Origin of the sequence: Streptomyces sp. NPDC006655 (assembly GCF_040703965.1) — a bacterium.
Classification (GTDB): domain Bacteria; phylum Actinomycetota; class Actinomycetes; order Streptomycetales; family Streptomycetaceae; genus Streptomyces.
The window spans coordinates 1-54,517 of the sequence record NZ_JBEYJU010000029.1; the positions used below are offsets into that span (position 1 = coordinate 1).

At 70.2% G+C, this 54,517-nt stretch carries 63 protein-coding genes and 1 tRNA gene (1 of these 64 cut by a window edge); 15 read left to right on the forward strand and 49 right to left on the reverse strand.

The features are described 5' to 3' along the window. Both AB0958_RS18525 and AB0958_RS18530 read right to left on the reverse strand, forming a co-directional pair. The coding region (locus AB0958_RS18525) for a hypothetical protein (RefSeq protein ID WP_366891498.1) at positions 1–1,069 on the reverse strand (1,069 nt) is incomplete at its 3' end. An 84-nt stretch (positions 1,070–1,153) separates the two neighbouring features. Further along, positions 1,154–1,612: a hypothetical protein gene (locus AB0958_RS18530; RefSeq protein ID WP_366891500.1), complete on the reverse strand. Its 459-nt coding sequence runs from the start codon at positions 1,610–1,612 to the stop codon at positions 1,154–1,156. Positions 1,613–2,063: 451 nt separating this feature from the next. Here AB0958_RS18530 and AB0958_RS18535 point away from each other — a divergent pair, with 451 nt between their 5' ends. From AB0958_RS18535 to AB0958_RS18545, 3 genes are read left to right on the forward strand one after another with little or no spacing between them, the layout of a single operon-like run. Then, a complete protein-coding gene (locus tag AB0958_RS18535; protein WP_366891501.1) occupies positions 2,064–2,630 on the forward strand; it encodes a hypothetical protein in 567 nt (188 codons plus the stop codon). Next, positions 2,627–3,253: a hypothetical protein gene (locus AB0958_RS18540; RefSeq protein ID WP_366891502.1), complete on the forward strand. Its 627-nt coding sequence runs from the start codon at positions 2,627–2,629 to the stop codon at positions 3,251–3,253. The genes AB0958_RS18535 and AB0958_RS18540 overlap by 4 nt, the downstream gene beginning before the upstream one ends. Then, positions 3,250–4,056 carry a hypothetical protein gene (locus AB0958_RS18545; protein WP_366891503.1) on the forward strand — a complete coding sequence of 269 codons (807 nt, stop codon included), beginning with the start codon at positions 3,250–3,252 and terminating at the stop codon, positions 4,054–4,056. Before AB0958_RS18540 ends, AB0958_RS18545 begins: the two co-directional genes overlap by 4 nt. Here AB0958_RS18545 and AB0958_RS18550 read toward each other — a convergent pair. The 4 genes from AB0958_RS18550 to AB0958_RS18565 all read right to left on the reverse strand — a co-directional run bounded on the left by AB0958_RS18550 (position 4,046) and on the right by AB0958_RS18565 (position 6,432). Beyond that, entirely contained in the window at positions 4,046–4,597 is a 552-nt protein-coding gene (locus AB0958_RS18550; RefSeq protein ID WP_366891504.1) for a hypothetical protein, read from the reverse strand. The two genes, AB0958_RS18545 and AB0958_RS18550, sit on opposite strands and share 11 nt — an antisense overlap. 129 nt (positions 4,598–4,726) lie before the next feature. Continuing rightward, on the reverse strand, positions 4,727–5,149 hold the full coding sequence (locus AB0958_RS18555) for a hypothetical protein (RefSeq protein ID WP_366891505.1): 423 nt from the start codon (positions 5,147–5,149) through the stop codon (positions 4,727–4,729). Beyond that, the gene (locus AB0958_RS18560; RefSeq protein WP_366891506.1) at positions 5,146–5,802 is read right to left on the reverse strand and encodes a hypothetical protein; all 657 of its coding nucleotides are present in this window, start codon (positions 5,800–5,802) and stop codon (positions 5,146–5,148) included. Before AB0958_RS18560 ends, AB0958_RS18555 begins: the two co-directional genes overlap by 4 nt. A gap of 78 nt (positions 5,803–5,880) precedes the next feature. Continuing rightward, entirely contained in the window at positions 5,881–6,432 is a 552-nt protein-coding gene (locus AB0958_RS18565) for a hypothetical protein (protein ID WP_366891507.1), read from the reverse strand. Positions 6,433–6,579: 147 nt separating this feature from the next. Here AB0958_RS18565 and AB0958_RS18570 point away from each other — a divergent pair, with 147 nt between their 5' ends. After that, the gene (locus tag AB0958_RS18570) at positions 6,580–7,356 is read left to right on the forward strand and encodes an aminotransferase class IV family protein (protein ID WP_366891508.1); all 777 of its coding nucleotides are present in this window, start codon (positions 6,580–6,582) and stop codon (positions 7,354–7,356) included. A 10-nt stretch (positions 7,357–7,366) separates the two neighbouring features. After that, positions 7,367–8,326: an SUMF1/EgtB/PvdO family nonheme iron enzyme gene (locus AB0958_RS18575; protein ID WP_366891509.1), complete on the forward strand. Its 960-nt coding sequence runs from the start codon at positions 7,367–7,369 to the stop codon at positions 8,324–8,326. 4 nt (positions 8,327–8,330) lie between these two features. Here the strand turns inward: AB0958_RS18575 and AB0958_RS18580 are convergent, their stop codons facing one another. Continuing rightward, the gene (locus AB0958_RS18580) at positions 8,331–8,558 is read right to left on the reverse strand and encodes a hypothetical protein (RefSeq protein ID WP_366891510.1); all 228 of its coding nucleotides are present in this window, start codon (positions 8,556–8,558) and stop codon (positions 8,331–8,333) included. Positions 8,559–8,599: 41 nt separating this feature from the next. Then, positions 8,600–8,935, reverse strand: a complete 336-nt coding sequence (locus AB0958_RS18585) for a hypothetical protein (RefSeq protein WP_366891511.1) — start codon at positions 8,933–8,935, stop codon at positions 8,600–8,602. A 95-nt stretch (positions 8,936–9,030) separates the two neighbouring features. Here AB0958_RS18585 and AB0958_RS18590 point away from each other — a divergent pair, with 95 nt between their 5' ends. After that, a complete protein-coding gene (locus AB0958_RS18590) occupies positions 9,031–9,435 on the forward strand; it encodes a hypothetical protein (protein ID WP_366891512.1) in 405 nt (134 codons plus the stop codon). Positions 9,436–9,504: 69 nt separating this feature from the next. On the opposite strand, the gene AB0958_RS18595 is transcribed toward AB0958_RS18590, so the two are convergent. Further along, a complete protein-coding gene (locus tag AB0958_RS18595) occupies positions 9,505–9,924 on the reverse strand; it encodes a hypothetical protein (protein WP_366891513.1) in 420 nt (139 codons plus the stop codon). Between the two features lie 247 nt (positions 9,925–10,171). Between AB0958_RS18595 and AB0958_RS18600 the strand changes: the two genes are divergently transcribed. From AB0958_RS18600 to AB0958_RS18610, 3 genes are all read left to right on the forward strand, one after another. Continuing rightward, positions 10,172–10,378 (forward strand): hypothetical protein, encoded by a 207-nt coding sequence (locus AB0958_RS18600; RefSeq protein ID WP_366891514.1) that lies wholly within the window; start codon positions 10,172–10,174, stop codon positions 10,376–10,378. Then, positions 10,371–11,531 carry an integrase gene (locus tag AB0958_RS18605; protein WP_366891515.1) on the forward strand — a complete coding sequence of 387 codons (1,161 nt, stop codon included), beginning with the start codon at positions 10,371–10,373 and terminating at the stop codon, positions 11,529–11,531. Before AB0958_RS18600 ends, AB0958_RS18605 begins: the two co-directional genes overlap by 8 nt. Before the next feature lie 79 nt (positions 11,532–11,610). Beyond that, positions 11,611–11,853, forward strand: coding sequence for a hypothetical protein (locus AB0958_RS18610; protein WP_366891516.1), 243 nt, complete (start codon positions 11,611–11,613; stop codon positions 11,851–11,853). A gap of 4 nt (positions 11,854–11,857) precedes the next feature. On the opposite strand, the gene AB0958_RS18615 is transcribed toward AB0958_RS18610, so the two are convergent. From AB0958_RS18615 to AB0958_RS18630, 4 genes are read right to left on the reverse strand one after another with little or no spacing between them, the layout of a single operon-like run. Next, complete coding sequence (locus AB0958_RS18615) at positions 11,858–12,571, reverse strand: hypothetical protein (RefSeq protein ID WP_366891517.1); 714 nt, start codon at positions 12,569–12,571, stop codon at positions 11,858–11,860. Then, positions 12,559–12,930 carry a fic family toxin-antitoxin system, toxin component gene (locus AB0958_RS18620; RefSeq protein WP_366891518.1) on the reverse strand — a complete coding sequence of 124 codons (372 nt, stop codon included), beginning with the start codon at positions 12,928–12,930 and terminating at the stop codon, positions 12,559–12,561. The genes AB0958_RS18615 and AB0958_RS18620 overlap by 13 nt, the downstream gene beginning before the upstream one ends. Next, positions 12,927–13,154 carry a hypothetical protein gene (locus AB0958_RS18625; protein ID WP_366891519.1) on the reverse strand — a complete coding sequence of 76 codons (228 nt, stop codon included), beginning with the start codon at positions 13,152–13,154 and terminating at the stop codon, positions 12,927–12,929. The genes AB0958_RS18620 and AB0958_RS18625 overlap by 4 nt, the downstream gene beginning before the upstream one ends. A gap of 52 nt (positions 13,155–13,206) precedes the next feature. Next, positions 13,207–14,472, reverse strand: coding sequence for a hypothetical protein (locus AB0958_RS18630; RefSeq protein WP_366891520.1), 1,266 nt, complete (start codon positions 14,470–14,472; stop codon positions 13,207–13,209). A 59-nt stretch (positions 14,473–14,531) separates the two neighbouring features. Between AB0958_RS18630 and AB0958_RS18635 the strand changes: the two genes are divergently transcribed. The 5 genes from AB0958_RS18635 (at position 14,532) to AB0958_RS18655 (ending at position 17,971) form a co-directional block, all read left to right on the forward strand. Beyond that, positions 14,532–15,209, forward strand: a complete 678-nt coding sequence (locus tag AB0958_RS18635) for a GntR family transcriptional regulator (protein WP_366891521.1) — start codon at positions 14,532–14,534, stop codon at positions 15,207–15,209. Positions 15,210–15,217: 8 nt separating this feature from the next. Beyond that, positions 15,218–15,643, forward strand: coding sequence for a hypothetical protein (locus AB0958_RS18640; RefSeq protein ID WP_366891522.1), 426 nt, complete (start codon positions 15,218–15,220; stop codon positions 15,641–15,643). Positions 15,644–15,909: 266 nt separating this feature from the next. Continuing rightward, a complete protein-coding gene (locus AB0958_RS18645) occupies positions 15,910–16,461 on the forward strand; it encodes a hypothetical protein (protein WP_366891523.1) in 552 nt (183 codons plus the stop codon). Positions 16,462–16,511: 50 nt separating this feature from the next. Then, positions 16,512–17,495, forward strand: coding sequence for a hypothetical protein (locus tag AB0958_RS18650; RefSeq protein ID WP_366891524.1), 984 nt, complete (start codon positions 16,512–16,514; stop codon positions 17,493–17,495). Between the two features lie 41 nt (positions 17,496–17,536). After that, positions 17,537–17,971 (forward strand): winged helix-turn-helix transcriptional regulator, encoded by a 435-nt coding sequence (locus AB0958_RS18655; protein WP_366891525.1) that lies wholly within the window; start codon positions 17,537–17,539, stop codon positions 17,969–17,971. 154 nt (positions 17,972–18,125) lie between these two features. Here the strand turns inward: AB0958_RS18655 and AB0958_RS18660 are convergent, their stop codons facing one another. The 16 genes from AB0958_RS18660 to AB0958_RS18735 form a co-directional block, all read right to left on the reverse strand. Further along, positions 18,126–19,556, reverse strand: a complete 1,431-nt coding sequence (locus AB0958_RS18660; RefSeq protein WP_366891526.1) for a GH25 family lysozyme — start codon at positions 19,554–19,556, stop codon at positions 18,126–18,128. A gap of 81 nt (positions 19,557–19,637) precedes the next feature. Beyond that, on the reverse strand, positions 19,638–20,066 hold the full coding sequence (locus tag AB0958_RS18665) for a hypothetical protein (RefSeq protein WP_366891527.1): 429 nt from the start codon (positions 20,064–20,066) through the stop codon (positions 19,638–19,640). 181 nt (positions 20,067–20,247) lie between these two features. Further along, positions 20,248–21,084 (reverse strand): hypothetical protein, encoded by an 837-nt coding sequence (locus AB0958_RS18670; protein ID WP_366891528.1) that lies wholly within the window; start codon positions 21,082–21,084, stop codon positions 20,248–20,250. Between the two features lie 80 nt (positions 21,085–21,164). Continuing rightward, complete coding sequence (locus AB0958_RS18675) at positions 21,165–21,713, reverse strand: hypothetical protein (RefSeq protein WP_366891529.1); 549 nt, start codon at positions 21,711–21,713, stop codon at positions 21,165–21,167. Positions 21,714–21,722: 9 nt separating this feature from the next. Then, complete coding sequence (locus AB0958_RS18680) at positions 21,723–25,148, reverse strand: hypothetical protein (protein ID WP_366891530.1); 3,426 nt, start codon at positions 25,146–25,148, stop codon at positions 21,723–21,725. A 39-nt stretch (positions 25,149–25,187) separates the two neighbouring features. Next, on the reverse strand, positions 25,188–29,180 hold the full coding sequence (locus AB0958_RS18685; protein WP_366891531.1) for a phage tail tape measure protein: 3,993 nt from the start codon (positions 29,178–29,180) through the stop codon (positions 25,188–25,190). Between the two features lie 49 nt (positions 29,181–29,229). Continuing rightward, entirely contained in the window at positions 29,230–29,694 is a 465-nt protein-coding gene (locus AB0958_RS18690; protein ID WP_366891532.1) for a hypothetical protein, read from the reverse strand. A gap of 227 nt (positions 29,695–29,921) precedes the next feature. Further along, a complete protein-coding gene (locus AB0958_RS18695; RefSeq protein WP_366891533.1) occupies positions 29,922–30,281 on the reverse strand; it encodes a hypothetical protein in 360 nt (119 codons plus the stop codon). Between the two features lie 41 nt (positions 30,282–30,322). After that, positions 30,323–31,579 (reverse strand): phage tail tube protein, encoded by a 1,257-nt coding sequence (locus AB0958_RS18700; protein ID WP_366891534.1) that lies wholly within the window; start codon positions 31,577–31,579, stop codon positions 30,323–30,325. Between the two features lie 3 nt (positions 31,580–31,582). Further along, on the reverse strand, positions 31,583–31,945 hold the full coding sequence (locus AB0958_RS18705; protein WP_366891535.1) for a hypothetical protein: 363 nt from the start codon (positions 31,943–31,945) through the stop codon (positions 31,583–31,585). Positions 31,946–32,002: 57 nt separating this feature from the next. Further along, the gene (locus AB0958_RS18710) at positions 32,003–32,533 is read right to left on the reverse strand and encodes a hypothetical protein (protein ID WP_366891629.1); all 531 of its coding nucleotides are present in this window, start codon (positions 32,531–32,533) and stop codon (positions 32,003–32,005) included. A 2-nt stretch (positions 32,534–32,535) separates the two neighbouring features. Then, entirely contained in the window at positions 32,536–33,378 is an 843-nt protein-coding gene (locus AB0958_RS18715; RefSeq protein WP_366891536.1) for a hypothetical protein, read from the reverse strand. A 26-nt stretch (positions 33,379–33,404) separates the two neighbouring features. Beyond that, a complete protein-coding gene (locus AB0958_RS18720; RefSeq protein WP_366891537.1) occupies positions 33,405–33,830 on the reverse strand; it encodes a hypothetical protein in 426 nt (141 codons plus the stop codon). 75 nt (positions 33,831–33,905) lie between these two features. Then, on the reverse strand, positions 33,906–35,402 hold the full coding sequence (locus AB0958_RS18725) for a hypothetical protein (RefSeq protein WP_366891538.1): 1,497 nt from the start codon (positions 35,400–35,402) through the stop codon (positions 33,906–33,908). Between the two features lie 79 nt (positions 35,403–35,481). Beyond that, a complete protein-coding gene (locus tag AB0958_RS18730) occupies positions 35,482–37,050 on the reverse strand; it encodes a hypothetical protein (RefSeq protein ID WP_366891539.1) in 1,569 nt (522 codons plus the stop codon). Then, entirely contained in the window at positions 37,050–37,430 is a 381-nt protein-coding gene (locus AB0958_RS18735) for an XkdF-like putative serine protease domain-containing protein (RefSeq protein WP_366891540.1), read from the reverse strand. Before AB0958_RS18735 ends, AB0958_RS18730 begins: the two co-directional genes overlap by 1 nt. On the opposite strand from AB0958_RS18735, the gene AB0958_RS18740 reads away from it, so the two are divergent. Beyond that, on the forward strand, positions 37,429–38,058 hold the full coding sequence (locus AB0958_RS18740; RefSeq protein WP_366891541.1) for an endonuclease VII domain-containing protein: 630 nt from the start codon (positions 37,429–37,431) through the stop codon (positions 38,056–38,058). The two genes, AB0958_RS18735 and AB0958_RS18740, sit on opposite strands and share 2 nt — an antisense overlap. Here AB0958_RS18740 and AB0958_RS18745 read toward each other — a convergent pair. From AB0958_RS18745 to AB0958_RS18840, 20 genes are all read right to left on the reverse strand, one after another. Next, positions 38,042–41,242, reverse strand: coding sequence for a phage portal protein (locus AB0958_RS18745; RefSeq protein WP_366891542.1), 3,201 nt, complete (start codon positions 41,240–41,242; stop codon positions 38,042–38,044). The genes AB0958_RS18740 and AB0958_RS18745 overlap by 17 nt on opposite strands. Before the next feature lie 31 nt (positions 41,243–41,273). Continuing rightward, the gene (locus AB0958_RS18750) at positions 41,274–41,669 is read right to left on the reverse strand and encodes a hypothetical protein (protein WP_366891543.1); all 396 of its coding nucleotides are present in this window, start codon (positions 41,667–41,669) and stop codon (positions 41,274–41,276) included. A gap of 11 nt (positions 41,670–41,680) precedes the next feature. Beyond that, positions 41,681–42,001: a hypothetical protein gene (locus AB0958_RS18755; RefSeq protein ID WP_366891544.1), complete on the reverse strand. Its 321-nt coding sequence runs from the start codon at positions 41,999–42,001 to the stop codon at positions 41,681–41,683. 14 nt (positions 42,002–42,015) lie between these two features. Continuing rightward, on the reverse strand, positions 42,016–44,601 hold the full coding sequence (locus AB0958_RS18760; protein WP_366891545.1) for a hypothetical protein: 2,586 nt from the start codon (positions 44,599–44,601) through the stop codon (positions 42,016–42,018). Positions 44,602–44,622: 21 nt separating this feature from the next. Beyond that, complete coding sequence (locus tag AB0958_RS18765; protein ID WP_366891546.1) at positions 44,623–45,261, reverse strand: hypothetical protein; 639 nt, start codon at positions 45,259–45,261, stop codon at positions 44,623–44,625. A 5-nt stretch (positions 45,262–45,266) separates the two neighbouring features. Next, positions 45,267–45,482: a hypothetical protein gene (locus tag AB0958_RS18770; RefSeq protein ID WP_366891547.1), complete on the reverse strand. Its 216-nt coding sequence runs from the start codon at positions 45,480–45,482 to the stop codon at positions 45,267–45,269. After that, complete coding sequence (locus AB0958_RS18775; RefSeq protein WP_366891548.1) at positions 45,479–45,655, reverse strand: hypothetical protein; 177 nt, start codon at positions 45,653–45,655, stop codon at positions 45,479–45,481. The genes AB0958_RS18770 and AB0958_RS18775 overlap by 4 nt, the downstream gene beginning before the upstream one ends. Positions 45,656–45,657: 2 nt before the next feature. Continuing rightward, positions 45,658–46,116, reverse strand: coding sequence for a hypothetical protein (locus tag AB0958_RS18780; protein WP_366891549.1), 459 nt, complete (start codon positions 46,114–46,116; stop codon positions 45,658–45,660). Between the two features lie 28 nt (positions 46,117–46,144). Next, positions 46,145–47,794: a phage terminase large subunit gene (gene terL / locus AB0958_RS18785; RefSeq protein WP_366891550.1), complete on the reverse strand. Its 1,650-nt coding sequence runs from the start codon at positions 47,792–47,794 to the stop codon at positions 46,145–46,147. Between the two features lie 19 nt (positions 47,795–47,813). Beyond that, positions 47,814–48,404 carry a hypothetical protein gene (locus tag AB0958_RS18790; RefSeq protein WP_366891551.1) on the reverse strand — a complete coding sequence of 197 codons (591 nt, stop codon included), beginning with the start codon at positions 48,402–48,404 and terminating at the stop codon, positions 47,814–47,816. Next, positions 48,401–48,745 (reverse strand): hypothetical protein, encoded by a 345-nt coding sequence (locus AB0958_RS18795; protein ID WP_366891552.1) that lies wholly within the window; start codon positions 48,743–48,745, stop codon positions 48,401–48,403. Before AB0958_RS18795 ends, AB0958_RS18790 begins: the two co-directional genes overlap by 4 nt. Before the next feature lie 145 nt (positions 48,746–48,890). Further along, the gene (locus AB0958_RS18800; protein ID WP_366891553.1) at positions 48,891–50,441 is read right to left on the reverse strand and encodes a hypothetical protein; all 1,551 of its coding nucleotides are present in this window, start codon (positions 50,439–50,441) and stop codon (positions 48,891–48,893) included. Positions 50,442–50,475: 34 nt separating this feature from the next. Continuing rightward, positions 50,476–50,784 (reverse strand): hypothetical protein, encoded by a 309-nt coding sequence (locus tag AB0958_RS18805; RefSeq protein ID WP_366891554.1) that lies wholly within the window; start codon positions 50,782–50,784, stop codon positions 50,476–50,478. 160 nt (positions 50,785–50,944) lie between these two features. Further along, positions 50,945–51,018: transfer RNA gene (locus AB0958_RS18810), tRNA-Trp, on the reverse strand. Between the two features lie 48 nt (positions 51,019–51,066). After that, on the reverse strand, positions 51,067–51,399 hold the full coding sequence (locus AB0958_RS18815; protein WP_366891555.1) for a hypothetical protein: 333 nt from the start codon (positions 51,397–51,399) through the stop codon (positions 51,067–51,069). 42 nt (positions 51,400–51,441) lie between these two features. Then, positions 51,442–51,633: a hypothetical protein gene (locus AB0958_RS18820; RefSeq protein ID WP_366891556.1), complete on the reverse strand. Its 192-nt coding sequence runs from the start codon at positions 51,631–51,633 to the stop codon at positions 51,442–51,444. A gap of 121 nt (positions 51,634–51,754) precedes the next feature. Further along, positions 51,755–51,970 carry a hypothetical protein gene (locus tag AB0958_RS18825; protein WP_366891557.1) on the reverse strand — a complete coding sequence of 72 codons (216 nt, stop codon included), beginning with the start codon at positions 51,968–51,970 and terminating at the stop codon, positions 51,755–51,757. A 61-nt stretch (positions 51,971–52,031) separates the two neighbouring features. Further along, on the reverse strand, positions 52,032–52,862 hold the full coding sequence (locus tag AB0958_RS18830; RefSeq protein WP_366891558.1) for a hypothetical protein: 831 nt from the start codon (positions 52,860–52,862) through the stop codon (positions 52,032–52,034). A 139-nt stretch (positions 52,863–53,001) separates the two neighbouring features. Beyond that, positions 53,002–53,613: a hypothetical protein gene (locus tag AB0958_RS18835; protein ID WP_366891559.1), complete on the reverse strand. Its 612-nt coding sequence runs from the start codon at positions 53,611–53,613 to the stop codon at positions 53,002–53,004. Positions 53,614–53,657: 44 nt separating this feature from the next. Next, positions 53,658–54,517, reverse strand: partial view of a PhlD gene (locus AB0958_RS18840; RefSeq protein ID WP_366891560.1) — the 3' portion only. It continues 214 nt past the right edge of the window; the window shows 860 of its 1,074 coding nt (coding positions 215–1,074); the start codon falls outside the window, past its right edge; the stop codon is at positions 53,658–53,660.

Sequence of the window (54,517 nt, forward strand, 5' to 3'; positions counted from 1 at the left end):
CCTGCGGCGCTTTCACGTTGGCGGGGGCGTTGGTGACCCGCAGCTGCCGCGCGGTCTTGTGCAGCTCCTCCAGCGCCTCGGGGTCGTGCCAGATGGGGCCGCAGGCGACTCGGACGTCGTTGGCGGTCTGCGGGCCCTGGTCCTGGCCCTGGTCGGCGGCCTGCTGGTTGGGCGCCGGACCGGACTGCTGGTGCACACCGCGTTCGGCGGCGACCTGCGCGGCCACGGCCGCCTTCTCCGCCTCCTGGGCCGCCTTCTCCTCTTCCCGCTTGAGTCGCGCCTCGGCGTAGAGGCGGGCGGCGTCCTCCAGGACGAGGAGCTGTGCGTCGATGACGTCGCCGAGGGTCTTCCCGCCGCCGCCCGGCAGGACGAAGTCCAACTGGCCGGCCTCCTCGGCCTCCCGCCGGACGCCGCTCAGCCACTGCGACGACATCCACACGCGTTCCTGCCTGATGGCGTCCATGAACGGCTCGGCCGGGTTCGGGGGTTCGGCGTGCAGGTCGGTCTTCGCCCACAGGTCCAGGGCCATCCCGAACCGCATGCCGGCGTTGCGGATGGCGTCGCCGATGATCTCCTTCGTGGCGGTGACACCGGCGTGCTTGCCGACCGCGTCGCCGTAGCCCTTGCGGGTCATGCCGCACACGGTCAGCGTGATCCACATGCCGCCGTCGACGTCGATGAGCGGCTGGCCCTTGTCGTCCTTGGCCATCGGCTCCCAGTCCCACGTGGGGTCCACCGAGAGCAGCCGGTCGGTGGCCTCGGCGTGCCCGACGTAGTCGAGGTGCTTGTGAGCGGTGGTGACGTACTGGCCGCAGTCCTTGCAGGTGACCTTGGTGTGGGTGCTGCACACCTTGTCCCGGTGGTTCTTGCAGCCGCTGCACGAGATCGTGGGGCGCTTGGCGATCGCCTCCGGCGGGAACGGCTCGCGGAGCTTGGCCAAACCGGCCAGCTGCGCGGGCGTCAGGTCGAGGCTGTAGCCGAGATCGTGGCCGGACGCGGCGGTCTCGGTCTGTTTCGGGGTGTGCTGAGGGGAGCCACCGGCGGTGCCGGCGGCCTGACGGGCTGCCATATGGGGTTTTCTCCCTTGGGACTCTGTGTGCGCGGGGGCGCTACCCGGTGTCGGCGTCCAGGCGCCGCGCCCCCGTGGTGCGCGCTATGTGTGCCGGCGTTCGCCGTGCTTGTGCTCCAGCCACGCCGCGGCTACCTGCGACGGGGAGGGTGTCCAGCCGAGTTCCTCGGCGTGGGCGGTGACGTAGTCGGTGACCTGCTGGGTGCGTTCGGAGGTGGCTCGGGCCGTGAACGGGCCCTTCTTCGCTCCGCCGGTGGCGCGTGGTGCCTTCTTCGGCTTGAAGCGGCCGGCCAGCAGGGCCTTGAACCCCTCGTCGATGACGTCGGAGACGGACTGGCCGCGTTTCTCGCAGTAGGTCTGTGCGGCCTTCCACGTGTCCCGGTACATCCACAGCGGGAGGGTCGGGTTGTCCTCGCTCGCCTTGGAGTCGGTGATCTTGGCGAGTGCCTCCTGAACTGCCTCGGCGTGCCGGGGCTTTCCGGCGGCGGCGAGGAGTTCGACGGCTTCGGTGAGGAGGGCGACCTGCTCGGTCGACTTCGGCATGCGGGGGCGGGCCAAGGTGCTACTCCGGGTTGGCGTGGGGCCGCCCGCAGAGCGCACCGTGGGCGGACGCGAGCGGTTCGTGTCCACGCCACGATCTCCTTACCGGTAAGGGACGTGCAACCTGCCCCCGGAGTTGGCAGGTCGGTCGGATCGGTGACCCGACACGTCCACACTAAGGCAATACTATTGCGGCCGCAATAGGAATTGGTTAGGGTTGCGCACATCAACGCGCACAACTTCATCGCCTTCACCAGTGCATCTACACACTCCGTTGATGTTTAGTGACACATGCGGGTGGAATAGACGGGGCACGCGAGACCAGGGGGAGACAACGCCGGTGACCAGGCAGCAAAAAAGGGCCACACCTCCAACAGGTGATGACCCACGCGAGGGCGATTGTAGAACAAGCTCGCGGCAAACGGAACCCACAACTTCACCGGGAGTACGGCCCGTGTCCTACGAACTGCGCCACGTCTACCTCAGCGTCAAGTCCCTGCACACCGACCCCACCCGCCGAGGCCTGGTCTCCCTCGGCCTCTACGACGACACCGGCCTCTCCTACTACGCCATCAACGCCGACATGGACACCTACCGCGTGTACACCCACGTCGAGCGCGACGGCACGTTCTGGCTCCGCGACCACGTCTGGCGCCACCTCCCCACCCTCGACCGCCCCGACCGCCTCGACTTCGCCCACCCCGACGTCAAGCCGTTCGCACAGATCCGCGAAGAAGTCGCCCTCTACTTCACCACCGACCGCGAACCCCACGTCTACGCCTACGAAGGCGACGACGACATGATCCGCCTGTGGTCCCTGTGGAACAACGACCGGCTCTCCACCCCCAGCACCATCCCCACCTGGCACTGGGACCTGCGCGCCGAACAGTTCCGCGCCGGCGACCCCGAACTCCCGCCCCACCCCGGCCGCCCCCACCACGCCCTCGACGACGCCCGCCACGACCGGCTCATCCACCAGTTCCTCCTCAACGCCGGGCAGACATGCGGGGCCAGCCGATGACCGCCCCAGCCCGACAACGCCGCCTCGTCCCCGTGGCCTGCCGCACCCGCCACGGCGACCCCGACGGCGTGCACCTCGCCGTCGAGGAGTGGATACCCCGCGCCGAGCAGTGGGTGACCGGCCCCGCCCTGTGCGGGCAGACCGCCGAGCAGGGAGCCCTCCCCGCCGACACCGTGGTCACCTGCACCGACGGCGACGGGAGCTGCGAGTCGTACCGCGACTCCTACCAGCGCGCCCTCGACGGCCGCCCCACCGCCCAGCAGGAGGAGACCGACCGGCTCCGCGCCGAGCTGGAGGCCGAGCGCGCGGCCGCCGCGCTCGTCACCGAGTACCGCATCCCGTGCCCCGGCCACCGCCTCGGCGCCGGCGCCGACATCATCGTGCAGCGCATGCCCACCGCGGACCGGTGGGCCATCTTCAACCCCAACCTCGACAGCCCCCTGCGGGCCTGGACCGGCGAGCGGTACGAGCGGATCGGGACGGACATCTACCGGCGCGAGGGCTTCCGCTGGACCCGCCGGGAGGCCCTCGACCTCGCGCCCGGCCTCGCCGAGCAGGAGACCGCCCGCGACTGGGCCTGGTTCGAGGAGATGCGCGCCCAGGCCGGGAGGATCGCCCAGTGACCGCCGACGTCTCGCCGCTCGACCACCACCCCGACCAACGGCGCCAGCACTGCCTGTACTGCGGCGACCTCAGCGCCGACCCGACCCGCTGCCCCGGCTGGCTCGCCCACCGAACCCAGGTGACCTACCACGCCGAGGCCTGGGAGAACGGCGAGTGGACCGGCATCGTCAGCTCGTACGACCTCCTCACCGACACCGTCGCCCAGGTCGAGCACAAGCGGCGCCGCTTCCCCGACCTGCTGATGCGGCTCATGGCCAAGGTCACCGTGTACGTGCCCGTCGCCGAACCCGCCGATCCGGCCGAGCAGATGCGACAGCTCCTGGACGGCGCCGCCGACACCACGGCGCTCCTCTCCCGCTCCTGGGGGCAGGAACGCGACCGAGCGCTCCGCGCCGAGGCCCGCGCCCGTGAGCTGGAGGAAGAGCTGGAGGCCGCCCACCAGGCGCGGCTGCACGAGCCCGTTCTACGGCACTGCCTGTACCCCGGGTGCATGCGCGAGTTCGACATGAAGGCCAGCCTGACCGGCCGCACCCCCGCGCGACCCACCTGGTCCGGGGAGGGGTGGGTGCAGGTACGGGCCGTCGACGGCAACATGTGCCCCGACCACGTCGACATCGTCGGCAGCGTGACGGCCGGCCCCGGCCCGCACCTGCCCCGCTGGCAGTACGGCGAGGACGGCGCCCCGAACACCCTGCGGTGCGCATGCGGTTGGACCTCCACGGCCCGCTGGCGCGGCTTCGGCACAGAGGCATGGAAGGACCACCTGCTCACCACGGCGGAGAAGGCTGGCGTTACACCGTAGTAGGGACGGTAGCGCGGACGGCCAGCAGTGCCCACACCTGTCGTCCCTCCGGGGTCATCTCGGTTCCGCAGCTGTCCGCACCCAGGTTGTGCAGCCGATCTAGGACATCGTCCCCGGAGGACTCGGCGTGCTGGTGGCCGAGGCAGAGGATGAGGGCCATGCCGTCCTGTTCGGACAGGTGAACACTGATGCGGCGGCCGCCGTCCGAAACGGCCGTGGCGACCAGGAGGCGCACCACATCAGCGAGCGAATCGGGTGCGGCGAAACTCCAGTCGGCCAGCTGGTCCGCGACGTGTCCGGCTGCCTTGCCCGCCGCCCACGGTGCTGCCTCCAGCGTCCACGAGGCGCCACGCCGGTTACGCATGACCGGGCGGCCACTGCGGTCGAGAGCACGCTGAGGCACTGGCAGACCTGCGAGGAGGTCGCTGCGCGGCGGGTCGGGCGGCGGCGGGCTCGGCGGCTTCTTCGGGGGCGGCGGAGTCTTCGGCGGGTAGTCGGGCCTGGGCTTGATCGCCTCGGCCTCGATGGGCTCTTGCGTCACGACGTCCTCCCCGGTTCGTCTTCTCATCGTAGGTGCCCAGCACACGCCAGGGCGGTACTTCTCAGGACGACGGGGGTGCAGGCCCCGCCCGGTGCACTTCAGCACGGTGCACCGGGCGGGGCCTGCGCCCTACCGGCGTGCTCCCGGTTCACCCCGGCAGGGCCCCGTGGGTTCCTCACCGGTCGGCTCACCTCTGCACAGGGAACCCATGCAGTGCAGGGTGAGGAGAGCCCGATTCAGCGCGGCCAGGTCCTGCAATCGGTCCGGCTCCCGGGTCTCTCGATAGCTCCATGCCAGCGCGCTGCGGCCCCGGCCGAGGACGTAATCGGCGGTCTCCCGCGTCTCTCCGCGCATCCAGGTGACGTCGTCACCGACCGCCTCCAGCAGCTGCTGGAGTTGCCCCCGCAGGAGTCCGGCCAGGTGCGCCCGGTGCTCCTCCCCGCCCAGGTCCGGGAACCCGACGCGGGGCTGCCCCAGGACCGTGCAGTAGGTACGGCGTATCTGGCCCGCGTCGAACCTCGCCGGTGTGGCCGGCGCCCCGAGAACGGTCATCGGCGGAAACCTCCTCGGGGCGCCGGAGCCTCGATGCCCACCTCGGCCGGGTCGAGGACGGTGCAGTCGTCGAGCGAGGCGACTAACTGCCCGGCCACCACCCACTTCGCGGTCCACGCGTTCATGAGCACCACCTCCTTCTTCTGCGCGGCGACCAGCCCGAACCGGCTGCGGAAGTAGCGGAGCCCTATGACGGCGTCGTACACCGCGGTACGGACGCGGACCGGAACGGCGCCCTCGCGTTGGAGGTGCGGGCACAGCCGGGCGGCGACCGGCGCGCACGGCACGCAGATCGGGGGGTGCGTGGTCATGAACCCGTTGGGCCACTGCGGGCCCTCCGCCCGGCCGTCCTCCAGGAGCCACAGCACGCCCTGCTCGCTACGGTCCGCCGGGCCCCCGCACACCTGGCACAGGGACTGCCGCATGGCCTGCTGCTGCCGTCCCGCGTGGACGTCGCTCCACAGCGGCTCACCGGAGCCCTGTATGTCGTCCCACAGCCTCCACAGCAGCCCGGTCTCATCCTGGCCGGCCCGCGTTCCGACGTAGACGAGCCCGGATTGCGTGGCCATCACCGGCGGCTGCGGAACCTTCTCGTCTCTCCACGCGGTGATGTACGGGACGGGACGCCCCTTGTACCTGAGCGGTGCGGACATGACTCTTCTCGATCGCAGGACAGGAGGGTGGAAGGCGCTGGCCGCAGACAACGGGGGATGCCCACGGCCAGCGCCGGTCTATGAGGACGCCGCGCGCGCCGGGGCCAGCCGGTCGCGCAGCACCGTGCAGAGGTGGCCCGCATCGACGTGCGGGTGCTCGCCGATGGGGTCGGGGAGGGTCAGCCAGAACAGGCCCGGCGGCGCCGTCCTGGACAGGGAGGGCACCGCCACGTGGTGGACAAACGGCCGGGTGCCACCCAGGCAGTCGACGCCGGCCGCGGTGAGATCCTGCGGCCACCTCTGGTCGGTCCCCGGCGGCACCAGCGCGTAGAAGTAGGGCCGGTACGGGTCGCAGAACACGGGACCAGCCATCTCGAGGTCCTCCAGCCGTCGGCGCAGCACGGCCGCGGTGGTGTCACGATGTGAGCCCGGAACGAGGACCGCGTACGGCACCTTCACCGCATCCCAGGTGACTCCGGCCGTCAGCACGGTGACACCCTGGTACGTCCACTCCACCCCGGCTCGCTGCTGGTGGGCCGCCGACCTCATCAGCCAGTCATGGGCTGCCGCTCGCCGGTCCCGGTCGGTCTGATCCGGGCTCGGGGCCTCCGTATTCGTCGGCACGTCCATGGCAACCCTCCGTCACCCTGGGTATCTGGGATGTAACCAGCGAACACCGTGACACCATGGCGATGGAAGGAAGTTTTGATGAAGTTACGGCCCTCAACTGTCGCAGGGGGCTCGGAATTTGTCGGTGCCGCTGACATCCTGATGAACATGGCATCCCTGAACGGACGACCCGTCACCACCGACGCCGCGCTCACGCTCGGTCTCACCAACTACGGCCACTTCACCTCGATGCGCGTCGACAACGGGCGCGTCCGGGGCCTCGGCCTGCACATGGATCGCCTTGTCAGGGACTGTCACACCGTCCTCGGCGCCGACCTGGACACCGACCAGGTCCGCGGCTACGCCCGCCAGGCCGTCGCCGACGTCACCGGTTCCTGCATCGTCCGCGTCACCATCTTCGACCCCACAGTGGAACTCGCCCACCCCGACCGGGCGACCACCCCCAGCATCCTCGTCACCGTCCGCCCGGCCGGCGAACTGCCCATGCCGCCTATCCGCGTCAAGTCCGTCCGGTACGAACGCGACCTGCCCGGCGTCAAGCACAGCGGCCTCTTCGGTGCCCTTCACGCCCGCCGCGCCGCCCTCCTCGACGGCTACGACGACGCCCTGTTCGTCGGCTCCGACGGTCGGGTCTCCGAGGGTGGCACCTGGAACGTCGCCTTCATCGGCCCGGACGGCATCATCTGGCCGAAAGCGGATATTCTCCCCGGTGTGACCATGGCGCTCCTCCAGCAGCTCGGGCAGCACCACACCGCTCCGCTCACCCTCGCCGAAGCGCAGGGCATGCACGCCGCGTTCGCCACGAACACGTCGATCGGCGTACGGCCACTGTCGGCCATCGACGAGGTACCGATGGCCACCGAACACCCGCTCCTCACCCAACTCCGCGACGCCTACCTCGCCGTCCCCGGCGAACGACTGTAGGGCGGCGGCCGTGTCGGGGGTCGGACGATGGACCGGTGCGGAGGTCAAAGCCCTCCGCACGGCCCTCCGGGAGAACAGCCGGGACTTCGCCAGCAGGGTCGGAGTCAGCCAGCGCAACCTGGTCCTGTGGGAGACCGGCCGCACAAAGAGGATCCGGCCCTCCAACCAGGAGGCCCTCGACACCGTTCTGTCCACTGCTGGCGCCCCCGCGCAGGAGCGATTCGCCGCACTGATCACCGCGCAGGCCGCCGCCGCCGAGGACGCCCGCACCGAGCAGCTGTTACGCCGCGAGGCCCAGTACACAAAGAGCCCCCGCGACGGGAAGCTGATGGTCCCCGTCGAGGCGGGCATCTACCTCGCCGGCCCGACCTCCACACCGATCTGGGTGGACGAGTACCTCATCGACGTCTACCCGACCACCAACGCCGACTACCAGCGGTTCGTCCGCGCCACCGGCCACCCACCCCCGCAGCACTGGCCGGACGGCGAGTGCCCCGGCAGCATCTACGACCACCCCGTAGTCTGGGTGACCTGGCACGACGCCGCCGCATACGCCGCGTGGGCCGGGAAGACACTCCCGACCAGCGAACAGTGGGAGAAGGCGGCCCGCGGCGACAAGGGCCGCGCATACCCCTGGGGAGACGCCCCCACCGCCGCGAAGTGCAACGTCCTCGACTCCGGGATAGGGCGCACCACCCCGGTCGGCCGCTACCAATCCGGCGTCAGCCCCTACGGCGTCTACGACCTGTGCGGGAACACCTGGGAGTGGTGCGCCACCCAGACGAAGCCCGCCGTCATGTCCGTCCCGGACGACAGTGCCGAGCCCATCGAAGTCGAGCCAGCCCGCTACGAGCTGAAGGGCAGCGCGTTCACGTCGCCCTTCGTGCGCGCGGCCCCGGCCCTGCTGAACGACGCCAGCGCGACCATGCTCGACAACGACACCGGATTCCGCTGCGTCAGCAGCAGTTGACCGCCTACGCCTCCGGCGCCTCGTCAGGGGCGCCGGAGAACTCGGTCATTGCTGCGTTGAACCGCTCGTGACCACGCAACACGTCGGCCCGGTGCCGCGCGTTGACCGGCAGCAACACGTTGCCGTGCTTCCCGAACGACATCCCCGCCCAGGCAGACGACGGCGACCACAGCCAGCCGCGCTGGTGAGCGAACCGCCGGACAGCCATCTCGACGCGCTTCCTGATGCCCATGAGGCCAGTATGGCGAGGGCACCGACAGGCGCGCCCCGCCGTTATGACGACGGCATCTTGCTCTTCTGATTTGGGCAGTTGACCAGCACGGCTGCCGCCACCAGGGCCTCGGCCTCCTTCTGCGAGTACCCTGTCTTGGCGTACGCGATCGCGTCGTCGTACGAGGCCTTGAGCTGGTCGCACAGGTCGGAGCCCTCCGAGCCGAGGGTGCTGGCGAGCTTGCCGGTGTCGATGCCCCCGAAGTCGTCCGGGTCGGCGGCCGCCACCGCGTCGGCGTACTTCTTCTCGGTGGCGGACGGCCCGCTGGAGCACCCGGCGAGCAGCGCGCCGGCGAGCACGGCACCGACGGCGGTGGTGGTGAACATCGTTCGTCTCATGCGGGCCATCGTGACGGCCGTGGGGACGGCATGGTGGGCCTGTGACGGATCTGTGACGGCGCCCGGCTGTCGGAGGACCGCGGTACGGTCCTGCTGTGCTCGCCCTGTTCCGCCGCCGGACCGCGCGGCCGCGCCCCGACTACCTGAGCATCGCCGTCCTGGAGTACGAGCTGCTCTACATCGTTCCCGAGCCCGGGACCGCGGCGGCCGCCGCCGTGAACCTCGCGATCAATGTCGGCCGGATCAAGAGGCATAACCTCTGCGGGAACTGCCGACGAGCCTTCCGCCCCGGCGAGGACTACTGCCCGGACTGCTCCGACTGTCCTCAGCACGGCTTCCAGTGCTCGCGCCCACTGCCCTGGGACGACTTCGACTGCGTGAACTCCCAGCACGCCCGCAGGGAGCAGGCCCGTTGGGAGGCCTACCACGAGGCACTCCGTACGACGGGCAGACCGCCGGTCGGCTGGGAGGACCCGACGGCGGGCCCCTCGGCCCCGTAGACCGGTCTGCGGGGCCGAGGGTGCCGGGGTGCCCTCACCGGGTGCCACCGACCGCTGGCGACGCCACCGTCAGATGATCTCGTCGTCCAATGCCGTCCGGAAGGCGGCCAGGGCCTCGCTCGTGCGGATCTGGTAGCCCTGCACCTTCCCCGTGCCGGGGCCGAGGGCGACGATCGGGGACTCCAGGCCGCTGTCCCACAGTCCCTCGACGGCTCCTTGCTTGATGACCTTGCGGAACGAACTGGCGTGGCCTCGCAGGCTGGATCCGTCGTTGTCCCGCAGGTCGTCGGCGTCCACCTTGCCGTCGCGGGCTACCGCCTCCCGTAGGATCCGCTGGGCGCGCGGGGTGCACAAGCCGTAGAAGAGGCGGGCGCGGTCGGCGTTCCATCCGGGGTCGTTGCGCAAGGATGCGCGGTGCTTGTCGAACAGCGCGAGCAGATCCTGCTCGAACTCCGGTGTTGGGTTCTTTACAGTGACGACGATTTCCACGCGCCCCCCTGTTGTAGTAGACGAAAGTAAACCCGTGAAAGACGGTAGCGCCCGACGTCCCGTCAGGCAAGGTCTATCTACGTTTACCTAAACCTACCCTGCGCGGCTCCCGGATCCGGCCCTACCCCTCATCGGTTGTCATAACTGCCCCTACCGCAACCGAACCTGACGCGCCCTCACCGTGTTACCGCCGGTACCCCCGTATATTCTTCAATATACGAGGGTGGTTGCGTGAGAGGAGATTTCCATGATCGGTGCCGGTGACCGTGTCGACGTCGTTATGGACGCGTACGTGGAAGAGGACGCGTACCGCGTCGTCATGGTCGGCGTGTTCCGCCCCGGCCAGCCGCTGCCCGCCATCCCCGACGGGGCGAGGCGCAACGTCGTCCAGACCTGGCTTGAGGTCCCGCACAGCGCCCGGGTGTTCGCACTGGGCAGGGGGCAGGATGCCTGACGAGGTAGTCGACGCCGAACTCGTGGAGGACGACCGCCTGCCGGCCGCCCTCACCGATCCGGGCATCGTCCTCGGCGGCGCCCTGGCCCGGCCGGTCCTCACACAGCACACCGTGCTGCGCCCGGGGGAGCTGCCCACCACCGAACGCCCGCAGTACACCGCGGCGGACTTCTACGTCTCCCAGGAGACGGCCGAAGCCATGGACGAGCGGTCGCGGCCCAAGAACACCGACCGCAACCGCAAGTCGCAGTGCCGCATGTTCGAGGACTGGTGCGCCGAGATGGGCCGGGTGGCCGTCCCGTGCACGACCGCCACGTACATCGAGTACATCGCCTCCCTCATCGCCCAGGACCGGTACGCCCCCAACTCCCTGCGCACCCACAAGAGCGCGGTACGCGCCATGCAGCCCGAGGACGCCAAGCCCGGCACGTCCGTCGTCAACGGCCTCATCAACGAGTACGCCGTGGACTGGGGCAAGCGGAACCGGGTGAGGAAGGCGCCCGCCATCTCGGACGCCAACTTCCGCGCGATGGTGGCCAGTTGCGACCAGCGCCACCCCATCGGCATCCGGGACCGGTGCGTGCTCCTCCTCGGCCGGGGCGCCCTGAACCGGCGCATCGAACTCGCCGACCTGCTGCTGTCGGACGTCGAGGTGGACGACGACTTCGTCTCCGAGGGCGTCCGGTTCTCCAAGACGGACCAGGAGGGCGAGGGAGAGACCACCGACATCCCGGCCGAGCCCGACGACATCCTCATGTGCCCCGTGGACGCGACCCGGGCGTGGTTCGGCATGCTGCACCGCCTCGGCGTCCGCGACGGGGCGTTCTTCCGGGCCCTGACCGTCGCGGGCACTCTGCAGAACCGGTCCCGCTCGAAGCGCGGTGACCACGTCTCCGGGGACGCCGTCAACGACTGGATTCGAGGACGGGCGTTCGCGGCCGGCCTGCCCAACTGGTCCAAGGTGACCGCGCACTCCCTACGCCGCACCGGCGCGCAGCGCATCGCCGCGGCCGGCGGCGACCCCACGAAGCAGGGCCGGTGGAAGGCCGGTTCGGTCGTGGTGAAGAGGGAGTACCTGGACCGCGCGCAGTCCCGCAAGGAGAACCCGTGGCTGCTGGTGCAGGAACAGCAGCGCAAGCAGGCCGACCAGTAGCGGGGTGGGGGGAGACCTCCTCGGGTGTGCGAGGTTAACGTGCAGCGTTCAACCAACACGCGAGGAGGGGGCCATACCCATGGACGACTGGGAACGGCAGCAGAACGAGGAGCTGTTCCGGCAGCAGGCGAGCGACTACATGGCCCAGCACAGCTGGCACATGAAGGAGCAGGAAGCCCGGCAGTGGGCGCAGGACAACCCCGACGTCTTCGCACCCGTCGACTACAGCAATCCCCTCGACGTCCTCATCGTGTACGGCGCCATCCTGCTCGTCGGGGGCTGCGCCATCTACGCGTTGTTCGCGACGATCTTCGGCGACTGACCGGTCACCTGGCCCGGCGGAAGGGGTCGGCAGCGTCGCCGCGCAGCACCGCGTGGACGAGCTGGGCGACCTCGGAGGCGCCAGCCACCGTGGCGGGGGCGTGGATGGTGTAGGACGTCGTCCGGAGCGCGTTCACCATCAGCTCCCAGCCGCTGTCCGCGTAGAGCGCGACGGCCAGGCCGCCATCCGTCCCCCACCGGGGGCCGCCGGGCACCGGCGCGACGCCGACACCCATACGGACCGGAGTGGGCACGACCTCCAGGCCCTCGGCGGTCAGCGCGGCGGTCAACGCGCGCCCGAGCTGGTTCAGTTCGGCGGACGTCCGCTCGTCCTGCGGCCGGCCGTACCGTCGGGCGACTGCTTCGGCGGCGGCCAGGGCGAGCCAGCCGCCATCGTCGGCAGCCTTCTGGTCCAGGCCGTGCTGCTCGGCGGTAGCAAGGTAGCCGTCCAGCAGGGCGGCGGCCTCGGCAACGACGCTGGGGGCGTACAGGCCCGCGTAGCCGTCGTAGATGCGGCGGACCCGAGCCTGGGAGGCGTCGCTGGGGGCATCGGTGACGAGGCGCCCCTCCCGGGCGACGACCGCGCCCGTGGCCATGTCGACCACCGGGCCCTCCCCGCGCGCACTCATGCGACGCAGGGCCTCTTGGAGCTGCGGGGGCATGTCGTCAGGGTGCAGCGGGGGGAGGTCGAGGTCGTCCTCGTGGGTCACTGGGTCCACTCCCTGATCTCCTCGGCGACCTGCCGGACGCTGACCTCGCCCCGCTTGATACGGGCCGCCAGGTCGGCGGCTACCTTCGGCTGGACGTCCACCACCAGGCCGCTCGCGGCGAGGTAGGAGGTAGCCACGACGACACCGAACAGCTCGTTGAAGTTCTCCAGCCCAGGCACGCGGACCAACTGGTGCATGAGCGCGGCCGCCCGGTGGTGCGGCTGGGCGTAGACGAGGGTGTCCATCACCTCGTCGGTGTGCCGGGCGACGGCCGCGGCGAAGGTCCCGTGATCGATGATGTCCGGGTCGCCGGGCAGCATCAGGCGAGCAACCTCGGACAGCCACCGCCGGTCAACGCGTACGATCACGCGGCCGCTGCCTCCTGGCCCGGCACCGGGTACCCGAACGCCTCGGCGAAGACGGGAGCGAACAGGGCCGTGTAGTGCTCAGCGGCCGCGAGGAACCGGCGCTTCTGCTCGGCCTCGGTGAGCACCTGGCCAGCGACCTCGGCGACCTCCATACCGGAGGCTGCGGCCCGCTCCTCGATGCCCTCGAAGGTCTCGTCGTCGACCTGCACCCTGATCTCCTTCATGCCCCGAGCGTAGCGGCCCGCGCGGGCCGCTACATCCCCCTTCTCCGGCTCTTCACCGGCCGGAGGGACGGCCGCTCCAGTCCTCGGGGGCGTTCGGCGCCTCGACGTCGTCGTAGAGGGTTCGGTACTCGGCGAGGTTCGCGGCGTAGTGCGCCCGGCCCGCTTCGGTCACGTACAGGACGGCGAAGTCCTCGGGGACGCCGTCCCGGACGCCGATCGGGGGGCACAGCCACCGGGAGATCGGTTTCTGCGCAGCGAGTGGGGCGCCGCGGTGGTCGAGGAGCCTGGCCAGGGCGGTCGTGCTGCGGGTGATGCGGGGCACCTGCGTGTTCGTGATCCCTGCGGGGAGGTCCATCAGTTCCTGCGGGGGAAGGCTGCTGCCCTGGTTCCAGTGCTTCCAGTACGTCCCCCACTGCTCCTTGACCCACAGGTGGTCGGCCAGGTCGGCGCGGACGAGGGAGACCAGGATCAGGAAGGCGGCCCGGGGCAGGAGGCCGCGGGGCTTGCTCAGCTTGTGGTCGGCGAGTCCGTCGTGGGCGCCCTCGGGGAACTGCTCGGGTACGGGCGCCTCCACGTCCGGCCACAGTTCGGCGTAGCACCGGACGTGCTGCTCGTAGTGCGCTCGGCCGGCGTCCGTCAGCATCACCCGTCGCTCCGTCGGGGTGATCACATGGCCTGGCCGGAAGGGGCTCTCGTACGGTTCGCCGTCGGTCTCGACGTTCCGGGTCTCGACGAGTCGGCCGCCCTTCCGGTCCATCTGCTGGAGGAAGAACAGGGCCTTGTGTGAGGGGGCGCGGTCCTCGTACGGGGTGCCGCGTGGGGAGATCTCCGGCAGGCCGTCGGGGCCCGCACGGTAGAGGCGCACCAGGTTGGACCACAGCCACTCGGAGAGCATCCCGCGCGGCGCGGACTTCGGCGCGGTGTGCCCGAGGCCCGCGCGGGCCGTGGCCCGGCCGATGGTGGTCAGCTTGACGCGCACCCGGGGCACCAGGCCGAGAACCGTCTGGATCAGGTCCTCCATGACCTCGACCAGCCCGCGGCGGCGCAGGGCGGCGAGGGAGGACCCGGCGCCCTGGTCGTGCTCACCCTTCGCGCGGAGCTGGTGCTGGATGGACGTGTAGCCGACGAGGTCCTTCGGGAGCTTGATGCTGAACGTCTGCCACCGCCATTCGCTCGCCGGTGGCCCGTGGCCCCAGTCGAAGGCGCCGCCGCGCTGGTTGGCCTCTGCGTTCTGGTCGGCGTCGTAGATCGCCGTCAGATACGTCTGCTGACGCTCGTTCAGTTCCGCCCAGAGCTCGGCGGGTTGAGGTCGTGGCATGCCTGGCATTCTAACCCCAACCTATCGACCTATCTAGACTGATTGGATATATTGGAGTGGTGATCGAGACCGAAACACCCGCCGAGCGCATCGCCGGAGACCTCGCCCTGGCCATACACCAGGGCCTCATCCGGGCGGACGAGCAACTCCCCACCCAGGCCCACCTCATGAAGGCCTACAACGTCGCCACCGCGACCGCCTCCTCCGCCCTCGCCAAACTCCAGGCCGCCGGCCTCACCCGCAGCGAGCGCGGCCGCGGAACCTTCGCCGTCGCCACCCACCGGATCTGGAACAACCCGATCCTCGACGTCATGGCCGCCGCAGCCCTGTGCCGCTCCCTCGCCTCGTACACCTTCGGGAAGGGCGACGACACTCCTAGGCTGCCCGTGGGAGGCGACCCGGCCTGGCTCACCGAGTACGAAGAGGAGTGGACCCGCCCCGGCCGCATGGTCGACGTCTCCGCCCTCGTCGGCATCGACCGCCACGTCCTGCGCTGGATGAGCGAGGCACTCCTGTCCGCCGCCCGCCGCCTCGTCGCCTCCGGACAGACCGACGCCGACACCCACCTCATCGAGGCCGCCCGCGCCCTCCTCCGCGACGGCGGCCGCCGCCCCGAGAACCAGCCCGCCATCGCCCACTGGGGCGGCCCCACCCCCACCGACGAGGATGTCGTCCTGCGGATCTGGCCCGAGCGCGCCAACCCCCAGCCGCTCGACCCCAGCTCCCCACCGTTCTAGGAGAACGCATGCCCACCATCGCCACCCCCGCCGACGCCGACGCCAAGGAAGCCGAGGCTCGGGAACTGACCCACGCCCTCACCTACGGAACGCCCCCAGTCGTCGTCACCGACCCATACGGCTGGCGCTGGGACCTCCTGGACTACGTCGAGGAACTCCGGGAGACCGCCACCTGCATCAGGCAGCAGATCGAGAACAGCCGCGAGCACATTTACAACTACTACGGCCTCCGTGTCCACGTCGGCCTGGGCATCACGTACGACGGTCGCACCGGTTCCATCGTCGGCTTCGCCGGCCAGTACGTCGTCATCCAGCTCGACGGCGACGACGACACGATGATCTGCCACACAGGGAGCCTGGAATACCCGCCGGGAGTCCGAGTCGGACCGGACCCGGACGAGCGGTACGCACACCTCGTCGAAGTCCGCGGCTGACCCCACGCAGCGAAGAGCCCCCTGTCGGTCTCGACCTCCGACAGGGGGCTCACCCCATTTTGCACGACTGCGCCGCGCGGACTCGGGCCCTGTTCTCCCGAAGCTGCGGCGCCACAAGCATGGAGCCAGGGGGTATCGAGATGAAAACCGGTGTTTGTACCCTGTGTGACGGATGCCGTGGATAAACGTTTCTGTCGGCGGCCCCACCAGCAACACCACCACCGCACCGCGAATGCTCCACCCCAGCAAGCCCCAGGACGACCGCCATGACCGACCCCGCCGACCACACCACCCCAGCGATCGTCACCCGGGCCAAGGGCGACGTCGTCACGTTCACCCACCGGGGCGAAGTTCTCACGGGCGTCGTGCTCACCGTCGGCCCCGAGCGGGTGCCCTTCGCCAAGCGCCACACCGGCGTCTTCTCCAGCCACCTCGGCATTCGAGTTCCCGGCCGGGACTGGATGGTGTGGGCCGACTCCGACGACACCTCACTCGCCCGTGAAGGCCCCATCACGGTCACCATCGAGTGGACGCACAGGGACTACTACGGCAAGCACCATGGCACCATGCGCTTCACCCTCCCCACCGCTCTCGACGAGAGCCTGTCCGGCCAGGGCAAAGCCATGCAGTGGCAACTCTCCGCCACCCCCCGCCACGCCCACATCACCGCCGACAACACCGACGGCACCGAACACCACCAGGTCAGCGGCACCCTCGACACCATCACCCGAGCCGCAGCCGCCTGGCTCGGCCTCACCGGCCCCCTCACCATCGCCGAGGCCGCCGTCGACAACCTCCCCGGACCGCCGGACGCCTAGCGCCCGAGCGTTCGCCATCCACCCGCAGGGCCACCGCTTACCCTGCTCCCATGACGACGTCCGCGCCGCCGCCCGCCATCCGCCAGCTCCACACCGCGCTCCGGCGGGCCCTCGCCGACCCCGAGATCAGCACCGGCCACAAGCGGGTCGAGCGGCTGCACACCGTCGTCCGCACCCTGGAACGCGCCGCCGCCGACCTCCCCCCGGACGCCCTGCGCAGCCTCCCAGCCCTCTTCCAGAAGAAGACCCTCGGCCACCCCAGCAAGCCGGACACCATCCTCGGCCGGATCGCCGCCGGCCAGTACCGCACCCGGCCCCCCTACGGCCAGCAACTCACCCCCGCCGCCCAGCGGCACATCATGGACGGCCTCGTCGACCTCAACCGAGCCGCCGGCCGCCGCCCCTTCCCCTGGGAGATCCCCGGCGGCCGCCCCTGGTCCAAGCACACCCGCGAGGCCCTCGACCCCCACGGCCACATCGTCCTGCGCCGCGCGCTCTGCGAACCGGTCCACCCACGCCGTGAGCCGTACCGCCTGCGGCTCCTGGCCGCCCTCGAAGTGCTGTGGGCCACCGGCATCACCCGCGAGGGCCTGGTGTCCCTGAACGTCCACGACATCGCCGACGACCGCTCCACGATCGTGGTGACCCGCAACCCACCCGGGCGCACCGAGGCCACTCAGGAGGTCATCGACCTCCCGGCGAGCGCCCAGGCCGCCGTGGCCCTGTGGCTGCCCGTCCGGAAAGAGGTCATAGACAAGCACCTGCGAGCGGGAAGCGAACACCCGGCGAACCGACCCCTGTTCGTCACCCTGCGGCACACGGCCATCAGCTACCCGGACGGCACGAGCGTGCAGGTCCCGCCCGGGATCCGCATCACCGGCCACGGCCTGGAACGGAACTACTCGGCGTGGGCCCGCCGCCTCAACGGTGAGAACGTCGGCCAACCCCACTGGCCCGTGCCCACCGACCTCTACGTCATCGCCCGGGGCGGCGCCGAGCAGCTGGCGGCCGCCGACGATGCTCAGAGCGCGTGACCGCCTGGCCCCGAAAATCGAACACATGCTTGAATCTGGGCATGGCCCGTTTCCCTCTGGACCTGCTCCAGACCCAGCACGAATGGAATCGCACCGCCGCCGCGCTCGGCCGCCGGCGTGGCCTACCCGTCGAGGCGGCTGCCCCGCTGCGTCGACGGTTGCAGCAGCTGCACCTCCGGATCGAGGCACACCCGTTCTGGGAGACGAGCACCGGCCGATCGGCTGCGGCCAAGGACGAGCTACGGCAGCGCGTCCGGGAGATGGAAGCGGCGGAGGAGAACCTCACCGACCAGCAGCGGCGCATCCTGACGTGCATCAGGGACTGGGTGGCCGAACGCGGTGAGGTGCCCACCATGAGGGAGATCGCCGACCACGTCGGATTGGCCAGCACCGGATCCGTCTCGTACCAGCTCGACAAGATGGAGCGAGCCGGTGTCATCCGCCGGAGCAAGGGCCGGATCGCCCTACGCTGGTGATCATGCTTGAACCTGGACGGTCGCCGCGGGCGGGCCGCTCTGATGGTCCAGGGGGTCTCGGGTCCCCCATTACTTAGACAAGTTATCGGACCCAAGGAGAGGGCCTCGGCCCCGCTCCCCCACAGAGAGGGGGCGGAGCCGAGGGAACCTTTCGTCAAGCGACGACCTTGAACCCGTGCTTCTTGCCGAGCGCGGTGAGCGACGTCAGGCCGGGGATGCCGTCGGCGTCCCTCCCGCTGAAGTGCAGGCGCTTCTGCCACCTGCCGTACGCCTTGATCGTGGCCGTCCCGAACGAGCCGTCCTTCGCGTACTTCTTGTCGGCCTTGTCGAACAGACCCTCGGCGAGGAGCGCCGCCTCGACGATCTGCACACCGGCCTTGTACGTCTGGTGGCCCTGCTTGGCGGTCGGGTCGGTCTTCGCCGCCTTGATCAGCTTGGACAGGGAGACCGTGGGGGTCGGCGTGGACGGCTTCGCCGGGGTGTTGACGGCACCGGGCCAGGTGTAGGAGGCGACAGCCGTGCCGCCGCGCGGGTCGGCCGGGTCCGCGGTGGGCGGGCACACGCCGTCGGCGAACCTCGGCGCGAAGTACCCGACCACCTTCGACGAGGTCCGGACGTTGGTGTGAGACCAGACCCCGTTGCCCTGACCGTTGTCGACGGCCCCGGTCTGTATGGAGTTCCCGCCCTTGGTGTAGACGCTCTGGCTGTCGAACCCGACGACGATCTCCGTGTGCGCGCCGTCGTTGAAGTTCACCCAGGCCCCGACGGACGGGTACAGCGACCACTGGCCGCGGGCCTTCGCCCAGGAGGTGAAGCTGTTGACGTTGTCGGTCTTCGGGACGATCGCGTCGAACCCGCAGTCGTGGTACATGTCCCAGTTGAAGATCACGCACCAGCTGACGCCGTCCTCGCCGTACTCGACGCCGAAGGGGGTGTGGTTGTCCCAGCCGTCGGAGGCGGTCCACGTCTCGTAGATCTTCTCGGGGATGCTTTCGACGTGGTCGAGGAGGGTCCGCCAGTTGGGGACGCCCGAGGGGCTGCCGGCCGCCCAGGTCTGGAGGGCCGCCGCGCTGGTGAAGTTAGCGACGTCCTGGTCGATGGGGCTCTGGCTGTACTGGTGGATGGTCCACGGGTGCTGGATGGCCGGATCCCCGGCCTGGTGGCTGTAGTCGGCGATCCACAGGCCGTCCTCGCAGTACGAGGTGGTGTCGATGTTGAGCCAGAAGTCCCGGCCGCAGTACAGCAGCACCTTGTGCGTCGGCCGGAGCGCCTTGACGGCCTTGAGGAGGGCGTCCTTCTGCGCGCAGGTGACGCCGGAGTCCTCCCAGTCGATGGCGAGGATGTCACCGTCGACGGACGCGGCCTGCTGGACGAAGTACTCGGCCTGGGCCTGCATGTCGCCCGGCCGGGCGAAGTGGTAGAACCCGACGACCGCGCCGTGGGCGCGCGCGTACGCGGCCTGCGCGGACTGCTTCGGGTTGGTGTACGAGACGCCCTCGGTCGCCTTGATGATGACGAAGTCCTGGACGGTGACGTCGTTGAGGGTGGACGACTGGTAGTCGCTGACGTCGATGCCGTGCAGCATCGTGACCTCCGGGTCAGGTAGAGAGGGGCCGGCGCGACCTGGTCGGCCGGGAAGAACGGGGGGCACGGCCGTGCGCGGGCTCTACGCCTCGTCGTCGTGGTCGTGGTGGAGCGATCGGGGCGGCAGCGGGGGCAGTTCGATGCCGAGGGCGCGGGCGATCGCCCGGTTGACCTCCTGCTGGTAGGCCATGTCGCGTTCGTAGGCGTCGCGGTAGGAGCCGCCGGAGTTCGGGACGAGTTCGGCGGCGAGTTGGCGCACGGCCTCCTGACGGCCGCGGACATCTGCGAGGTCTTCACGCAACGCGGCGACGTGTTCCAGCACGCCGGCGCGCGGCGGGTTGGCGTCGGGGTCGCCCAGGAGCAGGTCGAGGCGGTCCCAGCGGTGCACGCGGTGGCGCAGGGCGGGCCGGACACCGCGGACGATGGCGGCGGTGGTGACGAGAGCGGCGAGGGCCTCGCCGAGGTAGGACATGGTCGCGAGGGCAGTGGAGCCCGGGGACGCGAGGAGCACGAAGGCCGCCTCTCGGTGCAGCAGGGTCCCGCGCCCGGGGACGGGGCGCGGGACCGGACGGTGGGGGGTGTGGAAGATCAGTGGGCGCGGCCCGCGAGGATGAGCAGGAGCACGGCCACGTCCAGGGCCACCGCCAGGGCGTAGATGGAGCGGGTCACCACCCGCTCCCGGCGGTGGCCGTTCACGCCTTCGCTCGCAGCTGGATCGCGTCGATGTAGCGGCGCAGGGCGACGTAGGTGGACAGCCGCATCCGGAACTCACCGTGCAGGCCCCAGCCGGTCGACCAGGAGTTCCGGAACCGCAGGACGGTCTTCTCGGGGATGACGTGGCCGCGGGCGTCCTGGGCGATCTCGTCGATGCCGATGGCGATGACCTCGTGGCCACCGGCGACGGCGCTGGCCTGCCAGTCGCCGGAGTCGATGAACCCGTTGGCGTCCGGGGTGAACCAGGCCTGGAACCAGGGGGTTCCGACGAGGACCGGGCCGTGCTGGAGGAGGGAGCAAAGGTCGTCGGCGGTGGTGGCGTGGACGTAGCCGCCGATCAGGCCGCGCTTCTTGAGGGCGCGGGCGATGCCGAGGCCGGAGGAGCCGGTGTCGTCCGGCGGCCACTGCTTGGGGAACTCGTCGTCGACGGTCTCCTCGTGGTACAGGCAGATCGCGTACCGCTCGCAGACGACCGGGTCGGTGGCGGACAGGCCGACCTCGGCGAGCCGGGCCGCACCGAGGAGGAAGGCGAGCGCGGCGGTGCCGGCGTTCGCGGTGCACGAGCCGAGCGCCTTCACCTTCTTCGCGCCGGGCACCAGCTTGCTGGTGTCGATGCCCTGGGTGTCGAGGTCTTCCTGGTCGAGGATCGGGATCGGGATCTCGTGCCGGACCGTGTGCAGCGTCTGCGAGGTGACGTGCCGGTGCAGGTACTCGAGGGAGCGGGCGTCGAGTCGACGGTGGCGTCCGAGGCGGACGTCGGTCGGCTGGTAGCGGTGTACGAGGGTGCCGTGGGTGAGCACTGGTCCTCCGGGCATGAAAAAGGCCCCCAGCAGGTGCTGGGGGCCTTTGTGAGTGGGGCGGGTGGAGCGCGTGGCGGGAGGTGGAGAGGTGGGGGTCAGCCGCTGATCCAGTGCACCGTCAGCATGGGACCGAAGCCGGTGGTGGCGGAGGTGGTCAGGGCGCCACCGCTGCTCTGCCAGCACACCAGCTCGATGTAGTCGCCGACGTTGCAGAACTGTTCGGTGTAGACGGACTGGGCCCAGGAGTTCGTGGCGATTCCCGAGCCCTGAGCGACGCCACCACGAGCGTTGACGCCGTTGATGTTGATGCCGACTTTCCGGTTGCCGGTCGCGCTGGGGGCGATCGCGAGCGTCGCGGATATTGCGTACGTACCGGCAACCTGGACGACGTACCGCGAGGAGTTGACGGTCGGACTGTGCCCGTTGTCGCTGTCGTAGTCCTCGCTGTCCAGCGTGATCGGGGTGTCCGTCGTGCCGCTGGCGATGGACTGTGACGTCGAGGCGTACCCCTTGAAGCGGGGCACCCCGTTGCTGCCCGATCCCAGCAGGAAGTCAGCCGGCGCCTTCACGCCGGCGTTCCACAGTGCGCCGGTCAGGAACTGGCCCGGCGTTTCGGACGCGACTACGGGCACGGTGCGGGCCACGGAAGCCTCCTAGTAGGCAAAGGCGATGTCGTCGAAGGCCGCGCTGATGTCCCACGTCGTCGGGTCGGTGACCCCGGACGGGAGCGGCTCGGAGATCAGGTCGTTCGCGCTGTGCGCGTTGACGGTGTTCGAGGTGAAGGTCACCGTCGCGGTCGTCCAGCCCGGCGACGTCGCGCTGACGGCCTGGACGGTGACCGTCTCCGCGTTCGCGGTGCCCATCCCGAGGACCAGCTGTTGCCCGGCCGCGAGCTGGGACGCCAGCGGGTTCGTGCTCTCGCGCCGGTTGTTGATCGTGACCGAGTTCGCGCCCGCGGCGATAGTGGACGCGAGCGCCGCGTACCAGGCGGTGAAAATCCCGTAGGGGGTGAGGTCAGCTGGGCTGCACTGGAGCGTGAGCACTGCCTCGTTGTTGTCGTCCAGCTCCCACGCCATGTTCTCCACGAAGCAGTCGACCTGAATGGCGGGCCCGTTCGGGGACCGTCGCATCACCCGAATTCGGGTCCCGAGTTCGAGAGACAGGCAGACCAGCCAGAGCGCCGGATTCCCGGCCGGGTGGAGCTTGAGGGAACTCACGCGGGTCGCGGGCTGCCGATACCTGGACAGCAGGTAGTTCGCGGCGTCCTGGCACTCGTCGGTACTGGTGACGTTGATCGTCCGCGTCATGGTCCGCGGGAAGTACGCGGCCTGGGAGGCGTCGTCGGAGGCGTAGAACGCCTGCGACGTGGCCTCCTGCGTGATCGTGATGTCGTTCGACAGGTGCGTGCTGTCGAAGTCCAGCTCGCACTCTTCGTACGGCAACTCGCCCAGGTCAGCGCGCTCCCCGAACGTGTACATGGGGGTGAGGGCGTTGTAGCGGGTGCTGCGGGACCGGAAGGTCACGTTGCCTGCGGCGTCGACGAAGTGGTTGCCGTTCTCGCTGTCGACGACTGCTTGGAGCGCGGACAGTGCGTCCTGCCCCTCGACGTTCGCGGGTCCCATGCTCGTCGTCAGCCCGGTCTGGATGTTCGAGCCGCCGCTGTATCCCGCGTAGCGCAGGATCCGCTGATAGCGGGCATCCGTGGACTCGCCAGCACATGCCGCTTTCCACGCCGCGTAGATGTTCCGCTGGGTCGATCCGCTCAACGCCGTCGGCCATTCCGCGACGAACGAGATGTTGCCCTTGAAGTTGAACGTCGTGCCGTTACCCACGGTCGGGTCGACCCATCCCCCGACGTTGTCGGAGATCAGGCCCGCGGGCTCCAGCGCCGGATCGAAGCTACCCCACGCGGCTGTCGCCCCGTCGAGGGTGATGAGCAGCTGCGCGTTGGCTCGGCTGTAGCTGATGGTGACGAGGTGCCAGTTGCCGTCGGCGGCGTTGATGGTCGTGCTGGGGACGAAGGACACCCCTGGGGATGATGTGGGGCCACTGGTGGTGAATCGCAGGAGGCCATCGGTGCCGATGTACCAGTACATCAGCGCGCCGGCGGGGTTCCCGTTGACGCGCGTCCGGGAGAACGACGACCAGAGGACCGCCAGCGTTGTCGGGGCGGGACCGGTGTAGCGGAACGCGAACATCCGCGACCACGTGCTGAGGTCGGAGGGGCCGATGATCCCAGCCGAGGACAGCTTGAAGAACGAGGCGCCGCCGGTCACCAGGTTGGTGCCCGGGTTGGAGTTGACGATGGAGGAGACGGTGCCCGAGCTGCCGGTGTAGATGCCGTTTACGGTGTCGGTCGCCGTGATGCTCGCGCCGAAGGTGATCGTCCCCGCGCCGTATTTGCCGATCCCGATCTGCATCGACGGGTTGTTGCCGGTCCAGTCGGCTGCGGTCGTCGACCCGGCCGGATCGTCCAACTTGTACAGGAAGCGGGGCCCGCCGCTGGAGTTGATCTCCATGGTGAGGGCGTCGTTCAACTGCCGCTGGCTCAGCAGGGAGAACGTGTCGACCGCGACGGGCTGGACGATGGCGTACTGGCCGCCCATGTCCCACGACGACGGCCAGCGTTCCGTCCAACCCGTGTACATGGCGTACCAGGCGCCGGGGCACGTCCACGTGGTGGCGGCCGGGCCCTTCTCCAGCTGCCAGCCGCACACCTGGATGTTCGCGGTGGCGGCGGCCGTGGCGGCCGTGGCGACACCGACGTCGATACCGGCCGCGTTCGCGGGCGCCGTGGCGGTGACGGTGAGGTAGGTCCACCCGGCGGTCGTCGACCCGGTCAGGGTGCTGGCCGAGCCGTAGACGTAGCTGCTCGGGGTCGAGGAGCCGATGGTGTACCAGCCGATGAACGCCTGCACGCTCAGGCTCGTCGACGCGGTCACGTTGCGCACCCGCAGCTGCACCGTGTACGTCGTGCCCGGGATCACAGACCAGCGTGGAGTGTGGCACGGCCGCGCACCGGCCGCCGTCGCGGACGGTACCGAGAACTGCATGACGGTGGCGCCCATCCATGCAGCCGACGTCGCCACGAAGGAGCCGCCGCTGGTGTCGGTGGTGGAGAATATGTCGGTGGTGCGCGAGGAGATGGTGCCGCTGAACCCGCCGAGGGTGCCCGCGGTGGCGGCGACCTGGTCGAGGAGGTTCCTCGACGGCGGCCACTGCGCCCGCAGCCGGTACGGCTGGTACGGGAGGATGTGCCCGGCCCACGGGCCGGTGGCGTTGTTGGGGTCGAGGGTGGCGTCCTCGTTGTTCAGGGTGACGGTCGCCTCGCCCGAGCGGACCTGATCCGTCTCGTACTGGCGGCCCCGCTGCACGCTCGCTGAGCCCTCGGTGCGGTCGGTGACCTCGACGTAGCGGTCCAGGGGTCCCGCGCCGTTGTTCGCCGACCAGAACGGCCCCCACCCGTATTCCATGCGGGGCCAGTTCAGGTTGTAGGCGCCCCCGAGGCGTGTGTTGACGTTGGCGAACACAGTGACGTTGCCCGCGAGTTCGGCGGCGCCAGCCGCTGACTCGAACCGGAACGTGACGTTGGTGGCGTCCCAGGTGTAGGCGAGGGAGGCCAGCGTGGTCCAGTTCAGGCCGTCAGGGGAGGTGTCGGCGTAGAAGGAGCCGGCCGACTCCCGCAGCCTCCACCAGCGGTGCATGTGCGGGTCGTAGGTGGGGAGGGTGGTGTTGGTGGTCGTCCCGGAGTTCTGGACGGCCAGCCGGAAGACACCGGACTCGTAGCGGATCGCGATCGAGTTGTTCGCGTCGTACCGCACCCGCATGATCGATTTCGTGTTCCCGGCACCGTTCGCGGCGACGGTGACCTGCGCGTACACGTACGAGCCGGTCGCGTCGTACAGGGTGCTCGTCCCGAAGGTGTTCGTCGCGCCGGACGCCGTCGGCACGGCGAGGGACACCTCGTCGTTGGCGGTGTCCAGCGTCGCCGTACCGGCCGTGATCGACCCCCACCGCGCGGTGTTGATCGCCGCGTCGGTGAACGGATCGACGAGTTTTTCCAGCTTGAGGTTGGCCACCGGGCACCACCCATCCGGCGCCCGGTGGCGCCTCTCGATCTATCGCTTGTACGGCTCGTATGTCTTCGAGTTGCGGGCCCCCAGGCGGAGCATCTGCTTCTCGACGACGTCGCGGAGGTTCTTCTCGGTGAGGACGTGGCCCTTGACCTCCACGTGGACGGTCGTCTGGTGGATGACCGTGCCGCCGCCGGCGGCCGCGGCGAGCGACATGCCGCTGCCGGTGAAGTCGCTGGCGCCCACCATGGAGGCGGCGAGACGGCTGATCGCGCCGGTCGCGTGCGTTGCGCCGTCGTCGACACCGGCCGCCAGGCCCCTGGGGATCCACTGGCCGATCGCCGCGAACACCCGCGAGGGGCTGTGGATGCCGAGCGCCTTCTTGATCGCCTTCTGCATGCTCTTGGCGATCTTGAGCATTTGCTGTTCGATCTTCTTCTCTTGGGACTGGAGTCCCTTGACCAGGCCCTGCGCGGCCTTGATGCCCGACCCGTACATCGAGTCGGCCACGGCCTTGCCCGCGTTGGTCGCCGCAGCGTTCGTCGTCTTGTTGACGGCGTTGATCTGATCGATTTGCGACTTCGTCGCCCCAGAGAGCGCGGCGGCCGTAGCGCCGCCCTGGTCCACGCCGGCCGCAGCGATCTGCGCGATGAGGTCGCTGCTCAGGCCCTTCTTCTTCAGCGCCTGGAGCTGCGCGCTGAACTGGACGGCCTTGGCCATCTGGTCGCGCATCTTGTTGAGGACGTCCTGCGCGGTGAGCGCAACACCGTCCTGCGGGGCCTCCGTGACGATCGAAAAGCCCTGCTTGATGCCGTCGGCCGTCGACTTGACCTGGTCAGACCACTGCTTCTGGAGGCTTTTCAGCTTCGACTGAGCGGTCTTGAGCTGCGCGGCGACGCTGTCCCGCTTGGCGGCCAGCGACCGGAGGAGCTTGTCCTCCTTCTTGACGTTCGCCTCCAGCTTCTTGAGGGTCGCCTCGTGGGACTTCACCCACCGGTTACTGACGCCCTTCGTGCCCTTGAGGTCAGCGACCTTGTTGTAGGTCTGGATGAGCAGGGACTCGATCCGCCGAGTCGCTGCCTTCACCCGGGCGGTCGAGCCGGTCAGACCGTCGACGAGACCCTCGTTGACGTAGATGCCGAGGCTGCGGAACACACGGCTCGGAGACGCGATGCCCAGGGTCTTGGCGAACGCGTCCGAGGTGGCCTGAGCGGCGCCCCGCATGATCGCCACCGGGTTCGAGGAGTTCTCGCGGATACCCTGTGCCAAGCCGTCCATCAGGGCGCGCCCCGAATGCAGCGTCCAGCCGCGCCCGGAGAACGGGCCCGTCTTCGCCGGGCTGTGCGGGAAGAGATCGCTGACGGACGACAGCACGCTGTGCGTCGCGTTCACCGCCGCGCTCACCATCGACTTGATGCCGCTGACGAACCCCTGGAGCAGCGCCCGGCCCGAGGAGTACAGGTACGAGCCCAGGTTCCCGAGCGCAGCCCGCGCTCTCCCGGGCACGCCCCGCACCCACGTGATCGCCTCGGTCGCTTTCGCGACGGTGGCCGACTTGAACTCCGACCAGGCCGTCGAGGCCCTCGACGACAGACCGCTGCCGAGGCTGGAGAGGTAGCCGTAGATCCGGCCAGGCAATCCGCTGACCCAACTACCGAGGGAGCGGCCGACGGACACGGTCGCCTTGTAGGCGTCCGAGAACCCGGAGGAGATCTTCCCCCAGTACTTGATCACCAGGTCGACCGCGAGACCGATCGGTCCGGTGATCAGCCCGAGCAGCAGCTGCCAGTGCGACTTCACGAACCCGACGACCCACGAGACGGCCGTCGACACGGCAGAGCTGATCTGGCTCCAGTATTTGATCACCAGTACGATCGCGAGGCCGATCGGCCCGGTGATCAGCACCAGCATCAACTGCCAGTGCGACTTGACGAACCCGACGACCCAGCCGATCACCGCGGCGATGCCCCGGAACGCCGTATCGACGAACGCCCGGAACCAACCGATCTTGTTGTACGCCAGGATCAGGCCCGCAACGAGAGCGACAATCGCGATGACGACCAGGGTGAGCGGGCTCGCCATCATGGCCATGTTCAGCAGCCACTGAGCGGTCGCCGCAGCCTTCTCCGCGATCGCTGCGGCAGCCACCTGGACTTTCTGTACCGCCCAGGCGGCCGCCGACCGGATGGCGGCGAGCGTCGAAGCTGCGGTGGCCTTCGCGAAGTTCCAGGACGCGAGGGCGGCGGTCTTCATGGCCAGGCCGACAGCCTTGACGCCGTTGACCATGCCGGTCCAGGCGGACGCGGCACCCGCCTTCGTCGCCCGGCCGACGGTCGTGGCGAACGTGCGGACGCCCGAGATGGCCCGCTTCGAGCCGGAGACCGAAGCGTCCCAGCCCTTGCGGAGGATCCCGCCGAAGCTGCCCGCCTTCCCGGAGAACGCGGACTCGGCGACCCGGGCGTCCTTGAAGCCCTGGGCGACGCGGCGGCCCATGTTGATGCCGGCCATGCCCATCCGCCCGAAGGCAGACAGGCTCTTGACTCCCGAGGTGACCACCTTCGCCGTGTAGGCGACGACGGACAGGGCGAGGACGCCGCCGATGACCGCGGCGAGCGCGGCAGCAGCGGTCTTGTGCTGAACGAAGAAGGTGATGACCGCGGAGACAACCGGGATGAGCTTGGTCCCGATGTCGATGGCGAGGACTTCCGCCCGCTGCTTGAGCTGCGCCATCTGGACGTTGAGGCTCTTGCTGGTCTCCTTCCAGCCCTCGACGTCCTTGCTGCTGTGGTTCAGCGACTTGCCGATCTTCTCGACACGATCGTTGAACCCGGCCATGTTCTCCTTGCCGGTGAGCTGCAAGGTGGTGTTGAGGCCGATTGCACCGCCGGTCATCCGGGCGATGGCGTCGGTGTACGTCTTGGCCGCAGGGCCGCCCTTCTTGAGGGCGTCGCTGAACCCGTGGGTCTTGTTCTGCAACGTGGCGTACTGGCTCAGCAGGTTCGCCTGCTCGGGCGGGAGGCCCTTCAGCGCCTGCCGCCAGTCCGCGAGGCTCAGCTTCCCCGAGCTGTACGAGCGCGCCAGGCTCTGGATGCCCTTGGGCATGCTGCGGACCATGGTGTCCGCGTCCTTGGCCGCCTGAGTCGACTTGTTGAACGCGCTGATCAGTACGGTGCCCGACGGGCCCATCTTCGACAGGACTGCCTTCGACAGCATGTCGAGGGTGCCCGTCAGGCCCCGTTTGCCGAGCTTGGTGGAGACGTCGATCGAGGACAGGCCGAAGCGCTGCATCTCCTTGACCGCTACGTCGTTCGGCTTGGCCAGGTTGCGGATGGTGGAGGCGAGTTCCTGCGTGCCCTCTCGGGCGGAGGTGCCGTGCTGCGTGAGCGTGGCCAGGGCGCCCGCAACCTGATCGAACCCGATCTTGTTGGCGGAGGCGAGGGGGAGGACCGTGGACAGGGAGCCCGCGAACTCCTCCATGGTCATCTTGCCTTCACCAGCGGCCGTTTTGAGCGCGTTCATGACACGCACGGAGTCGGACGCGTGGTAGTGGTACGACGCCATGACGCTGGTCATCGCGTTGGTCACGGTGCTGAGTTGGGCGTTCTCCTCGCGGGCGCCCTGGGCGGCCGCCTTGAGGACCGTGATGCCCTGGGCGCCCCTGTACCCGGCCTTTTCGACCTGGTACATGCCGTCGGTCAGGTTCGGGATCGTGGTGCCGGTATCTGCGGCAACGTCCTTGATGCCCTGCCGGACCGTCTGGAGGCCCTTGAGGCTCTCCCCCGCCGCGGTGTGCAGGACCAGGGTCTCGGACTGGAAGTCCGCGGCCATCTTGGTGCTCGCCACCGCGACGCCCGCGCCGATCAGGGAGACCGAGCGGCCCATCGTGGCGAGGCCGGCGTACGCCGTCGCCCCAGCCTTCTTGAAACCGCCCGCAGTGCCGTCGACCCGCGTACGGGCCTCGGCGAGCGTCCCCTTGAGCTGGGTGATGTCGCCCATGAGGCGGACCACCACGGGCGGCAGAAGGGTGCCCTGAGACACGGCGCCCCCCTTCCTGGGTAGGGCGCCGTGGGCGCGGTGTTACGTCACGTCAGTGGCGGCGGCTGATCGCCGTTCGCCACGCGGAGTGGTAGATGTTCGTGAGCGCGCCGGTCGCCGCGAGCCGCTCGTACGACGGCTGCACGAACGGGCGTGGCGGGAGCACGGTGGCTCCCCCGCGCCCGGTGGGGCCGCCAAGTTCCTGGATCCGCCCGTACACGGCCGTCGGCCCGACCTCGGCCATCCACCGGCCCATCCCGAGCGGAACGGGCCCCTGCACGGTGATCGAGCGGCGCAGCGTGCCCGTGATGAGCGACGGAGGCTCCCCGGGGCTGGACGGCGTCGGAGTACCGCGCCGGTGACTGCTCGTCGCCAGCGTGGTCTTGATCTCCCGCTCCAGGAGGTGGGAGGCCTGTGCCGTCGCCACCCGGGTTGCCGCGCTGACGGAGGTGAACAGCCCCACGAGCGCGGCGTTCAGCTCGGCAACGCCGATGACCTCGACTGCCTGCCCGGACACGGCTCACCCCCGTTCGGCGTCCTTCATGGCCTTCTCCTGCTTGGCCGCCTTGACCTCGTCGAGGACGACCGCCATCTGCGGAAGCCACACGTCCAGCCACGCCGGGAGTTCATCGACCTGCGCCGGGGTCCACCGGTACCGCTCGGCGTACCAGAGGTAGTCGAACGCCTGGTCAACCGGTGTGATCGGGTGACCAGGCGGGACCTTCTCCCCCTCCAGCCGGGCCCTTAGGCGGCGGAGGGCTCGGTAGGGGACGCCGGGTCCGCAACGTCCTTCGGGTCCGGCTTCTCCGGGAAGAGGACCGCGCGGGCGGGCTCGATGGCCTCATTGAGGGCCTCGTCGTCCTCCAGCGGGATCAACTCCAGGGAGCCGGGCGCCTCGCTCGGGACCGGCATCGGGTACGACCAGTCCAGGATGAGGACGGTGAGCAGCCCGTTGAGGAGGTCGAGGGACTGGCCGACGTCGCCGCCCTCGACGCTCTTGATGGCGCGCATGGCGCGCTGCTTGTCGCCGCGCCGCAGGGTCTGGGGGTCACGCAGCTGGACCCAGCCGCCGGAAGGGAGCTTGACGCGCTCGGTCGTGGACATGGCTTCTCCGATACAGGTGAGGGAGTGAGGGTGAGAGAGGATCAGAACGTGCCGGGCGGGACGTTGTTGGTCATGGTGACCTTGATGGGGCTGTAGCCCCCGCTGCCCCCGGCGTTGGTGGTGTTGAGGATCGCGTTGAAGGAGTTGCTGTATTCCACCGCGGACTTGGAGCCGTCGGCCTCGGAGTCGGTGAACGCGGCCGCGCCCAGGTCGACCTGAAACGTGATCTTGTTGGGGCCGGTGAGCCCGTTGTCGAGGATGAGCTGCAACGACGGCTGGGTGTTGTTCAGCATCCACAGCAGCGGGCTCTCGTCCGCAGCGATGAACGTGAGCTTGCCCTCCACCGAGACGCCGCCGCGCTGGATGATGTACGGGTTCTGGGAGCCGGTGGTCGTGAACTTGGGCTCCAGCTCGCGCTTGATGGTCAGTTCGCCGTCGCTGACCGTGGAGATCAGGGTGCCGCCGGCCGCGGGGCCGCCGATGCCGATGACCATCCGCCAGGAGGCGACAGGCAGCACCGTCGACGGGTTCGCGACGGGCGTGGCCCCGGCCGGGATGGACGCCCACGACGTCCCCTTGCCCGACCAGGTCAGCAGCTCCGACTCCGCCGACCACTTCAGCCCGAGTTCGGACAGGCACAGGCCCGGGTAGATGCGGGCGCCGGTCGCCGCGGTGGGGCCGAGGAAGTGGGTCAGGGCGTGGGTCATCGGCTGGCTTGAGCCGGACCCGTTGAGGAGGCTGTACGCCTGGGAGTACGGGCCGGTGACCGGCTGCACCGGCTGCCCGATGGCGTGCTGGAACACCAGTCCGCCGGACGGGGTGGTGAGCGGGATGGTGTACGGCCCGGCACCCGTCGGCGTGCCGGTGATGAAGCACTCGGCCGTCGCCCCGGAACCGATCTGCACGGTCGTACCGGCCGGGATGGTCGCCGCGGTCTGGATGGAGGACGCGCCGACCGTGCCCGCGACGGACAGGGTGGTGCCGCCGCTGCCGGTCGAGGTGCCGACCCAGGCGACGTCGCCGAGGATGTTCCTCAGCCAGAAGCCGAGGCCGTCGCCGTACGCGGGGCCGCCGAGTTCGATGTCCGCGGTCTTCGTGCCGGGGATCTTGGCGAAGCTGTCGGTCGCCATCGACCCGCGCCAGCTCTTGTCGTCGAGGAAGGTCTGGTTGTCCTTCGCCTTGACGCTGTCGACGAGGACCGTGGACGTCATCGGGGTCCCGGAGCCCTGGCCGGCCGTTTCGGCGGCGACCCCGACGAACTGCTTGGTGGGTGCGAACGTGGTGGGGGTGGCGGGCACCGGTCACTCCTCGCTGACGAGCGGCGCGGCGTTGTCCGCGACCTGGTTGGGCGTCTTGGTGGTGGGGGCCCAGCGGCCGTCGGCGGGCGGACCGTCCGGCCAGTCGAAGACCGTGGCGTCGGCGGTGGCGGTCGCGGCCCGGCAGGTCAGCGGGACGTGCGGGTACACGCAGTCGGAGATGTGCGTGTACTCGTACACGCCCGGCGGCGCTGCGGCCGGGGCTGCGTCCTCGGCGGCCTCGGCCGCCTGGGTCTCGGTGACCGGCTTCGTCACGACGACGGTGGGCGCCTCGGCGGGGGCTGCGGCCTCCTCCGGCTGCGGAGTCGGCTCGGGGTCCCGGGCGGGCGGGGACTTGGGTGTGGGCATGCGGACTCCGCAGGCAGAGAAGGTGAAAGGAAAAGGGAGGAGGGGGCGCCTGGCCGGTCAGGCGTTGAAGATCTCGATGGCGGCGAACCGCACCTCGAGAAAGCCCTTGGTGAGCTGGGCCTTGGTCTCCGGCTGGGCGAAACGGCAGTCGATGCTGCCGAGCCCGTTCTCGACGTACTCGCCGGCTTGGAAGACCGCGCCGTCGAGGGTGCGGCTCTGGTGCATGTGCTCCACGAGCGCGTCCCGCAGGGCGAACGCGTCGTCCTGGGCGTCCTCGGCGAACGCGCTGTTGGAGCGGAGGAAGCAGTTCAGGGTCACGTCGTAGACCACCTGCTTCTGACCGTTGTGCTCGCCGCCGAGTGCGATCCGCCGCTCGCTGCTCTGGGCGATGAACACCACCATGTGGCAGCCGGTGCGGGTGCCGGGCGGCATGCCCAGGAAGTACTCGGCGTGGTCGTCCTGCTTGCCGAACGCGCGGCGTACGACGCCGACGCCGGCGTTCGACAGCGGCGAGGACCGGTAGCTTCGGGTCTGCTCGTCGTACGCGCCGCCGAAGTACCGGCAGATCCCGTCCAGGACCGATTGCATGCTCACATGCGCCTCGCGTAGGAGTTCAGGATCCGCACCGCTTCGGCGACCAGGCCGGACCCGTCCTTGCGCGGGTCCTTCTTCCGGGTGCCGGGCGACAGGTTGGTGTCGGGGTAGGAGTCCTCAGCTGCCGTGTCGGGGCGCATCAGCTGAGAGACCGTGTAGTTGATGACCGCGAGCCGCATGTCCGCGGGCATGCCGGAGAAGCTGTAGCCCGCGGTGTGCGCGTTCACCGTCGGGGTGGCGAGCGGGATGGAGACGGGCGTGATCGGCGTCGTGAACGCGGGCGGCGTCCAGGACGGGTCGACGACGACGTACTCCTCGACGCCGGGCTCCCACAGCCGGTAGGAGCCGCCGGGCAGGATCCCGGTCGGGTCCATGACGGTCACCGACGTGGCCCCAGGAGAGGCGTGGTCCGCCAGGAGGGTCGACACCCAGCCCGCGGTGTAGGTGAAGTCGGCCCACACCCGGCCCTGGGCCGCTCCCCCGACGGGGATGTAGATCGTCTGGTTGTCGTCGACCCGAACCGTCGGGCCGACGACGTACGACATGCGGGACATCGTCGCGCCGTAGGAGACGGCGGCGACGGACAGCACGGGCCGGTCGGACGGGAACACGATCAGGTTCCCGTCCTCGACCCGCGCTCGGGTGTGCCGGTCGACCCGGTGCGCGGCGAGCGGCTGGTTGCACTGGTTGTCGGCCCACTCGGACGAGCTGAGCAGCATGTTCGTCAGCTCGTCCGTCTGCGCGCTGGGGTCCATGATCCCGGGCCGCAGCGTCTCGGTGTCGAGGTAGGTCGGGTGGGCCCGGAACTCCTCGGCGGTCACGTACGGGGTGAGGGCCATGACCGGTCACCTCCTCCGTGCGGGGCCTACTCGGTGGGCTTGGCGGCCGCGCGCTTCCGGGCGGGCTTCGCCTGGTCGTCGGCCGCCGGGGGCGTCGCGGGGGTCGGGTCGCCGTCCTCGGACTTCTGGAGGGCGCCGCCGAGTTGCTGCGCGGCATCCGAGGCCTGAGCCACGACGGGGGTGAGTGCGGCGGTGGCCTGCGCGGCCCGCACCAGCTGCTCGACCGCGCTGAGGAGGGTCGCCGGGTCCTTCCGGCGGTCCATCTCTTCGAGGACGAGCCGCCGCTGGCGCTCGGTGTCGGTCTCCCACATCGGCCGGCCACCGACGTGGAAGGAGACGAGACGGTCGGAGACGTCGTCGGGGAAGTCGAAGCCGCCGTTCTCGTCGGCTTCGAACTTGCCGTACTCGGCGTCGTCGAGGGCGGTAGCGCCCGTGAGCGTGTACAGGCGCATGCCTGCTCCAATCGAGGTGGGTGAGTGAGGGGGACGCCGGGGGCCCCGCAGCGTGCTGCGGGGCCCGACGGGTCATCAGCCGACGTTGGACAGGACGCCCATGGCGACGGGGGCGCGGTTCACGAACGCGCCGACCGACCGGATCTCGAACTCCCGGCGCGGGCCGCCACCGGCGACACCCGGGTTGCGGGAGATGCCGTAGTCGAACTGGGCGCAGTCCCGGAGGTTCCGGTACTCCAGCACGTTCGAGATGTTGGCCTGCGGGAAAGGCACCCGGTCGGTGCGAGCGATGATCGTGCCCGGGGGCAGCGAGGTGTGGACCTCGATCGGCACGGTGACGCCACCGGCCGGGGCGTTGACGATCTGCCCGACGCGGCCGCCGGCGGTCACGTTGATGCGGCCGCTCTGGTCGGTGTTCAGGAAGGTCGTCGCGCTGGTCGAGCCGAGGACCAGGTTGGCGATCTCCTGGGCCTGCGCCGCGTTCATCATCAGCGCGGTCGGCGATGCCTTGATCTGGTTCCAGAGCTGGAGGAAGATGTACGTCTCGATCTCCTGGACGGCACCGCCAGCCAGGGTCAGAGCCGCACCGTCCAGCGACTTGTAGATGGACGGGTTGGCGTTGGCGGTGCCCGGCTGCACCCACTGGCCGGTGGTGCTGTAGTCGCCGGACAGCGACGCGAGGAACCCGTCGTAGTCGTTGGCGTTCGCGCTGCCGTTGTCGGCGGCGGCGTTGAACGTCGGGGCGGTGTTGGCCGCGCCCTTCCAGTTGCTGGTCAGGTCCGGGACCGCGGTCCCGGACGGCAGCGCCTGGTTCGTGCCGATGACCTTGGTCATCTGGACGGTGTTGACCGTGGTGGTCGTGTAGTAGTACCAGGTCGTGCCGTTGGCCGACTGGAACCAGTCGTAGGCGACCGCGCCTCGGACAGCGCCGACGGTCGCGGTCAGGCTGTTCGTGGAGCCCGACGCGAACACCGTGGACGCGCTGTTGCCCTGGGAGTTACCCGAGCCGTAGTAGTAGCCGGACCCGGTGCGGGCCGCGACACCGACGTACACGGTGACGGCGCCGATGGTGCCGCCGGTGGCCGACTGCACGATGGTCGGCGCGGCCGGCCGGGCGAGCGCGAAGGACTGCGCGCCGATCAACTTCCGGTCGTCGCCGATCAGCACCTGGTTCAGGGTCTGGAAGGTGGCGATCTGGAACGGGTCAGCGTAGCCGCTACCGAGGTCGTACGCGTCCTGGGTGGCCATGCCGGCCAGGCCCGTGGGCATGTACTTCGCCTGGAAATCCTGTTCCTTGAACACGACCTCGTTGGCCGCGTAGTCGTAGCCCATGGACGGGTCCGGCTGCGCGCTGGTGGTGTCCATGATCGCGCGCCAGTTCGCGAACGGGTTCCCGTCCGGGCTCTTGACGCGGGAGACGATGTCTCGGAACGGCGTGTTGACGGGGATGAGGGAGACCAGACCGGACAGGTCGTAGCTGTAGACGCCGGTGTTGGTCGTGATGCCGGTCGTCTGCGCCTTGGCGATGGCGTCCAGGGTCTCGGCGGTGACGTTTTCGAGCGCAGCGCTCAAGGGGTGCCTCCTGGGCATGCAAAACCCCCGGACGCAGTCGCGTTCCGGGGGCTCGGAGTTGGTGGGGAGGGTGTGGCGGTCAGCCGCCGTTGTGGATTCGCGCGAGTTCCGCGATAGCGCCCTGCTGCATCTCGATCGCGGCCGCGTTCTGCTCGGGGGCCGTGCCGGTGTAGAGGGTGTTCTTCAGCTCGCGGGCCTTGGCCACGTCGACCGGGGGCGCGCCGCGCTCCTGGCCGCGCAGCATCGGCTGCACTCCGTTGGCGAACACCTGCGGCGGGGCCGGCTGCTCCTCCAGCGTCTGCACCTGGCCCTTGAGGGTCTCGACGAGGCCCGCCAGTTCGACGATCGCTGCACCCTGCTTGGTGACCAGCTCCGTCTGCGTGGCGCTGTGCTCGGCGAGCATGCCCTTGACCAGCTCTGCGAGGTCGCTGCTCTTGGAAACGTCCGGTTCGGTGCCGGGGGTGGACTTGGTGACGTCGTCGTCGGCCTGGGCGGTGTCCGCCGGGGCCTCCTTGGCGACGTCCTCGGCGGGCACGCCGACCGCGGCGGCCGGGGCCGGCTCCAGGTCGTCGGCCGCCGCCGGGGCCTCCGGCTGCTCGTCCTCGGCAGCGTCGGCCCCGGAGATCGGGGTGATTTCGGTCGGGTCTACGATGCCGACGAGCTTGCCCTTGGCGTCGTAGACGGCGACCATCGGGGCCTTGCCCTCGCCGTCGGCCTTGCCGACCGCGTCCGGGGCGACGGCCGGGGTGTCGACGGTGGTCTCGGGGGCGTTGCCGGTCTCCGGCATGAGGTTCTCCTTCTTGGCGACCGGCTGGCCGCTCTCCGGGGTGTCGGGGGCGGCCGGGAGGCTGGCGAGTACCTTGGTGAGGGACTCGACGGCGTCCCGGATCGCCCTCTCGTTCGCGGCGGACAGGGAGCGGCCGGCCTTCCGGACCTGCCCGAGGGACTCGATGACCTCCAGCGGGTCCGGCAGGCCGCCGATGAGGGCCTTGCCGATCGCCTCCAGGGCCTCGACGTTGTCGACCTCGGCCTGCTCGTTCACCGCGAAGGGGGCGAGGACGCTGATGGCGTAGTCGATGGCGCACGCCGCGCTGTTGAGGTCGAGGGACTGGTCGAAGTCGTCGGCGTCGCCCGCCACGGACTCCATGACCTCCCGGTCCTCCATCACGAGGAGAGCGGCCTTGGCGCGCGAGAGGATCGCCGTCCACTTCCGGGCGGTGGCCGCGTCGACGGCCTCCCACGCGGGCGATCCGGGGGTGTTGACGTTGCCCGGGGCGGTGCCCTCGGGCTCGGCGAGGATCTTGGTCGGGTCGAGGTCGGGTTCGGCGGCCATGTCCGTGTCCTTCGTGATGATGTCGGGGACCAGGCGGCCGCCGTGCTTCGTGAGGAGGGAGGCGAGGGCGTCGTAGCCCGGCCGGCCGGTCACGGTGACCGTCCAGCCCGGGTCGTCGGCTGGTGCGGGCTCGGTGTCGGCGGTCTTGCCGATGAGGCCGCGGATGAGGTCGGGGTCGACGAGGCCCGCCTGATCGGTGTCAGCGCGCTTGGCGATGAGGAAGCTCATGCCGTTCGCGGCCTTGTCGACCAGGTCGACGCGGGGGATGTCCGCATCGACCAGCTCGGTGAACTCGTCGTCAGGGGATGTGGGCATCAGCTGCTCCGGGGGGTGACGCGGCGTGCCGATCCCTGCGGTGAGAACCCGGTGACCTGACCCGACTTGTAGAGCTGCCAGGCGACTTCGTCACAGATGCCGCCAACCAGCCAGTCACCGGCCTTGACCACCGTGCCGTCACCGAGGTCCCAGTCCGGGCCGCGGTAGATGTATGACTCGGTCACCGTGAAGTGGCCGATGGTGTTGTCCGGCCCGTGGAAGAGACCGACCTGGGCGCCGCCCGGCAGGAAGCTCCACGCCGCTTTCTCCAGCTCGGCGGGGCTGAAGTAATCCCGGCCGCCGTCGGCGCCGCGCTTGATCATCGGGTCGGGGCCTGCCTGGTAGGCGACTCCCAGTAGGTATCTCTGGGGCTCTGTCATGGCATGCCTTTACAATGGAAGAGTGAAAAAGTCCTGTTCAGTGCCCACCTGCAACCTCCCCTTGTACGCCCGCGGGTGGTGTCAGTCGCACTACAGCCGGTGGAAGAAGACCGGTGACGTTCAGCCCGACGTGCCGATTGCTGGCCGTCAGAAGCGCTCGGGGAACTGCCGCGTTGAAGGGTGCGAGCGACCTATCGAGGCGCGCCGCCTGTGCGTTGGTCACCTGCGACGAGAGGACAAGTTCGGTGACGTGCAGGCGCACATCCCGCTCAAGCGCCCGTCGGACGGAAGCTGCTCGGTACCGGACTGCCCGCGCCCGCATGCGGGTCTCGGGTGGTGCGAGTACCACTACGCACCGTTCAGGCGGTACAAGCTGACGCCCGAGGCGTACGCCGCGCTCCTGGAGTCACAGGGCGGCGGATGCGCGATATGCGGCACGCAGCCGACCCCCGAGGACGGAATGCATGTAGACCACGACCACGGGTGCTGTCCGCCCCGCAAGAAGTCGTGCGGGAAGTGCGTCCGTGGCCTCCTGTGCAGCCGCTGCAACCTGATGATCGGCTACGCCAAGGACGACCCGGAGGTGCTACGACAGGCCATCAGGTACCTGACTACATCCCGGGGATGACCGGGACGAGGGCGCAGCGGCACCAGGGGTGTCCGGGCGGGGCGGTCTGGCCGGTGGGGAAGAAGGTGCCGGGGCGGCGCGGGCCGCCGTCGGCGTTGTCGGCGCAGAGGTTGCAGACGCGGCCGTCACCGGCCGACACCCACTCGACGAACTCGATGTCGTTCGCGATGTAGGAGCGGAGGCTGGCCTGCGAGACTGCGCGGGCGAGTTCGGTGGTCGCGATCATCTCCGCGCGGCTGGCGTCCGTGAGGAGGCCCTCAATCGCGGCGGCGATCGTGGTGGGGCTGTCGCCGCGCTCCGCCCCCTCGGCGAGGAGCCGCCCGAGGGCCTTGATCCGGTTGGCGGCGATCGAGCGGATGGTCACACCGCTGTCGCGGAGCAGGATCTCCAGACCTGCTCCGTCGCCGGTCGCCCCGAGGAGGAGTTGGGCCGCCTTGGTGTCGCCCGGGGTCCAGTTGCCCCAGTCGACGGCGGCGCCGCCCGCGGTGATCGCGGCCTCGGCGCACAGGGCACCGATGAGGTAGCCGTCGGTGTAGACCCCGGCGATCGTCTTCTCGATCGCGGCCGCCAGATCCGGGGCGTTCTTCTCAAGCCAGCGTTCGGCCTGCTGGTTCAGGTCCCGGATCCGGTCGTCTTTCCGGCTCTTGCTGGAGCGCGGGTTCAGAGCCAGCCACGCTCCGGCGAGGTCGCGGGCGTTGAAGGCGCCGCGCAGGGCGTCGATGATCCGGGGCACCCAGTGAGCGACGGCCCGCAGGTCCATCGTCCAGCCGGGCCACCGGTCCGACCCCTCACGGGCGCCGTCACCTTTTGGGTGAGCCGCCTTCGCGAGCCCCAGTTTCTCCGAGACCGACTCGTTGTCGTCGTGACCGTGGGAGCCGTCGGTGTGCATCCAGCCGTCGGTGTCGTCGAACCGGATGGGCATGCCGCAGGGGCAGACCATGTCGCCGTCGGCACCGACGCCCAGGGCGCGGAGGACGAGGGTGATCGAGTCGAGGAGTTCCGGCCGTACGACGGGGTTGTCGACCAGCTGGTTGGGGTCCCACCAGGCGATGGCCTCGACGCAGTCGCCGTCGGGGTCGTCCGGGTTGTTCACCTGGTCGCGTCGGGCGAGGTCGAGCATCGACTCCGACGGGATGGTGTAGACGTATCCGGCGTAGATGCCGGAGACCCAGGCGGGGTTCGCGGCTGCGAGGGCCGCCATGCCGATCGGGTCGAACGGCAGGAGGCATCGGGTTTCCTCCGACCACTCGCGGACGGCGGCGCCCACCGGCGGTTCGTCGCCTTCGAGGTGGCCGCCGGGGAACTCCCAGGTGCCGCGCGCCGGGTCGTCGGGGTCGAGGCCCCGCTGGAGCATGAGGACGCGGCCGGTGTCGGCGGCCCGTACGACGAGCCCGGTGCACGCGATGTCGCCGGCGTCCTTCCGGACGACGAGGCGGCCGCCCTGGTTGAGGCGGCGGCCGGTGCGGGCGTCGACGTGGCGGAACTCGAAGTCCCGCCACACTCCGGTGCGGCGCCGGGACTTCCGGAAACTGCGGAACGCCGCCATCTCTCCCTTGATCAGCGCGGCTTCATCGTCGTCGTCCTCCTGGCCGTCGAGGTCGTTGCCGTAGATGCCGGTGTCGGCGGTGATGCCCTCGGCGGGGGCCGGGGCGGCGTCCTTGGCGATCGCCTCGGGCTGCTGCTCGGCGGCGTGCCGGACGGTCGCCTGGTAGGTGTCCTGGGCCGCGTCGACGGCGGCCGCGTCGGTGGTGCCTGGGGCGGCGATGACTCCGGCGGCCGGGACGGCGGGCTGGGCCGGGATGTCCTGTTCGTCGGCTGGCGCGTACGTCTCCGGGTCGATGCTGCCGCCGACGCCGTCGATGGACAGGAGCGGGACCGGACCGGCGTGGGTGGTGCTGTAGAAGCGGGGGGTGGGGCGGCGCGGGTCGGCGGGCAGGCCCAGGAGTTCCTCGCGGCCCTCGTCGGCGCTGGCCATGCCCTTGTCGATGTAGATGCCCCAGGCCTGCGCGAGGGTGAGGCGGTCTTCCTTCTCCTGCCCGGTGTCGAACGCGAACTGGACCGGTAGGCCCATGTCGTCCTGGAGGAAACCGGTGAGGATGCCCTCGATGTGGTTGGCGAGCGGCAGGTCACCGACGCGGTGTTGCACGTCGCCCTGTGTTTCACCGCTGCTGCGGTTGACGTTCTCGGTGAACCCGAGGTCCGCGGGGACGACGTGGTAGGCCGCGCAGGTCTTCCGCATCAGGAACAGGGAGAACCCGTCCGAGAACTCTTTCTCGTTCGACCATTCGATCTTGCCGCCGCCCGGCATCCACCGGATCTGGGACTTGATCGCCTGGTCGCCCATCAGGAACGCGTCCCAGTAGCCCTGGAACTCCTCGATCTGCTGCGGCGTCCAGCTCTCCGGGGCGCTCGCGAACGCCGCCGGGATGTTCCCCTCGGTGAACCGCTGGAGGAAGTACGCCTGAAAGCGCAGGTCGGTGTTGCTGTTGAGGAGGATGGACTCCAGCGGCGCGTACCCGTAGGGGCTGTTCGAGCGAGGCCGGAACGGCTCGTAGATCAGGTCACTGCGCTTGAGCTGGTTCCACGGCAGACCCTGCGCGTACTGCACGTACGCAGGGGCCGGGTCCTCCGGGCTGTCGCCCCAGTAGTCCAGGAGGGGAGCGATCGTCGTCCCGTCGACGACCTTGAGGCCGATTGGACGCCCGGCCCGGTTCCGGCGCCGGTACAGGGTGCCGGCGTCGAACGCCAAGATGTCGTACAGCCAGGCCGCCAGCCACGCCGGGAACAGGCGCTGCCCGTCGGGCTTGGCGAGCACCTTCATGCCCAGGTCGATGGCCGCGTCCGCGTCGCCCCGGAAGCCGCGGGCGGGGACGAGGGACCAGTCCAGGGCCCGGATGGAGTCGATGCGGTGCCAGATGCACATTTGCGCGATGTCGTACGCGTCGATGAGCCCGCGCAACGTGTCGAAGCTGACCCGCTCGTTGGCCTTCGGCCGGGCGTTGATGTTGTACCCGGCGACGTAGTCCTGCGACCGCGGGGTCCGGCTGTACCCGTCGTACGGGGCGAGCGGTTCCCCCGGGGAGAACGGCCGGGTCTGGGCCATCCCGGCGGCTTCCTCGCCGGCCTTCATGTCGGCGGGCTGCCCGAATCCGAATGCCTTGCCGAGGCGATCACGGAGGCTCATGGGTGGCGTGCCTCCTATCTACGCTCGGGCGTCAACTGCCGGTGACCCAGTGGTCGGGGAGGTCGTCGGTTGTGACGGGGGGCGTCTCGGGCTCGACGCCCTCCGGGGTGCAGTTGCAGCCGGGCAGCACGGCCGGGTCCGGTGCCGTGCACGTGCTCTGATGGATCAGGGCGGCGGCGTCGAGGGTGATGGCGTGCTTGGCGCAGGCCAGGACGGTGCGGGTCATGCCGTCGGCGGTCGGGAGCGGACCGAACTCGGGCGGCGGCAGCTGCTTGTCGGCGAGCCGTCGCAGCTCTGCGCGGCGCTCTTCCTCGACAGCGACGACCTCGGCGACTTCCGCCTCGGTGGGGCGGCGCAGCCAGTTGACGACGGCGTCCTCGTCGCACGCCGCGCACGGCTTTCTGCTGGGCGGGGTGGGGGTGGCCACGGTGAGGCTCCTCAGGTCACGTTGAGCTGGCCGACGTTGAACACGGGCTGTTCGGGGGTGTCGGTGATGCGGAGGAAGACCGCGTACCGTCCGGCGGCGAGGACCGGCCCGTTGCTGCCGGGGCCGACGAGAACCTGCGCCCGGTAGGCGTTGGTACCGGGGATGGGCTGAAGGCCGTCCCAGCCGCCCGGGTACCAGGTCTCCGGCCGACCGCCGACCGCGGTGAAAGCGAACTCCACCATGTCGACGGTCGGGTTGTACGGCTCCCCGGCGGCAGTGGCCTCCACCTGGGCCTGGACGTACTGGCGGGAGTCGCGGTCGATGCTCTGCACCCGGTCCCCCTTCTCTATTCGTCGGCGTTCCAGCGGCCCCCGGTGAGCCACGCGCGCCAGGTGGCGCCGGGCTGGCCGACCGTCCAGCGGGTGGTGACTCCGATGACGGTGAGGGCGACGTCGCGGAGCGCCCGTGTCAGGTGCAGCCCGGTGTCGACGGTGACCGTGGCGGCCGCCGTGAGGAGCAGGGCGAAAATCCGGGCGGTACTCGCTGTCGCGGTGCCGGTCGCGGTCGCCGTCACCGTCCGGGCGACGTTCCGGCGGGCCAGGGCCGCGGCGAGCGCGTCGGCGCGGACGGTCAGGGCGGCCGCCCGGGACAGGCCGGCGGTCGACGTGGCGGCCGCGCTGTGCGTGAGCGCGGCGCCCCGCAGCAGCCCCACCGTGCTCGTCACGGTGGCCGCCAGGACGCGGCCGACGCCCATCCGGACGGCTGTACCCGCAGCGGCCGGCGCGGCGAGCGTCCAGGCCACGGCGCGGCCGATACCGACCGTGGCGGTGGTGTGTCCGGTGAAGGTGATGGCGGGCCAGCGGACCAGGTATCGGGCGGCCGTTGCGGGCGCGGTGAGGGTGAGCGCGGCGCGACGCCGGATGGTCGTGGTGCTGGTCGCGGTGGTCGTCAGGATGGTCCCGGCCCCCCGGCCGATGCCGGTGGTGGCGTTCACGGCGGCCACGAGGGTGAGGACGGTGGAGCGGGCCACGCCGATCGTGCTGGACACGGCCGCGCCGACCGTCAGGACGAGGCTGTACCCGGCCCTCACGGTCGTCCCCGGTGTCCCGGTCGTGGCGACCGTGAGGAGTTGGGTGATGCCGCGTCGCAGCCGCCCCTCGGCGGCCACGGAGGCCGTCAGCCGGGCGGTGACCGCGCGGGACACCGCGCTCGTCGCGGCGGCGGCCGCCGCCATGGTCCGTGCGGTGCCCCGCTGCACCGCGCCAGCTGTGCTCGCGGCGACCGCATACGTCGCGTAGAGGACGCGGCCCCCGGTGGTCAGCGTGGCGACGACGGTGGCCGTGGTCGCGAGGGTCAAGAAACGCACGAGCCCGGTCCCGACGCCCGCGGCCGCCGTCCCGGAGACGGTGAAGGCCCGCCCGACCCGGCGCCCGAGACGGCCGGTGCCGGTGACCGTGGCTGTCCAGGTCCAGGAGCCCGCCCGCTGCACCGCCGCAGCAGCGTTGACGGCCCGCGCGTAGGTGACGGCGGCCGAGACGCCGAGGGCGGTGCCGGCGGTGCTGGCGACGGCCAGGGTGATCGTGCGGAGGTTCCCGCTCGTACTCATCCCGGCCGTCACGCTGCTGCTCGCGGTCAGCATCCGCCCGACGCGCCGCCCGAGCCCGCCCGTGCCGGTCGCTGCGGCGGTGTACGTGCGGACGACAGCGGTCCGCACGGCGGCCACGGGCGTCGAGGTGACAGCGGCCGTGAACGTCCGGGCAACTGCTGCCCGCAGCGCGGCCACTGGGGTGGAGGTGACGGCGGCGGCGTACCGCTGGGCCACGGCCCGCCCGAGAGCTCCGGTTGCGGACACCGTCGCCTGGGCGGGGCGTCCCACGCCGCGGGTGAGTCCGCCGCTACCGGTCACGCCCGCGATGAGCCTGGTCTGGAATCCTCGGGCGAGGGCGGCCCCGGCGGTCCGGGCGGTGGGAAACGCTGTTGCGACCGCCCGCCGTACGCCGGGGGCGCCGATCGAGGTGGTGGACAGCGGCCGTCCGACGCCGCGCCGTACCGCGCCGATGCCGGTGACGGCCGCGACGAGGAGGAGGGTTCGGGTCACGGCGGCCGTGATGCTCTGCGCGGCGGCGGAGGCCACCGTCATGGTCCGTGCTGCTCCTCGGCGGACGCTGGCCGCGCCCGCTGCGGTCACCCGAGCGGTCACGGCGGCGGCCCGGGTGAGGTTCGAGCCGGCCGACACTGCCGCCGCCCGGATGATCCCGGCGCGCCGGGTCAGCGCGGGTGCGGTAGTGGAGGCGGCGGTCAGGGTTACCGTGCCCGAGGCGCGGACGAGAACCCCGAGCGTCGCCGCGTTTCCCGAGGCGCTCTGTGTGGCGGTCGGGGTGATCGTGGCGGTGACCGCCGGCGCCCAGATCACGCCGTTCCCGGCGTTGGTGACCGTATAGGTGACCCCGCTGGTGGATCCGGCGACCACCGTGTTGGAGACGTACGCGTACCCGATGTACAGCTCGGACCCGGCGGTTGGGGTGAGCGTCGCCCAGCTGATGGCCGTGGTCGCGGTGGCGACCGTGTTCCCGCCCGTACCGTCCGCCGCCCACGCGGTGTTGGCCACGCTGCTGCTGAACTGCTCGGCGCACAGCTCGGTCGACGTCGAGGTGACGGTGCCGCTGTAGGTGACCGTGATCGTCGTGGACGCCGTCGACGCGATCGTGCCCAGCCAGATCTCGATCGTGCCGTTGAGGGTCCCGCTGTTCACCGACGCGATCCGCGACCAGGTCGACGGGCCGCCGCCCGACACCGACGACACACTGATCGTGGAGTCGGAGACGCGCACCATCAGCAGCCACGCGTTGCCGACGGTGGGGCCGGACACGGTCAGCGTGCTGACCCCGGTACCGCGGTTCTGCTGGAGGCTCCCGACGGCCGAGATCGTCATGGTCGCCCCCCGCCGGGTCGGTCAGGAGATGCTGACCTGCATGGTCGCGGTCAGGGAGTCGCCGTTGTTGAAGGCGAGGCCGGTGAACGTCGAGTGCAGGAGCAGCGACCCGTTCGTGACGGCGGTCGACCCGGGCGGGTTCCCGCCGGTGACGGTCGCGCCGCTGGAATGCGTTGCGGCCGTCGACCCGTTGACGCCTCGGGTCACGGTCCACGTGGTGGTGCCCTGGCCGCCGGTCACGGTCATGACCTCGCCGTCGACCTGGATGTTGTAGTTCCCGGAGCCCGGGAACCCGGTGGCGCTGGCCACGCTGATCGAGGTCGAGGACGTCGAGGCGACCGCAGCGGACAGCGTGGTCGCCTGCGGCTTCGACGCCGAGTCCCCGAGGAACGCCTCGGTGATGGTCTGCGAACTCGCCGACGTCAGCGTCCCAACGACCTGGTAGGTGTCGTTCGTGGTCGTGGTCGTCACCTGGCTGCTCGTGCCGGTGACGCGCGCCTCGGCGGCCTCCTGGAACGGAGCGACGTCCGAGTTCGCCGCGGTCGCCGCGCCGATCCCCCAGCCCAGGAACTTCGGCTCGGCCTGGGTCGGCGTCGCCCCGATCATCCGGCCGGTGAAGATCTCTCGGCCCTTCCGCGTGAGCACGGTGGTGGTGGCCATGTCTGCTACTCCCTACTGGCGGCCCGTGCCGCGTCGCGGTTGGCCGCTGCTGCGCGGCGCTTGAACCGAGGCTGGCCCCACAGACGCCACCACAGGCGGCGGAGGGGGTTGCGGTGCCAGTACGCGCCGACACCGAGGTCGAGGACCGTCCCGTCGGCTCGGGTGATGACGAAACTCGTGGACGCACTGCGGTACGCGGCCTTGGCCTCGGACGTGGTCACGGCGCCTCCTGCGTGCTCTGGTGGCCGTTCGCGACGTGCTCGTGCAGCGGGGCCATGTTGAGGCCGACCGTGATGACGTTGTTGGTGACGCCCATCTCCCGGATGGGGATCTTCACCTCTTCCGAGCAGACCGGGCAGTCGACGGGAACGTGGGTGCCGAGGAAGGAGGCCATGGTCAGCGTGCGGCCCTTCCGCTCCGGAAGGCGGCCGACGCGGACTGGAAGGCCCTCGTGATGTTCGTGGTGTCGACGGTGACCTCGTGGGTGATGTCGGGAGGGTCCCCGGCGCTGACCTGCACGGCTTCGACGGTCACCGCGTAGGTCGTCTCGGTGACGTGGCCGTCCGCGGCCACCGCCCGATTCGTGATCGTCCCGCGAGGCGGGGTGAGGCCGGCGGTGTCGGCTTCCTTCATCAGGCGCCGCACCTCGGCGGTCAGTGAGGTGTCGCTGACCCGCTCGACCGAGAAGACGTACGCGCTCTGGACCGTGTAAACGGCCTGACCGTCGGCGTCCTTGAAGGTGATGCAGCCGTCTTCCGGCAGGTAGTACGCGGCCTCAACGAGCTTGCCCTGAGGCTGTGTATGCGGCCCCTCATAGATCGTGACGAGGAAGGTACGCAGAGCGGCCTTGGCCATGATGGTGCTCCTGGTGATGGTGGTGTTGTTACCGCTGCTGGCGCCGGAACGCCTCGTCGCGGAGCCGCTTGCGGATGGCGGCTGCGTCCTCGACGGGCTCGGCCGGTGGTTCGGCCTCGGGCTCCGGATCGGTGGCCGGTTCCTCGTCAAGGGCTTCGGTGGGCTCGTCGTCGTGCTCGGCCTGGGCGGCTTGCGCGGCCTCGGCCTTGGCCCGGAAGTGGGCGATCCACGCCATGGCGCCGTTCTCGTCGAGGAGGAGGTAGGCGAGGCCCTGGGAGGCTGCGTCGACCTGGTCGTCATGGGTGCCGTTCGGGAACCCGGCCGCCTCGGTGATGAGTTCCTCGGGGTCGAACAACGCGATGTCCTTGTCCGGGAGGAACGCGTTGCCCGCCTCGATGGCCGGGGCGACCGCGTTGGCACGGGCGTACTTCGACTCGGTCGGGGTGATCGCGATGATGCCCGGGATCTTCGACTTCAGGGTGTTGATGACGGCCGTGCCGTTCGCCTTGTCCTCGACGAGTTTCGCGGTCGCGCCGGGCCAGCGAGCCACCAGGGCCTGGAACGCGGAGACGGTGTCGGTGAACGACAGCCGCTTGCGGACCTGGTCGAGGAGGAACACGTCGGCACCGCGGCGCGCCCACACCTGACCGACGACGTAGTCCGATGACTTCGTGTCCTTGAACGCCATGTCCCAGGTCATGATCAACTGGTCCACGTTGGGGACGACGTACGCCTCGGGGATCGTCGGGTGCTGCGACCACAGCGGCGTCGAGTACCGGCGCCACCACTGTCTCTTCCACACGTTGCCGGAGTCCGGCGACGGGCGGCCCTGGTAGAGGCTCGTCCAGGTGCGGGAGCCGACGTCGTGCCGGGTGTCCTCCCAGTCTTTCTTCGTGCGGCCGCGCGCGGACAGCAGGAAGGCGCCGGGCTCGCGGCCAAGCGGGTCGCTCTGGCCTTCCTCCGGCTTGTGGTCAGCCTCGGCTGGGATGTTGATGTGCCGCCACTCGCGGCGCACGTCCTGGCGCAGGAGACGGCCGGCGAGGTCGTCCTCGTGCCAGCGAGTGAGGACGACGATAACCGCCGTGTTCGGCCCGAACCGGGTACGGGCGGCGTCGGTCCAGAAATCCCAGGCACGTTGCCGGAACGTCTCGGACTCGGCCTGTGCTCGGTCCTTGATCGGGTCGTCGATGATGAGGACGTCGACCGGACGGCCGGTGAGGGCGCCCTGGATACCGACGGAGTAGACGCCGCCCTCGTGGTCCTCGATCTGCCATTCCTGCGCCGACGCCGTGTCGGTGCGGATCCGCAGGTCGAACTTCTCCCGGTTCGACCTGATGTCGTTACGGATCGCGCGGCCCCACCGGCGAGCGGTGCCCAGTTCGTAGGAGGCGATCGCGATCCGCTTGTCCGGGTCCCGAGTCAACAACCACGCGGGGAACGTGCGGCTGACTCGCTGGCTCTTGCCCTCCTGCGGGGGCATGGTCCAGATCAATCTCTTGCAGCGGCCCTCGGCGACGTCGATGAGGTTCTGGTCGAGGAGCGCGAGCGCCGGGGTCCGGACAACCTTCGGGTCGAGGGCGCGGGCGAGGTCGTGGGGGGTGGGGTATCGGTCGGCGGCTGTGCTGCGGCCTTCGAGGCGGTCGGCGGCCATCGCGACCGCGTCCATTTCACTGGACACGTCCGGGCCTCCTGAGGGGTTACACGGCGCGTAGGTGCCGGGCAGCCGCCTTCCGTGCGTCGTCCGCCTGCGTGCCGGTCACGCCGGCCGCGGCGAGCGCGGCCTCCAGCGCGGAGACGAGGGCGTCCGCCTGGCGCTCCGTCACCCGGGCCATGCGGTCCTCGATGTTCAATTTCGCGATCATCCCGAGGACGCTGCCGGTGCGGTCCATCGCCCGCTCGTACAGGGCGATCTCGGCGCGCAGCTGCTCGGCCCCCGAGGCACCTTCGTAGCGGACGCGGTCGCCGAGGTCGTTGACGATGCGGCTGATGGCCTCCTGCCAGGCGAGCACCTGCCCGGCGAGCCGGGACAGAGCGGCGAAGGGGTCGTCGACGGGCTGCACGTCGAGCTGGGCAAGGAGGCGCCGGGCCTCCTGGTCAGCCTTCTCCGCTCGGGCCGCGGTCCGCTGGTTGCGGGTGTTCCCGCCGTGGAGGCGGCAACGGCCGGTACCGACGTGGTCGGTGCCCCATCCGGCGACGAACGTGCACGTCTCACCGGGGGCACCCTGCCGTTTCTGGGCCCCGCACTTCGGCTTGCCCTCGCCGGCGTGCTCGGGGCGCAGCCCGGTCAATCCCCGCTCCGCAGGTTGAGGCGGAGCAGCCGGGCACGGCGGTCGCTGATGTTCAGGACCGTGGCGATACCACTGAGCGCCGAGTCTGCCGCGTCGGGCCCGCTGGCCATGGCGATCTTCCACGCCGCAGCCTGGAGGCGGTCCAGGCGGAGTACCTCCAGGACCCGGAGCGGGTCCATGGGGACCCCGTCGTACGTGGTGTCGGCGACCTCCATGGCCGCGTCGATGGCGTCGGCGACGTCCGGGTACTTCAGCCTGTCGGCGATGGTGTGCCAGTCGACACCGGCCAAGCGCAGGCTCAGGGCCTTCTGCGCCTTCTCTTCGGCGGCCTCATCGGCCATGGCCGATCACCTCCTCGTGAGGGAAGGCGCCTGCGGGCCACCCCCGGAGAGGTGGGTGGCCCGCAGGCCTGGAGGTGCGCGTGCCGTCCGCTCCCCCGCAGGGCAGCGGACGGCACGCTCGGTGTGTTATCGGGTAGTCAGGGGGTCAGGCCGCGTCGTCGGCGGTCTCGTCGACCTCGGCGAACGCGCCCTCGATGTCCTCGGGCAGGTGGGTGCTGACGTCGCCGCAGGCCTGCGCGGCGGCGGACCGGGAGCCCTTGCAGAACACCAGCACGTCCTGGTGGACGCGCCCGAGGCCGCGGGTCGCGGTGAACACGTTCCCGGCCATGACGGCGGCGGACCCGGCGAGCGTGACGAGGACGGCGCCGGAGGCGTAGGTGAGGCCGGCGGCGGCCGCCGCGCGGATCGTGGCGCCCCGCAGGTCGTGGAGCACGCCCTTGCTGTCCCGGGCGTCCCCGACGACGATCACGGCGTACCGGTCGTTGCGCAGGGCGCGGGCGGCACCGGCGATGATCCGGGCGTACGCGGCGTCGAAGTCGGCGTGGGTCATGGTCGACAGGTCCGCCGGGTTGCTGGAGTATTGCTCCAGGCTGTAGTACGGCGGGCAGGTCAGGACCATGTCGGCGCTCTCGGGCTCCAGCACGGTCACCCAGTCAGCGCTGTCTCCGACCGTCCAGACCGGGTCGGCCGCCAGGAGATGGCGCTGCATGAACTCGTCGCGCTGCTCCCGGTTCGACTCGATCTGCTCGGCCCGCAGGTCGTTGCCGAGGTACGGGCGTCCGAGGATCCCGGCGACGATGCCACGTACGGAGCCGCCGGCGAACGGGTCGATGACCGTGCCGCCAGGCGGGCAGAACCAGCGGTAGGCCAACTCGCACAGCACCGGGTCGAAGACGCTCGTGCCGGACTTGAGGGACGTCTCCATGGGCACGTAGTGCTCAGCCTCGAACTCGCCGTGGGTCAGGCCGCGCCCGAGCGTCTGCTCGGCCTCGGCCTTCTTCCGGTAGTAGTTCGGGTCGATCATGGACAGGTCGGAGAACGCGAGCCCGTCACCGCGGCCGACTTCGCTGCGGATCCCGAGGGACAGCCACTGCTTCTTCCGGGTGCGCCACCAGCCGCCTCGGGAGTCGAGGACGTCGAACGGCGGGATGAGGAACCGGTCGGCGAGCGACGGTTTCTCGACGTCCTCGTCCGGCTCGTCGAGGGCGTCGAGGTCGGGGGGCGTGATCAGCCTCTCGACGTCGTCCTCGGTGTAGCCGGTGCCCTCGTAGTCCCCGTCCATGTAGGAGAGGAGTTCGGCGAGGGCGTCGTTGTCCGTCTCGCCGAGTTCGGCCAGCCGATTGTCGGCGATGTTGATGCGGCGGGCCTCGTCATCAGTGCAGTCGATGATTTCGGACCGGGCGCTGGTCCCGTCCCAGGTACCGTCGGAGCACAGCGCGCACCGCTTCTCTGGCACGTCGTGGTTGGCGAACTCGCACTGGCCTGGCCCGTGAAGGACGAGGGCCTTCTTGGTGTGGTTGCCCGCGAGGATCGTGAACCGGTCGCGGGCAGTCTGCCGAACGACGATGCCGCGGTACTGGCCGTGCCGGCGCAGGCTCTTGAGGATCTCCTCGACGTCGCCGTGCTTCGCGTTGCCCTCGAAGTGGTCGAGCTGGTCAAACGGGATGTCGCGGGTGTCGACGTAGACGGCAGGCATGAGGAGGTCTCCCGTGAGGGGGCGGGTGCTGAAGTCAGGCCGGGATCCACGCGCCGTTACGGACGAAGCCGTGCGTCCCGCAGCAGGGCCACAGCAGACTCGGCTCCATGTGCAGCGGCTCGCGGGAGACGAGGGTGTGTTCCGGGGCGCCCTGGGCCATCCACCGGCCCTCACCGTTCGCAGCCGCGGGGCACCAGTGCCAGAACCAGGGGTTCGGGTCATCGGGGAGTGCCGTCAGATGCCGGGGCACCCACCCGTAGCTGATGTTCGGCGCGAGGTCGTGGACCTCGTCCCACCAGTCGCACCAGGTGCTCGGCGGGGTGGCGGGGTCGCGGACGCCCATGCTGCTCCTACCGGGGTATGGGGTGCGCGCATACGTCAGGGTTCCGGGAGTTCAACCCTACCCGCGGGTCTCCCGGCTGCCTGACGTGCTTGGGCCACTCTTCGTCTCTGTCGAACCACTCGGGCCGGGTGGTGGCGCGCGGCGCGCTGGCGCATCGTCGCAAGGCTGGCAGGACTCGAACCTGCAACCAGCGGTGTTGGAGACCGCTACTCTATCCAGTTGAGCTACAGCCCCAAGGGGCGGGCCCCGGCCGAGGAGTCGGCGGCCGGGGCCCGCGCGGGGTCAGCCCTGGGCGGGAGCGGGCGGCTCGACCGGCGCCGGGGCCTCGGCGGACTGGACGACGTCCTCGACCGTGGCCTTCACCTCGGCGGTGAGCTTCGCGAGTTCGGCGACGACCGCCGTGACGATCTGCTCCTTCACCGTCTCCAGCTCGGGCGCGATCTTCCCGACGAGGCTGGAGACGAACGCGTCCAGTTCGTCGGCGCCGCCGCCGATCAGGTGCCCGAACTTGTCCTTGAACTCGTCGACCAGGTCGCGGAACTTGGCGGCGAGGACGTGGCCCTCGTCCTCCAGGTTGTTGACGAGTCCGTGGAGGACGTCGAGGGGGGATGACATGGGGTGCCTCCGGGGCGGGGTGGGATGTCGAGGAGGGGGGTCCTACGCGCACCGAGCGCAGGGGAGCTTGCGGTGGTGCCGCTCGCAGCTGGTGTCGCGGGCCGGCTCGTAGCGAGGAGCGGTGCCGAGGAAGGTGTGCATGGCCGCGGTCTGCTGGCGGGCGGTGCGACGGGACACGGCACGGCGTTCGGAACGCGGGGCGCGCGGCTTGTATCCGGCAGGCAGGTACGGCATGGGGCAACTCCCGGGCGGGGTGAGGGGTGTCGGCCGCCGCGCACCCCTCAATGCGGGCGGCCGACGTAAAGAGGCCCCGCCGGAAGGTGTGTCCGCGCGGAGCCGGTCTGTAGGGCTGCGGTCAGGAGGCCGCGGCGAGGGTGGGGCGCTTCGGGGGGACCCGGACGGCGCCGCTGATGACGTCCCTCAGTTCGAGGTAGTCGTACTTGCCGTCGTGGGAGGTGAGTCGGCCCTCGGCGGCCCACCGGGTCACCGTGCCCTTGGGTCGGCCGATCAGGTACGCGATGTCCGAGGGGGACAACAGGACCGGGCGGTATGGGGCGTCAGCGATGGGCAAGGAGCCTCCCCGGAAACGCCAAAGGCCGCCCGGTGAGGGGCGGCCCTTGAAGACAGAAAGATCAAGCTTGGCAGGACCGTACCTCACTCGGCCCGTAGACGCAACCTGATCTTGCGTCCTTCCATTCCTGGCCCAGTTCGGCCAGGTAGCGCATCTGATCGAGGTAGAAGACGCGCCGGTTGGACGCGTTCCGGCCAGCGGGGGCGAGGCGGCCGCGCTCGACCCACCGCGTGACGGTGGAGGGGTCGATGCCCAGCCGTCGGGCGCCCTCGATCGCAATGACTAGCTCGCCGCCGGGTTCGGGCAGCGCGGCGAGGCGGCGCTCGGCCGATCGGCGGCGGATGTAACCGCGCACGTGCAGGTTGGCCGTAGTCGGCCAGTAGGGATCGGGGTCCCCGTGCTGCTCACGCACTTCGTCGATGTGCTTCATGAGCCGGGACGCGGGGCGAAAGTACTCGCGCCGTGCGTTGACGCGGCAGGAGGCGAACTGTGCGTGCCGTGCGGCTTCTTCGTCCGGGCCGCCGGGCTCGAATGCCAAGATCTCGTCCGGCATCAGACTCGCGAAACGCTCGAAAGGGTCGGCGGTGGTGCCGATCTTGATGAGGTCGCTGCGGCGAATGTAGTACACGATCCCCTGATGTCCGGGCGCGGTATGCCTCCGCTCCCATCCAGTCTGGTTGTGCCTGCTCCTGCCGATTTTGACGGCGATGGAGACTGCGGCTTCATCCAGCGTGACGCCTGCATCGCGCATCTCCTTCAACGCCCGTGCGATGTGGCGAAAGGCGGGCTCGCTGGTGTCAACCAGATCCAGGAGCAGGGCCACATCGCTGTCGCGGGGCCCCGACCTACTGTCGCGATGGAACTGCGGGACGAAGGGCGTACCCTGACCCATGCTGGCGCTCCTTTGCAGCGTCCGGCAACTGACCCCGGCAGGTGTTGCATCACCCGCCGGGGTTTCCAATTGCCTTAATTCTACATTGAGTTCGCACATTTCACCTGGTCAGCGCCTTACCGCAAGGTCACCCGTAGACCTAGATGACGTGGCTCACGGGGAGCGGTACGACGGCCCCGGGCAGGATGTTTCCCCTGGTCTGCGGCTTGCAGCCGTGGCCCGGGGGGTCCACGCGGCGGTGACGGCCGGGGGCCCGCATCGTCATGCGCTCGTGGTGCTCGCCGGTGGTTGGCTTGCGGTGCTTTCCGGTGCCCTGGACCGGCGCCGCAATGTAGGTGTGCGTCTCGACCGGCTTGGCGGCGGGGGCCCAGTGTGCGGGAGACGTCCGGGGCACGGCGGCCGTGATCGGGGCGGTCGGCGCGGAGACGACCGTGGTGGTCGGCGTGACCGGGGTGTCGGGGGTGGAGTCCATGTCGGCCTCGGCTTCGACGGGCCGGTCCTGGGACTCGTGGGAGAGGACGGCGTCTGCCTTCCCCACGGTCAGGCCGACGGCGGACAGGACGGCGCCGAGGGCCAGGAGTGCGCGTACGGTCGCGCTACCGGCGATGGGGAGGGGGCAGTTCGGGGCGGCGTGCTTGCCCCTCGGTTCCGGCTCGCCCTCGTCGTCGGTGGCGGTGTCCGTGGTGTCCACGGTGACGAGGGAGAGGTGGCTGGCGCGGCGGGCTGCGCGGCGGGCTGCGGTGGGTGACATCGGTAGGGATCCTCGGGGACCGGGCGCGGTGGCGCTGAGGGGGGTTATGCCCAGGCGCCGTACGCGCCGGCGACAGTGAAGCCGGGGCCGAAGGCGAGCAGTGCGCCCTCAGCTCCGGGTGCGGGCGGCTCGTCGTAGGTGCGGCGCAGTACGTCCAGTACGGCGGCGCCGCCGAGGTTTCCGTTCTCGGCGAGGGATGTGTGGGAGTGGCGGCCGTGCTTGCCGGTGTCGAGACCGAGGCCTTCTATGACGTCGTCGATGATGCGGGGGCCGCCGGGGTGGACGCCGGCCCACTCGACGGTCCGGGTGCCGAGCCACTCCTTGACGTACGGGAGGGCGTCGGCGGCCGCGCTGGCTGCTGCCCGGGTGGAGTCGAAGTGCAGGCCCTGCTCGTCGATGGTGCCCCAGTAGCGGTCGCGGCTGTTCGGCATGGCCAGTTCGAATCCGTCGTCGATGATGCAGCCCTTGAGGTCGGCGGCGTTGCCCTGGTGGATGCCGGTGACGACGGTGGCGCCCGCGGAGTCTCCGAACAGGGTGCGGTAGATCATCGACTGGGGTGTCTGTTCGCGCTGGTGGTAGATCGTCGAGAGGGTCTCGGCGACGACGACGAGGACGCGGGCTCCGCCGGGGCGGGCCTGGGTGTACTGGAGGGCGCGGACGAGTGCGTGTGCTCCGCCGGAGCAGGCGAGCGTGGCCAGCGGCATGCGGGAGATGGTCGGTCGCAGGCCGAGGCGTTCGATGAGGTGGACGTCCAGGTTGGGGACGCTCCAGCTGGTGGTGTGGCTGGTGACGATCGCGTCGATGTCGCCGGGGTCGAGGCCGGCGACATCGAGGGCCCGCTGTGCGGCGGTCTCGGCGAGGTCGAGCGCGTCGTTGAACGCGTTCTTGGCCCGCTGGGCGACGC

Excerpts from the sequence above, each read along its gene's own strand:
- AB0958_RS18530 (WP_366891500.1), bottom strand. The coding sequence starts at position 1,612 with ATGCCGAAGTCGACCGAGCAGGTCGCCCTCCTCACCGAAGCCGTCGAA.
- AB0958_RS18540 (WP_366891502.1), top strand. The coding sequence starts at position 2,627 with ATGACCGCCCCAGCCCGACAACGCCGCCTCGTCCCCGTGGCCTGCCGC.
- AB0958_RS18555 (WP_366891505.1), bottom strand. The coding sequence starts at position 5,149 with ATGACCGTTCTCGGGGCGCCGGCCACACCGGCGAGGTTCGACGCGGGC.
- AB0958_RS18560 (WP_366891506.1), bottom strand. The coding sequence starts at position 5,802 with ATGTCCGCACCGCTCAGGTACAAGGGGCGTCCCGTCCCGTACATCACC.
- AB0958_RS18565 (WP_366891507.1), bottom strand. The coding sequence starts at position 6,432 with ATGGACGTGCCGACGAATACGGAGGCCCCGAGCCCGGATCAGACCGAC.
- AB0958_RS18570 (WP_366891508.1), top strand. The coding sequence starts at position 6,580 with ATGGCATCCCTGAACGGACGACCCGTCACCACCGACGCCGCGCTCACG.
- AB0958_RS18580 (WP_366891510.1), bottom strand. The coding sequence starts at position 8,558 with ATGGGCATCAGGAAGCGCGTCGAGATGGCTGTCCGGCGGTTCGCTCAC.
- AB0958_RS18585 (WP_366891511.1), bottom strand. The coding sequence starts at position 8,935 with ATGAGACGAACGATGTTCACCACCACCGCCGTCGGTGCCGTGCTCGCC.
- AB0958_RS18600 (WP_366891514.1), top strand. The coding sequence starts at position 10,172 with ATGATCGGTGCCGGTGACCGTGTCGACGTCGTTATGGACGCGTACGTG.
- AB0958_RS18605 (WP_366891515.1), top strand. The coding sequence starts at position 10,371 with ATGCCTGACGAGGTAGTCGACGCCGAACTCGTGGAGGACGACCGCCTG.
- AB0958_RS18610 (WP_366891516.1), top strand. The coding sequence starts at position 11,611 with ATGGACGACTGGGAACGGCAGCAGAACGAGGAGCTGTTCCGGCAGCAG.
- AB0958_RS18625 (WP_366891519.1), bottom strand. The coding sequence starts at position 13,154 with ATGAAGGAGATCAGGGTGCAGGTCGACGACGAGACCTTCGAGGGCATC.
- AB0958_RS18630 (WP_366891520.1), bottom strand. The coding sequence starts at position 14,472 with ATGCCACGACCTCAACCCGCCGAGCTCTGGGCGGAACTGAACGAGCGT.
- AB0958_RS18640 (WP_366891522.1), top strand. The coding sequence starts at position 15,218 with ATGCCCACCATCGCCACCCCCGCCGACGCCGACGCCAAGGAAGCCGAG.
- AB0958_RS18645 (WP_366891523.1), top strand. The coding sequence starts at position 15,910 with ATGACCGACCCCGCCGACCACACCACCCCAGCGATCGTCACCCGGGCC.
- AB0958_RS18650 (WP_366891524.1), top strand. The coding sequence starts at position 16,512 with ATGACGACGTCCGCGCCGCCGCCCGCCATCCGCCAGCTCCACACCGCG.
- AB0958_RS18655 (WP_366891525.1), top strand. The coding sequence starts at position 17,537 with ATGGCCCGTTTCCCTCTGGACCTGCTCCAGACCCAGCACGAATGGAAT.
- AB0958_RS18660 (WP_366891526.1), bottom strand. The coding sequence starts at position 19,556 with ATGCTGCACGGCATCGACGTCAGCGACTACCAGTCGTCCACCCTCAAC.
- AB0958_RS18670 (WP_366891528.1), bottom strand. The coding sequence starts at position 21,084 with ATGCCCGGAGGACCAGTGCTCACCCACGGCACCCTCGTACACCGCTAC.
- AB0958_RS18695 (WP_366891533.1), bottom strand. The coding sequence starts at position 30,281 with ATGTCCACGACCGAGCGCGTCAAGCTCCCTTCCGGCGGCTGGGTCCAG.
- AB0958_RS18705 (WP_366891535.1), bottom strand. The coding sequence starts at position 31,945 with ATGCCCACACCCAAGTCCCCGCCCGCCCGGGACCCCGAGCCGACTCCG.
- AB0958_RS18710 (WP_366891629.1), bottom strand. The coding sequence starts at position 32,533 with ATGCAATCGGTCCTGGACGGGATCTGCCGGTACTTCGGCGGCGCGTAC.
- AB0958_RS18715 (WP_366891536.1), bottom strand. The coding sequence starts at position 33,378 with ATGGCCCTCACCCCGTACGTGACCGCCGAGGAGTTCCGGGCCCACCCG.
- AB0958_RS18720 (WP_366891537.1), bottom strand. The coding sequence starts at position 33,830 with ATGCGCCTGTACACGCTCACGGGCGCTACCGCCCTCGACGACGCCGAG.
- AB0958_RS18730 (WP_366891539.1), bottom strand. The coding sequence starts at position 37,050 with ATGCCCACATCCCCTGACGACGAGTTCACCGAGCTGGTCGATGCGGAC.
- AB0958_RS18740 (WP_366891541.1), top strand. The coding sequence starts at position 37,429 with ATGGCATGCCTTTACAATGGAAGAGTGAAAAAGTCCTGTTCAGTGCCC.
- AB0958_RS18735 (WP_366891540.1), bottom strand. The coding sequence starts at position 37,430 with ATGACAGAGCCCCAGAGATACCTACTGGGAGTCGCCTACCAGGCAGGC.
- AB0958_RS18745 (WP_366891542.1), bottom strand. The coding sequence starts at position 41,242 with ATGAGCCTCCGTGATCGCCTCGGCAAGGCATTCGGATTCGGGCAGCCC.
- AB0958_RS18760 (WP_366891545.1), bottom strand. The coding sequence starts at position 44,601 with ATGACGATCTCGGCCGTCGGGAGCCTCCAGCAGAACCGCGGTACCGGG.
- AB0958_RS18765 (WP_366891546.1), bottom strand. The coding sequence starts at position 45,261 with ATGGCCACCACCACCGTGCTCACGCGGAAGGGCCGAGAGATCTTCACC.
- AB0958_RS18775 (WP_366891548.1), bottom strand. The coding sequence starts at position 45,655 with ATGGCCTCCTTCCTCGGCACCCACGTTCCCGTCGACTGCCCGGTCTGC.
- AB0958_RS18780 (WP_366891549.1), bottom strand. The coding sequence starts at position 46,116 with ATGGCCAAGGCCGCTCTGCGTACCTTCCTCGTCACGATCTATGAGGGG.
- AB0958_RS18795 (WP_366891552.1), bottom strand. The coding sequence starts at position 48,745 with ATGGCCGATGAGGCCGCCGAAGAGAAGGCGCAGAAGGCCCTGAGCCTG.
- AB0958_RS18800 (WP_366891553.1), bottom strand. The coding sequence starts at position 50,441 with ATGCCTGCCGTCTACGTCGACACCCGCGACATCCCGTTTGACCAGCTC.
- AB0958_RS18805 (WP_366891554.1), bottom strand. The coding sequence starts at position 50,784 with ATGGGCGTCCGCGACCCCGCCACCCCGCCGAGCACCTGGTGCGACTGG.
- AB0958_RS18815 (WP_366891555.1), bottom strand. The coding sequence starts at position 51,399 with ATGTCATCCCCCCTCGACGTCCTCCACGGACTCGTCAACAACCTGGAG.
- AB0958_RS18820 (WP_366891556.1), bottom strand. The coding sequence starts at position 51,633 with ATGCCGTACCTGCCTGCCGGATACAAGCCGCGCGCCCCGCGTTCCGAA.
- AB0958_RS18830 (WP_366891558.1), bottom strand. The coding sequence starts at position 52,862 with ATGGGTCAGGGTACGCCCTTCGTCCCGCAGTTCCATCGCGACAGTAGG.
- AB0958_RS18835 (WP_366891559.1), bottom strand. The coding sequence starts at position 53,613 with ATGTCACCCACCGCAGCCCGCCGCGCAGCCCGCCGCGCCAGCCACCTC.